39 protein-coding genes, 1 tRNA gene and 1 pseudogene are annotated in these 53,067 nt (G+C 33.7%); 28 read left to right on the top strand and 13 right to left on the bottom strand.

The genetic code is table 11. The features are described from left to right. The 3 genes and pseudogenes from QZZ51_RS02855 to QZZ51_RS02845 all read right to left on the bottom strand — a co-directional run. Positions 1-912: pseudogene (locus QZZ51_RS02855) on the bottom strand (L-arabinose isomerase); the annotation flags it as partial. 428 nt (positions 913-1,340) lie between these two features. After that, on the bottom strand, positions 1,341-2,021 hold the full coding sequence (locus QZZ51_RS02850) for an NUDIX domain-containing protein (protein ID WP_291865605.1): 681 nt from the start codon (positions 2,019-2,021) through the stop codon (positions 1,341-1,343). 368 nt (positions 2,022-2,389) lie between these two features. After that, positions 2,390-2,469, bottom strand: a tRNA-Leu gene (locus tag QZZ51_RS02845). A 153-nt stretch (positions 2,470-2,622) separates the two neighbouring features. On the opposite strand from QZZ51_RS02845, the gene QZZ51_RS02840 reads away from it, so the two are divergent. The 3 genes from QZZ51_RS02840 to pth all read left to right on the top strand — a co-directional run bounded on the left by QZZ51_RS02840 (position 2,623) and on the right by pth (position 4,936). Then, the gene (locus QZZ51_RS02840; protein ID WP_291865603.1) at positions 2,623-3,564 is read left to right on the top strand and encodes a ribose-phosphate pyrophosphokinase; all 942 of its coding nucleotides are present in this window, start codon (positions 2,623-2,625) and stop codon (positions 3,562-3,564) included. 46 nt (positions 3,565-3,610) lie between these two features. Then, positions 3,611-4,228 carry a 50S ribosomal protein L25/general stress protein Ctc gene (locus tag QZZ51_RS02835; RefSeq protein WP_291865600.1) on the top strand — a complete coding sequence of 206 codons (618 nt, stop codon included), beginning with the start codon at positions 3,611-3,613 and terminating at the stop codon, positions 4,226-4,228. Positions 4,229-4,306: 78 nt separating this feature from the next. Further along, entirely contained in the window at positions 4,307-4,936 is a 630-nt protein-coding gene (pth, locus tag QZZ51_RS02830) for an aminoacyl-tRNA hydrolase (protein ID WP_291865597.1), read from the top strand. Here pth and QZZ51_RS02825 read toward each other — a convergent pair whose 3' ends face one another. Both QZZ51_RS02825 and QZZ51_RS02820 read right to left on the bottom strand, forming a co-directional pair. Next, positions 4,937-5,632, bottom strand: a complete 696-nt coding sequence (locus tag QZZ51_RS02825) for a hypothetical protein (protein WP_291865595.1) — start codon at positions 5,630-5,632, stop codon at positions 4,937-4,939. Then, positions 5,629-9,393 carry a reprolysin-like metallopeptidase gene (locus QZZ51_RS02820; protein ID WP_291865592.1) on the bottom strand — a complete coding sequence of 1,255 codons (3,765 nt, stop codon included), beginning with the start codon at positions 9,391-9,393 and terminating at the stop codon, positions 5,629-5,631. The genes QZZ51_RS02825 and QZZ51_RS02820 overlap by 4 nt, the downstream gene beginning before the upstream one ends. Positions 9,394-9,446: 53 nt before the next feature. Here QZZ51_RS02820 and QZZ51_RS02815 point away from each other — a divergent pair, with 53 nt between their 5' ends. From QZZ51_RS02815 to QZZ51_RS02750, 14 genes are all read left to right on the top strand, one after another. Beyond that, the gene (locus QZZ51_RS02815; protein WP_291865589.1) at positions 9,447-10,373 is read left to right on the top strand and encodes a bifunctional riboflavin kinase/FAD synthetase; all 927 of its coding nucleotides are present in this window, start codon (positions 9,447-9,449) and stop codon (positions 10,371-10,373) included. Position 10,374: 1 nt separating this feature from the next. Further along, entirely contained in the window at positions 10,375-11,700 is a 1,326-nt protein-coding gene (locus tag QZZ51_RS02810; RefSeq protein WP_291865586.1) for an HTTM domain-containing protein, read from the top strand. Between the two features lie 61 nt (positions 11,701-11,761). After that, entirely contained in the window at positions 11,762-13,033 is a 1,272-nt protein-coding gene (gene serS / locus QZZ51_RS02805; protein WP_291865583.1) for a serine--tRNA ligase, read from the top strand. Between the two features lie 68 nt (positions 13,034-13,101). Continuing rightward, entirely contained in the window at positions 13,102-14,886 is a 1,785-nt protein-coding gene (locus tag QZZ51_RS02800) for a tetratricopeptide repeat protein (RefSeq protein WP_291865574.1), read from the top strand. Positions 14,887-14,891: 5 nt separating this feature from the next. After that, the gene (locus tag QZZ51_RS02795) at positions 14,892-15,203 is read left to right on the top strand and encodes a DUF4286 family protein (RefSeq protein WP_291865571.1); all 312 of its coding nucleotides are present in this window, start codon (positions 14,892-14,894) and stop codon (positions 15,201-15,203) included. A 3-nt stretch (positions 15,204-15,206) separates the two neighbouring features. After that, positions 15,207-16,085 (top strand): 16S rRNA (adenine(1518)-N(6)/adenine(1519)-N(6))-dimethyltransferase RsmA, encoded by an 879-nt coding sequence (rsmA, locus tag QZZ51_RS02790; RefSeq protein ID WP_291865569.1) that lies wholly within the window; start codon positions 15,207-15,209, stop codon positions 16,083-16,085. Next, complete coding sequence (gene mgtE / locus QZZ51_RS02785; protein WP_291865566.1) at positions 16,072-17,424, top strand: magnesium transporter; 1,353 nt, start codon at positions 16,072-16,074, stop codon at positions 17,422-17,424. Before rsmA ends, mgtE begins: the two co-directional genes overlap by 14 nt. Positions 17,425-17,463: 39 nt before the next feature. Beyond that, positions 17,464-17,829 (top strand): cupin domain-containing protein, encoded by a 366-nt coding sequence (locus QZZ51_RS02780; protein WP_291865563.1) that lies wholly within the window; start codon positions 17,464-17,466, stop codon positions 17,827-17,829. Between the two features lie 3 nt (positions 17,830-17,832). Further along, on the top strand, positions 17,833-18,771 hold the full coding sequence (locus QZZ51_RS02775; protein WP_291865560.1) for a 2-hydroxyacid dehydrogenase: 939 nt from the start codon (positions 17,833-17,835) through the stop codon (positions 18,769-18,771). A 10-nt stretch (positions 18,772-18,781) separates the two neighbouring features. Next, positions 18,782-19,141, top strand: a complete 360-nt coding sequence (locus tag QZZ51_RS02770) for a DUF1801 domain-containing protein (protein ID WP_291865557.1) — start codon at positions 18,782-18,784, stop codon at positions 19,139-19,141. Positions 19,142-19,188: 47 nt separating this feature from the next. Further along, a complete protein-coding gene (locus QZZ51_RS02765; protein WP_366511941.1) occupies positions 19,189-19,500 on the top strand; it encodes a DUF1801 domain-containing protein in 312 nt (103 codons plus the stop codon). Positions 19,501-20,023: 523 nt separating this feature from the next. Beyond that, a complete protein-coding gene (locus tag QZZ51_RS02760) occupies positions 20,024-20,512 on the top strand; it encodes an NINE protein (protein ID WP_291865555.1) in 489 nt (162 codons plus the stop codon). Between the two features lie 89 nt (positions 20,513-20,601). Further along, positions 20,602-21,093 (top strand): GNAT family N-acetyltransferase, encoded by a 492-nt coding sequence (locus QZZ51_RS02755; protein ID WP_291865552.1) that lies wholly within the window; start codon positions 20,602-20,604, stop codon positions 21,091-21,093. Positions 21,094-21,539: 446 nt separating this feature from the next. Next, the gene (locus QZZ51_RS02750; protein WP_291865549.1) at positions 21,540-23,861 is read left to right on the top strand and encodes an FdhF/YdeP family oxidoreductase; all 2,322 of its coding nucleotides are present in this window, start codon (positions 21,540-21,542) and stop codon (positions 23,859-23,861) included. Positions 23,862-24,062: 201 nt separating this feature from the next. Here QZZ51_RS02750 and treF read toward each other — a convergent pair whose 3' ends face one another. The 3 genes from treF to QZZ51_RS02735 all read right to left on the bottom strand — a co-directional run bounded on the left by treF (position 24,063) and on the right by QZZ51_RS02735 (position 30,073). Beyond that, positions 24,063-25,601 carry an alpha,alpha-trehalase TreF gene (gene treF, locus QZZ51_RS02745; RefSeq protein WP_291865546.1) on the bottom strand — a complete coding sequence of 513 codons (1,539 nt, stop codon included), beginning with the start codon at positions 25,599-25,601 and terminating at the stop codon, positions 24,063-24,065. Positions 25,602-25,811: 210 nt separating this feature from the next. Continuing rightward, positions 25,812-28,766 carry a TonB-dependent receptor gene (locus tag QZZ51_RS02740; protein WP_291865543.1) on the bottom strand — a complete coding sequence of 985 codons (2,955 nt, stop codon included), beginning with the start codon at positions 28,764-28,766 and terminating at the stop codon, positions 25,812-25,814. A 146-nt stretch (positions 28,767-28,912) separates the two neighbouring features. Beyond that, positions 28,913-30,073, bottom strand: coding sequence for a FecR family protein (locus tag QZZ51_RS02735; protein WP_291865540.1), 1,161 nt, complete (start codon positions 30,071-30,073; stop codon positions 28,913-28,915). A gap of 117 nt (positions 30,074-30,190) precedes the next feature. Between QZZ51_RS02735 and QZZ51_RS02730 the strand changes: the two genes are divergently transcribed. The 4 genes from QZZ51_RS02730 to QZZ51_RS02715 all read left to right on the top strand — a co-directional run bounded on the left by QZZ51_RS02730 (position 30,191) and on the right by QZZ51_RS02715 (position 34,518). Beyond that, positions 30,191-30,778: a sigma-70 family RNA polymerase sigma factor gene (locus QZZ51_RS02730; protein ID WP_291865538.1), complete on the top strand. Its 588-nt coding sequence runs from the start codon at positions 30,191-30,193 to the stop codon at positions 30,776-30,778. A gap of 484 nt (positions 30,779-31,262) precedes the next feature. Beyond that, a complete protein-coding gene (locus QZZ51_RS02725) occupies positions 31,263-32,129 on the top strand; it encodes a UDP-2,3-diacylglucosamine diphosphatase (protein WP_291865536.1) in 867 nt (288 codons plus the stop codon). An 18-nt stretch (positions 32,130-32,147) separates the two neighbouring features. Further along, positions 32,148-33,143 carry a glycosyltransferase family protein gene (locus QZZ51_RS02720; RefSeq protein ID WP_291865533.1) on the top strand — a complete coding sequence of 332 codons (996 nt, stop codon included), beginning with the start codon at positions 32,148-32,150 and terminating at the stop codon, positions 33,141-33,143. Between the two features lie 7 nt (positions 33,144-33,150). Beyond that, the gene (locus tag QZZ51_RS02715) at positions 33,151-34,518 is read left to right on the top strand and encodes a GH1 family beta-glucosidase (RefSeq protein WP_291865530.1); all 1,368 of its coding nucleotides are present in this window, start codon (positions 33,151-33,153) and stop codon (positions 34,516-34,518) included. 139 nt (positions 34,519-34,657) lie between these two features. Here QZZ51_RS02715 and QZZ51_RS02710 read toward each other — a convergent pair whose 3' ends face one another. The 4 genes from QZZ51_RS02710 to QZZ51_RS02695 all read right to left on the bottom strand — a co-directional run bounded on the left by QZZ51_RS02710 (position 34,658) and on the right by QZZ51_RS02695 (position 38,508). After that, complete coding sequence (locus QZZ51_RS02710) at positions 34,658-35,836, bottom strand: acyl-CoA dehydrogenase family protein (RefSeq protein ID WP_291865527.1); 1,179 nt, start codon at positions 35,834-35,836, stop codon at positions 34,658-34,660. Positions 35,837-35,895: 59 nt separating this feature from the next. Then, on the bottom strand, positions 35,896-36,630 hold the full coding sequence (locus QZZ51_RS02705; RefSeq protein ID WP_291865525.1) for a methyltransferase: 735 nt from the start codon (positions 36,628-36,630) through the stop codon (positions 35,896-35,898). Positions 36,631-36,706: 76 nt separating this feature from the next. Next, positions 36,707-37,426, bottom strand: a complete 720-nt coding sequence (locus QZZ51_RS02700) for a response regulator transcription factor (RefSeq protein WP_291865523.1) — start codon at positions 37,424-37,426, stop codon at positions 36,707-36,709. Then, positions 37,423-38,508 (bottom strand): histidine kinase, encoded by a 1,086-nt coding sequence (locus QZZ51_RS02695; protein WP_291865519.1) that lies wholly within the window; start codon positions 38,506-38,508, stop codon positions 37,423-37,425. Before QZZ51_RS02695 ends, QZZ51_RS02700 begins: the two co-directional genes overlap by 4 nt. A gap of 186 nt (positions 38,509-38,694) precedes the next feature. Here QZZ51_RS02695 and QZZ51_RS02690 point away from each other — a divergent pair, with 186 nt between their 5' ends. The 7 genes from QZZ51_RS02690 to QZZ51_RS02660 all read left to right on the top strand — a co-directional run bounded on the left by QZZ51_RS02690 (position 38,695) and on the right by QZZ51_RS02660 (position 51,101). Continuing rightward, complete coding sequence (locus tag QZZ51_RS02690) at positions 38,695-40,572, top strand: sodium:solute symporter family protein (RefSeq protein ID WP_291865516.1); 1,878 nt, start codon at positions 38,695-38,697, stop codon at positions 40,570-40,572. Positions 40,573-40,605: 33 nt separating this feature from the next. Beyond that, complete coding sequence (locus tag QZZ51_RS02685) at positions 40,606-41,571, top strand: glycoside hydrolase family 130 protein (RefSeq protein WP_291865513.1); 966 nt, start codon at positions 40,606-40,608, stop codon at positions 41,569-41,571. Positions 41,572-41,581: 10 nt separating this feature from the next. Further along, positions 41,582-42,631 carry a carbohydrate-binding family 9-like protein gene (locus tag QZZ51_RS02680; RefSeq protein ID WP_291865511.1) on the top strand — a complete coding sequence of 350 codons (1,050 nt, stop codon included), beginning with the start codon at positions 41,582-41,584 and terminating at the stop codon, positions 42,629-42,631. A 1-nt stretch (position 42,632) separates the two neighbouring features. Next, entirely contained in the window at positions 42,633-43,745 is a 1,113-nt protein-coding gene (locus QZZ51_RS02675) for a hypothetical protein (protein ID WP_291865508.1), read from the top strand. A gap of 7 nt (positions 43,746-43,752) precedes the next feature. After that, a complete protein-coding gene (locus QZZ51_RS02670; RefSeq protein WP_291865505.1) occupies positions 43,753-46,011 on the top strand; it encodes a GH92 family glycosyl hydrolase in 2,259 nt (752 codons plus the stop codon). 422 nt (positions 46,012-46,433) lie between these two features. Then, a complete protein-coding gene (locus QZZ51_RS02665) occupies positions 46,434-48,755 on the top strand; it encodes a family 20 glycosylhydrolase (protein ID WP_291865502.1) in 2,322 nt (773 codons plus the stop codon). Between the two features lie 3 nt (positions 48,756-48,758). Continuing rightward, entirely contained in the window at positions 48,759-51,101 is a 2,343-nt protein-coding gene (locus QZZ51_RS02660; RefSeq protein WP_291865499.1) for a GH92 family glycosyl hydrolase, read from the top strand. A 271-nt stretch (positions 51,102-51,372) separates the two neighbouring features. Here the strand turns inward: QZZ51_RS02660 and QZZ51_RS02655 are convergent, their stop codons facing one another. Next, positions 51,373-52,896: an arylsulfatase gene (locus QZZ51_RS02655; protein WP_291865496.1), complete on the bottom strand. Its 1,524-nt coding sequence runs from the start codon at positions 52,894-52,896 to the stop codon at positions 51,373-51,375. Between the last annotated feature and the right edge of the window lie 171 nt (positions 52,897-53,067).

Below are 53,067 nucleotides of genomic sequence, written 5' to 3'. Positions count from 1 at the left end.
ACCTTCGGCAGCAAAACCATAGCCTTGTGCCATTAAATGTTGTGCTGCCAATCCGGGAAGCTGTTCTAATCCGTGTAAATCTTCGAAATTAGTAGTAAAAGCTTTATAGTCATGTTGATCTAGAAACTTTTTTATTCCTAATTCGATTCTAGCCTGATAGTTTATATTTAAATTAGATATATCTTCTAATTCATACTCTTGGGAGTATTGCTTTACTAAATTAATTACATCCTTTTGGGATATCGTATTCATACTCTCCACAAGGTCTCCAACGCCGTGGTAATTAACTTGCCATCCAAGAGTTTTTTGAGCTTCTATTTTGTCACCCTCTGTAACAGCAACATTCCGCATATTATCCCCAAATCGACAAATTTTTAAAGATTTTGATTCTGCATAACCTATTGCTGCACGAGTCCAGGAAGCTATTTCAAGTCTAACGTCATCATCCTTCCAATGCCCAACAATAACTTTACGATTAATACGTAGTCTAGAACAAATAAACCCAAACTCTCGTCCTCCATGTGCAGATTGGTTTAGATTCATAAAATCCATATCAATATCATTCCACGGTATATCTCGATTGTATTGAGTATGCAAATGCACAAAAGGTTTTTTTAAAATTTCAAGCCCCTGAATCCACATTTTTGCGGGCGAAAACGTATGCATCCACACTATTAACCCTATACACTCATCATCACTATTGGCCTGCGAAAACAATTTAGCAATATCATCGGATTGTGTTAAAACAGCTTTAAAAACAATATTCACAGGAATAGTTGAATCCTCACTTAGACTGTTAGCAATTTCTAAAGTGTGGGTTTCTACTTTTTTTAAAACTGACTCCCCGTATAAATGTTGACTACCCGCAACAAACCAAACATTCTTTTTTGTAAAATTTTGCTTTAAAATCATAATATATAGGTTATATTACTTTTATTAAAATAATCATAAATAGCTGATAAATAGTTATTGTGAGTAAACTAATAAGAAACAAATATATATAAAATATTAATAAAAGTCATTTATACTTTTATTAATATTTAAAATAATGACTATTTAAACATTAGCTATTTAGTGATCGAGGCATTTATTTTTTGTAATCTTTTTTTTGCTTGTGTTAAATAGTGCTTTTGGCACTATGTTTTTGAAAGTGAATCAAGATTATATTAAATTAAAAAGAATAGCTAGTAGTAGTTAATGATTGTCACAAAAAAAATAAGTTCATATTAAAAGTCTTCAATATTTTATACAGAAATATATTTGCAGGTTATAATATTAGAAACTAGAAACACCCTGAAAAATTTAAGTAATAGTTACTGATGAATTTAGGCGAGAATTTATTAAAATTTCATCAATCTATCAAAACTCTTATTCTGGCTAGTTACTTTTACTCTATAATAATAAGCTCCTTTTTTAGACGCTTTTGTGTTTTTAATATTTAATTTCTCGAACATATCGGTTGAAAGTAGTTTTTTTCTAAAATTACCAGGATCTAATTTTTTTTGAAATATAGCTTCGTATAAGTTTCGAAGTTGCTGTAAAGTAAACATTTCAGGTAATAATTCAATTCCGACCAGGTTTATTGAAGCCTTAAGTTGAAGTTTTTCCATAGATTTTCTCACCATTTCTTCATGATCAAAAATAAAATCTGGTAATTTATTAACTGGCCACCAATGTGCACCATGTTCTCTAACTAAAGTTTCATCATATTTATCCTCCTTTAACAATGCATAATATACTAAACTTATCACCCTGGCTGCTTTATCACGTAGTGGATTAGTAAAAAAAGCGACCTGTTCAAGATATACGTCCATCAACCCTGTAGTACTTTTTAGTATTCTTCTTGCAGAATCATCTGAAGATTCTTTGTCTTGTAAAAAGCCTCCCATTAATGACCATTTACCTTTAGCAGGCTCAAACCCTCTAGGGTATAATAAAAGATGTAATTGCTCTTTCTTATAGCCAAAAATGACACAATCAACTGCGACTAAGTGTTTGGTTTTTTTGTAGTAATCTTCCATGGAATCTAAAAAAGATAAAAGTATAACTAAATTATAACCTCTACAAAAAAGATAAAAAGTGTTAATTATATTTTGCGTTATAATTGCTGAAGTATTGAATTAATCATAACTTTTTAAGTTTCTCTCCTCGGGTTATTATGGAAGAAGCCTCTCTTTTTAATGTGTTAAAATGGATTTTTTTAAAGAAAAACTCATGTTTCACTCTTTTTTTTATTTACTCCATTTTCTTGAGGAGTAGTTACTTTTTTTGGTGAAGAGAAGGTCTTACTAAGGCAGTAAAAAAGTTCTTTTTGTAGTTAGATATTTGGAAAAAAGAACACAAAAAAATCGTAAACACTTAATAAATAAGTGGTTACGATTTTATAAAGTACTCGAGGCGGGAATCGAACCCGCACTCCGAAGAACTGGATTTTGAATCCAGCGCGTCTACCAGTTCCGCCACTCGAGCATAACTTGTTAAGAGGACTGCAAAATTAAAAAATAATTTCTTTTTACCTCTAAAAAAAGGCATTAATATGCTTTAGTACCCCAAAAAAAATCCTAAATTTGCACCTCCTTAACGAAAAAGAAGTTTAATAAACTAGGGAACAACACATTAGCCATGGCGTATCAAATACCAGAACCTAAAATTTTTGCCTGTACACAAAGTACCATATTAGCAGAAAAGATTGCTAAAAAATATGGAACTGAGTTAGGGAAAGTACAATTTTCAAGATATAGTGATGGGGAATTTCAGCCTTCTTTTGAAGAATCAGTTCGTGGAGCTAGAGTCTTCATAATTGGATCTACAAATCCAAGTTCGGAAAACTTAATGGAGATGTTGTTAATGTTAGATGCTGCTAAGCGTGCATCTGCAAGACACATTACCGCGGTTATGCCTTATTTTGGTTGGGCAAGACAGGATCGTAAGGATAAGCCAAGAGTTCCTATTGCTGCAAAATTGGTTGCTAAAATGCTGGAGACAGCTGGAGCAACTCGTATTATAACAATGGACTTGCATGCTGACCAAATACAAGGTTTCTTTGAGAAGCCTGTGGATCATTTATTTGCATCTACTTTGTTTTTGCCGTATTTAAGAAATTTAAATCTTGATAACTTAACAATTGCATCTCCGGATATGGGAGGCTCTAAAAGAGCTTATGCTTATTCTAAAGCTTTAAAGAGTGATGTCGTGATTTGTTATAAGCAACGAGCAAAAGCTAATGTAATTTCACATATGGAGTTAATTGGTGATGTAAGAGGAAAGAATGTTGTTTTAGTAGATGATATGGTTGATACCGCTGGGACATTAGCTAAGGCGGCAGATTTAATGATGGAAAGAGGAGCGTTAAGTGTAAGAGCTATAACTACGCACGGTTTATTGTCGGGTGATGCTTATGATAAAATAGAAAAATCACAATTATCAGAACTAATAATTACCGATTCTATCCCAACAAGAAAAGATAGTAAAAAGGTGAAAGTATTAAGTTGTGCTACACTATTTGCAGATGTTATGAATAGAGTACAGAACAATACTTCTATAAGTTCTAAGTTTTTAATGTAATAACATAGAAACTGTAAAAAAGAATTATTAATTTTTAATATATATAATGAAGTCAATTACAATTAAAGGATCAGAAAGAGAAATCGTAGGCAAAAAAGCAACAAAAGCCTTACGTAATGCTGGAAAGGTTCCTTGCGTAGTATACGGAGGGGAAAAACCATTACATTTTTCAGCAAATGAATTGTCATTTAGAGATTTGGTTTACACTCCAAACGCACACACAGTTGTGGTTGAATTAGAGAATGGAACTAAAGTAGACGCAATTATGCAGGATATTCAGTTTCATCCTGTAACAGATAAAATTATTCACGTAGATTTTTATCAGTTATTTCCAGATAAAGAAGTTACAATGTCTATACCAGTTAGGTTGCAAGGTAGTTCGCCAGGTGTTAAAAATGGTGGAGGTTTGTTATTTAGAAAGAGAAAACTTTCTGTTAAGGCATTACCTGGGAATTTAGTGGATTTTTTCGATGTAGATATATCAGAGCTTAAGATTGGTGATAATATCAAAGTGGAAAGTTTATTGAGTGAAGATTTTACATTACTTCACCCAGATAATACTGTAATTGTACAGGTTAAAACTTCTCGTAATGCAGCTGAAGACGAGGAAGAAGAAGGAGAAGGAGAAGAGGCAGAAGGAGCAGAAGCTCCAGCAGCAGAGTAAACAAAAATTATATAAGTTTAAAAGCATCTCATATTTTATGAGATGCTTTTGTATTTTTATACCATTACAAAAGGACTTATGTTATCTATAATTAAATGGTTATTTGGTAGTACTCCTGCTTTTTTAGAAGAATTAGATATAATGAAAAAATTTTTAGTAGTTGGTTTAGGGAATATTGGAAGCGAATATGCAGAGACTAGGCATAATATAGGTTTTAAGGTGTTAGATGCTTTAGTAGAAAGCAAAGAGGCTTCTTTTGACACCCAAAGATTAGGGGATGTTGCTGTAGTTAAAATTAAGGGACGAAGTCTTCTTTGCTTAAAGCCGGCTACTTACATGAATCTTAGTGGTAAGGCTGTTAAGTATTGGATGGACAAAGAAAAAATTCCGTTAGAGAACGTACTGATAATAACCGATGATATAAATTTAGAATTTGGTACTTTTAGATTGAAAATGAAGGGAAGTGATGGTGGTCATAACGGGTTGAAAAGTATTCAAGAAGTACTGCAAACTACAAATTATAACCGTTTTAGATTTGGTGTAGGTGCAGATTTTGGTACGGGCAGGCAGGTAGATTATGTCTTGGGAGAATGGAGTTCTGAGGAAAATAAAAATCTTGAAGAGCGTTTGGTAAAAGCATCGGAACTAGTTAGTTCTTTTGCTTTATCAGGGGTTAAAAATACCATGAACCAATTTAATGGTAAATAGTTAAAGTGCTTTAAAACTAAATACTCCAGAGTCAGAAGTATTTCCTTCTTTATCTTTTGTTATTACTTTCCAATAATATATAGTATTACCTTCTACCGTAACTTTTTGTTCTGTAACTGCAGGTGTGGTTGTAGTTAAAAGAGTTGTTGGTGGTTTGGTGGTAGAAAAATATAAGTCATAGCTGTCAATGTCATTATCTAAATCTGACCCAGACCAGTCTAAATTAATTTCATTATTTAAGTCTAGAAATGCGTTGTCTCCAATTTTTGGAAAAATTATTTCTGCAGGAAATGGTACATATGCAGAAACAAATCCAGAATTGTAAAAAGCCCATGTGTCACTTGCAGAGGTTTTGGAGACTTTATTATTTTTTGTAACAACAAACCAGGTATACGGAGTCCCTTTATCTAGAGGTACTTTAAGAGTTAAAGCAGAGGTATTCATAGTTTGGGTAAATCCCGTATTTTGGTTCGTTACACTTAAGGTATAGCTATCTGTATTTTTAGCGGTATTCCATCTAAATTCTACTTCACTAGCAGTATTACTTATGCTTACACCTGTGGTGCATTCTGAGTTCTTGTCTGGATAAGATAAAAGCGCTGCTGTTGGCGGCTCTTCTACTGGGGTTTCTGATGGCTCCGATTTTTTACAGCCAAAAACAAAAAAGGTTAATATAAGGATTCCTATAATTCTCATTGCTTAATTACTTTTGCTGTTCCTTTTAAAGCTTCGCCTTTATAGGATATAAAGTATATGCCTGTAGGTAAACTTGTAAAATCTAATTTTAATTTTGTGTTATCTATATTGTAATTTCTAGTACTTATTAATTGTCCGCTACTAGTAAATATTTTTATTTCAATATCCTGTAAATAATTATCAAGAAATAGGGTAGTGGTGGTGTTAAAAGGATTGGGGTAAATAATAGGTTGTTCAATAGAGAACAATTGTTCGTTATATATTCCTTGGCATGGAAGGTTAGTATATACTTTTAAAGTATTTGTACCTTCTTTTAAGTTTAAAGTAATTTTAGACTTGTTTGTTTGCGTTACAATGCCGTTTAATTCTATATTGTATAGTAAGGCTCCAGATAAGGTTAAACTAGTTTGCTTGCCGTTTAGAGACTGCTTAGAGCTTACGTTTAGTACTTCTGGTTCTGTGATTATTACATCGAAACAATGATTTTCGTATACTATATTGCTATCTGTACCAGTAATGCAAATATTATAAGTCCCAGAACTTAAGTTGTCTAAAGTATAATTTACATTAAAATTTTCTGTAGAATTTATACCGGTTCCATTAACTGTGATTTCATAATCTAATGGTAAAGTAGCATCTATTATAATTTTTCCGTCGTTACTATTTCTACATGCTTCACTTTGTGCAGTAACAGTAAAATTAGTTGTTGGGAATAGGTATATAGTACAACCTGTTTCGTCTACTTCTAACCCTTCGGGAGTTCCAAGGCATAAATCATCACCGTCATCAAAAACACCATCATTGTCTTCGTCGGGTCTAAGTTCTCCTTCTACGCATATCTCAATAGAGAAAGCTTTAAGGAAGCCGCCATCTTCATTAGCATTATCGCTAATTTGAAGTGTCCAATCTCCTTTTATAGATTCCCCTTTAAAAGAGCTTAAGGTTCCAAGTGGCTTCACGGTTCCTGTAATGGCAGGGTCTCCACCGCAAGTAAAAGCGTTAGCGTTATCATCAAAAATGGCATTTATATTTTTTAATTCTCCACAGGAACTAGAAACTAATATTACTTTAGTCCCTTCAGGAGATATTAAGGTAGCCACTAAATCTTCTAAATAATTGTGGTCTAATTCTAATGAAACTTTAATATCCGATAGAGGGACATCTTCATAAAAAGATACTTTAGAGCTTATGGTAGGCGTTCCGTTTGCTGTTATTTCTAGTGGTAGGCCAATGGCGCTTTTAGAATTACAACTAAATTTAAGAGTCGTAAATGTAAAAGGAAGGCTAAAGTTCCCTTCTCCACAAATGTTTTTTGGTTTTATGCGCCAGTAGTAGCTAGTCTCATATTGTAAAGATAATGGCATATATGAGTTGGATGCTACATTGATTGCTTCTACAATGTTTGTAAATAATTCATCTGTAGCTATTTCTATATCATAGCTGGTGTAAATAGGGTTGTTTATCCATGTGAGTTCGGTACTTGTTGAAGCATCCGTTAAATTATTAAGAGGACTTTGAAGTACTACATCAGAAAAATTAGAATCGGATATATAGAGGTCTAAAGTAACCGTTTTTGTTTCTGTAGCAGATGTAGAAAGAACTTGGATGGGGTATGTTCCAGGAGCTAAACTCAATGTATTAGTAAAGTTAATAGTGATTTCGGTATCTGTAAGTGTTGCTGTATTTGGTGTAATGGCTATGCCTAAACCCGCAGGAGGAGATACAATACTAAACGTGCTCTCTTCTGAAAACGCTAAATAAGCTTCGTAGTTGAAGGTGGTTGTTAAATCGTTCGGGGCGCAAACTTCGTATTCTAAATTACTGAAGTTTAATATAATTTTGGATTCTTCAATGGTAAAATCACTATTGTTTATGGCAAAATAAATATTGTTATTTGCCTTAACCATTATTCTTGCTTCGGTGGTGCTTGCGTTTGGAAGAATTATCTTGTGTTCTCCATCATTTATAACATCTTCCGCTAAAATTATATCGAATGTTTGCCCGCCATTAATAGATAATAAAATAGTGACAGTAGAAGTGAGAACTGGGGCAATATTGGTATTGGCAACGTCCCAAGTGATAGTTTTTGCGTCTCCTCCTTTGTAAATTTCATTAGCTGTTTGTGAGGTAACCATAAATGGGCCTGCATTACTTGCCACAGAAACAGTTGCTAAATCAGAGACAACCTGGCCTCCTCCTGGAGCATTATCTCTTACGGTAAAGGCAAAATTTAATTCTCGTTCTACATCGGAAAGAGTTTCCCAAGCAGAATTAATAGCGGGGTTTGTTTGGGTTAAATTGCCAGAAATAACGCTAGATAATTTCGGAAAATATCGTTCTGAATTTATAGTGGGTATTTGTGATCTAAAATTTGCGCCGCTAACATTTGTAGGACCAAAAGTAGATTGGGTTACAACACCATTGTCTATTTGTTCCCAGGTATAGGTTAAAACATCTGTAATATCTGTATCTGTTGCGTTTCCTTTAAGAACAAATGGTGTAGATTTAGGAATGGTAAAGTTTCCTGTTAAATCTACAGTTGGAGGAGTGTTAGTTAAAGCTATTTCTTCTCCACAACTAGTGAAACTAAGGTATTCGGTTATTTGAAGAATACTATAATAATGGTAATAAGGGTCTCCGTGTGTAGCAACATTATTAGCGCCTACAATACCTGCATACCCCATTATAGTGGTGCCACTTGCAGGTTCTGCTTGTACTTGTGTGCCTTCAGATTCGTGCGACCAAGTGTGGTTAGCTCCAAATTGATGGCCCATTTCGTGAGCAACATAATCTAAATCGAATAAATCTCCTGCTGGGTTTGGGTGAGATGAAAAAGCGCTACCTTTTTTAGCATCTATGCAAACGGCGCCAACAAAACCAGCATTACCATTTGCAGCATCCACATGAAATAAATGTCCTATGTCATAATTTTCAGCTCCTATGATAGTTGTAAGTGTGTTCTGTACTTCTGTATTAAGATTAGATTCGTAAGGGTCTGTTGAGGCATTTGTATATAGTACTAAATCCGTATTAGCAACTAATTCCAAGGTAATTGCAAGGTCGGTTTCAAAAACTTCATTAATTCTTGTCACAGTAGCATTTATGGCAGCCAAAGCATCTGCAACACTCCCTCCGTGGTAATTGGTATATTCCCCTGTAGTAGAAACTGCTAAACGGTATTTTCTTAAAATCTGGTCGTCTACTGGTTTTAATGCTGTAGCTCCAATTGTAGATTTAATTTTAGATGTGGTGTTACAAATAAAATCTTTTTCTGTTTTATTAGTTTCGTCTCTTCTGTAGGTTATGTACTTGTTTTTATCTGCCTTTTCCGTGTAGGTATTCCCTTTTTTGTCTCCATGAATAACCATGCTTTGTATTCCATTATGAGAAATACTAAAACGAATTTTGTCTTTTGGGTTGTTAATACCATAACCTACAAAAGATTTTATATTCGGGTATTTTAATGCAAGTTCTGGCGATAATACCGAAGATTCTTTAACTAGATAAGCATTTTGTTTTCCATTTTCATCTGGAAAGAAAACGGTTTTTGCATCGTTTTTAGAAAAAGAGGTTAAAGATTTTTGAAAATTTGAAACATCTAGAGAAAAAGTTTTTGCGCTTTTAACCTGAAAACGTTGTGAGAAAGACTTCTTTAAAGCGTTTCTAGGTGCTTCCTGTTTCCAGTAGCTACTCTGTGCAGATCCGTAAAAGGAAAGAAATACTATGGTAATTGAAAAAAGTAGACGTAATTTTGTAAGCATTCAGGGTCTTTTATCTCTAAATCAAATATAAGTCTTTTATTATTTATTATTAAGTGAATATAGTTCAAAGCATATCTAAGTACGATAAAAAACAACCAATAGCCATAACTATTGGTACTTTCGATGGCGTGCATATTGGGCATAAAAAAATAGTTAATCGCCTTATCAGCAATGCTAAAGAGTTGGGATTGGTGCCAACGGTGCTTACTTTTTTTCCACATCCTAGAATGGTTCTGCAAAAAGATGCGGAGATAAAACTTTTAAATACTATAGAGGAAAGAGGTGTAATTTTAGAGCAATTGGGATTAGAACAACTTATTATTCATCCTTTTACGATGGATTTCTCTAGACTTTCTGCAACGGAATTTGTGAGAGATCTTCTAGTAAACCAATTACATACTAAAAAGATAATAATTGGCTATGACCATCGATTTGGAAGAAATAGAAATGCAAATATTACCGATTTAAGAGCTTTTGGTACTACTTTTAATTTCGATGTAGAAGAAATTCCGGCACAGGAAATAAACGAAGTTTCTGTTAGTTCCACGAAAATACGAAGAGCTTTAGAGGAGGGTAATATAACCACCGCAAATAAATATTTGGGATATAATTATATGCTCACTGGAGTGGTTAAAAAAGGGAAAGGCTTAGGAAGGCAAATACAATTTCCGACTGCCAATATTAAAATAGAAGAAAAATATAAACTCATACCTAAAAATGGAGTTTATGTAGTGCAAAGTACTATCGGAGGAAAACGTATTTCAGGAATGATGAATATTGGCTTTAATCCTACAGTGGAAGGGAAAGAGCAAAGTATAGAAGTTCATTTTTTTGATTTTAATCAAGATTTATACGAGCAAAAAATTCAGATTGATATTCTGGGTTGGATTCGCGAGGAGAAGAAATTTGAATCCTTAGATGCCCTTAAAGAGCAGTTGGTTTTAGATAAAGAAATTTCATTACAACTAATAGCAAAATAAAATGTTACATCGATTTCTTTTTCAGAGAATAGATAACAGTTCCCTTATAATTTTTAGAATATTTTTTGGCATTTTAGTGGCATTAGAATGTTACGGTGCAATTTTTACAGGATGGATTAAGAAAACCCTTGTAGAACCATCTTTTACATTTAATTTTATTGGTCTGGAGTGGCTGCAACCATTGGCAGGAAATGGTATGTACTTCTACTTTTTTGTAATGGGCACATTAGGGGTTTGTATTGCTATAGGGTATAAGTATAGATTTAGTAGTATAGCCTTTTTTATTTTATGGTCTGCAGTTTACTTAATGCAGAAAACGTCCTATAACAATCATTATTATTTATTGGTTTTAATTGCATTAATTATGTGTTTTTTACCTGCAGAAAAGAGTAATTCTGTAGATGCCAAACAAAATAAGGTAATACAAAGTAATTCAATGCATGCGTATGTTAAGTGGATTATTGTTGCTCAATTATTCATTGTTTACACGTATGCCTCTGTTGCAAAAATGTATGGAGATTGGTTAGATTTTGGGATGCTAAAACTTTTAATGCAAAATAAGGCCGATTATTATTTTATTGGTGGGTTTTTACAACAACATTGGGCGCACGTTATCATGGGCATTTTTGGTATTCTTTTCGATTTACTAATTGTACCTGCTCTCTTATACAAGCCAACACGGAAAGTAGCTTTTTTTCTATCTCTCTTTTTTCATTTATTTAATGCGGTAGTATTTCAAATAGGGATATTTCCCTTTTTATCTTTGGCTTTTACGGTATTCTTTTTTGAACCAGAAACGATTAGAAAAATATTTTTCACGAAGAAATTACGGTATACTGAGAATAAGATAGAGACACCTAAAAACAAGAATGTACTCCTAGGGATATTGGGGGTGTACTTTGTAATTCAGATATTTTTGCCACTAAGACATCATTTTATTACAGATAATGTTTTGTGGACAGAGGAAGGGCATCGGTTAAGTTGGCGTATGATGTTGCGTAGTCGCAGGGGGAGCATTCATTTTAGAGTAGTAAATAAAAATACGGGTAAAGAAACATTAGTAAAACAGGATAATTATTTAACGCCCAAGCAAAAGGCAAGAGTTGCTGCCTACCCCGATTTTATATGGCAATTTGCACAACATATTAAAAAAGAATATCAAAAAAAAGGAGAAGAGGTTTCTGTTTATGCTATCAATTCTAAAATAAGTATAAATGCTAGGCCAATGAAAGCCTTTATTAACCCTGAAATAGACTTAGCGAACACCCCTTGGAATCATTTTGAGCATAACGATTGGATTCTTACATCCCAATTAACGGAAGAGTGAACGAATTTCAGTTGGCAGTAGGCGCAAATAAGCCTAAATTTGCAGTTCAAAATTATAAGCAATGCTACAATTACAGGCAATTAGAGATTCTAAAAACGACTTCATTACCGCTTTAAAAAAGCGAAATATCGATGGTACACCTTTATTGGAAAAGGCCATAGAATTAGATGATAAGAGACGAGAAACGCAAACGCAATTAGATAAAACTTTAGCAGAGTCTAATGCCTTGTCTAAAGAAATTGGGATGCTTTTTAAATCTGGAAAAGCACAAGAGGCTAATGTATTAAAAGAAAAAACAGGGGTTTTAAAAGAAGAATCTAAAGTTTTGAATGACGCTTTAGCTACTGTAGCAGAGGAATTACAAACGGTATTATATCAGATTCCTAATATACCGCATAACAGTGTTCCTGCAGGGAATACAGACGAAGATAATGAGGAGGTATTTTCAGAAGGCGATATACCAGAGCTAGTGTCTAATGCTATGCCGCATTGGGAACTAGCAAAGAAGTACGATATTATAGATTTTGAGTTAGGGGTTAAAATCACTGGTGCTGGTTTTCCTGTTTATAAAGGAAAAGGAGCTCGTTTGCAACGTGCATTAATTGCTTATTTTTTAGATAAAAATACCGAAGCAGGTTATACAGAAATACAAGTGCCACATTTAGTAAATGAGGCTTCTGGTTATGGAACAGGGCAATTACCAGATAAAGAAGGGCAAATGTACCATGTTGGAGAAGACGATTTATATTTAATACCAACAGCAGAAATACCAGTTACAAATCTATTCAGAGGAGAGATTTTAAAAGAGGAGCAATTCCCTATTTGTTACACTGCATATACCCCTTGCTTTAGAAGAGAAGCGGGTAGTTATGGCGCTCATGTACGTGGTTTAAACCGTTTGCATCAGTTCGATAAAGTCGAAATTGTACGTGTAGAACACCCATCTAAATCTTTTGAGGCTTTAGACGGTATGGTAGAACACGTAAAAAACATCCTTAGAGAATTAAAGTTGCCATATAGAGTTTTACGATTATGTGGTGGCGATTTAGGTTTTACATCTTCCTTGACTTATGATTTTGAAGTATTTTCTACAGCACAAGACCGTTGGTTAGAAATTAGTTCGGTTTCTAATTTCGAGGCTTACCAAACCAATAGATTAAAGCTTAGATATAAAGATGAAAATGGCAAAAGCCAATTAGCACATACTTTAAATGGTAGTTCTTTAGCATTGCCAAGAGTACTTGCTGGTATTTTAGAGAATTATCAGGTAGAAGACGGAATAGAAATCCCAGAAGTGTTAATTCCGTATTGTGGTTTTAGTAAGATTGATTAATTCTCTTTCTTATAAACCTGGTAACACGCCCTTTCGCGAATCTATGTATCTTTGAGAAAAACCTAAGCTTGCGCGTATTTTTCACATCTTTGTTTGTTTGTTGTTTTTTCTGGGCTACTGCTCAGGAAGACTTCTTGGCACGACAGTATTTTAATGATGGGGAGTTCGATAAGTCTGTGGTGTATTATGAAAAACTCGTTAAAACCAATCCAAATAGATTAGATTATACAGAAGGGTTAGTAGCTTGTTACCAACAATTGGAGCGTTATAACGATGCGGAAAATTTTTTACGACAAAGGTTAAAAGAACGTAACGCTATGCCTATTTTATATATTGATTTAGGGTACAATTTCACACTTCAAAATAAGGAAGCAGAAGCAGAAAAACAGTACAATAAGGCAGTAGATTTCTTAGATAAAAATCCAAATTATGGAGCACAAATAGGCTCTAAGTTTCATAAGTACACTTTGTTGAATTACGCAACCACAGCATATAAAAAGGCAATGGTATTAAACCCTGCTTTAAATTTTAATTTTCAGTTAGCCAGAATTTACGGAGAGCAAGGGAGTATAGAAAAAATGTACGAAGCGTATTTAACATTGATTATAGAAGGAAAAACTTCTAAATCTAACGTGTTAAGAAATTTAGATGCTTTTGTTACGGATGACCCTAATAACGATAATAATTTAAAGCTAAAAAAAATCCTATTAAAGAACGCGCAAAGAAACCCAGATACGCTTTGGAATGAATTACTCAGCTGGTTATTTGTAAAGCAAAAACAATACGGTAGTGCATTTAGACAAGAAAAAGCCATATATAAGAGAACAGAAGGAACAAATACTAATCGTCTTATAGATTTGTCTGACATAGCTCTTAGTGTGGATGAACTGGATGTAGCAAAGGATATTTTTGAATTTGTGCTAGAAGAAACAGAAGATAGCACCACAAGGTTAGATTCGGAATTGCAATTAATAAATATTCAGTTGTCGCAAGATGAAGGAGCAGCATTAGATGCTGTAGAAAAAAAGTATAAAGAGCTATTGCAAATACATGGTATTAAAAATACAACCCTTAGGCTACAAATAGCATATGCTAAGTTTTTAACTTTTAAAAGAAATACTCCAGAACCAGCAATTACAATGCTGAAAAATTATTTAGAAATTCCGTTAAATAGAGAAGGGGTAGCTTATGTTAAATTTGCCCTTGGAGAGATTTTGGTATACCATAGAAAATTTAACGAAGCTCTTATTTATTTTTCGCAAATACAGCAGAAGTTCAAGAATGATGTTATTGGTCAGAATGCCCGTTTTAAGGTAGCACAAACTAGTTTTTATAAAGGAGATTTTAATTGGGCGCTAACACAATTAAAAGTATTGCGTAGTTCCACATCGCAACTCATAGCAAATGATGCTATGCAGCTGAGTCTTTTAATATCAGACAATGCTATAGAAGATTCAACGCAAACGGCTTTGCGTAAATATGCCAGAGCAGATTTGTTGGCTTACCAAAATAAAACAGAAGATGCCATAACTCTTTTAAATGATATTTTAGAAAATCATAAAGGTGAAAAAATAGAAGATGAGGCATTATTAAAACAAGGGGAGTTATTGCAGCAGTTAAAAGAATATTCCAAAGCGGTTTTTAATTATAAAAAGATAATCGAATTTTACGGACAAGGAATTTTAGCCGATGATGCCCATTTTGCATTAGGGACTTTGTATGAGGATAAATTAAATGAGTCTCAGAAAGCTAAAGACCATTACGAAAAAATAATTTATAATTACCAAGACAGTTACTATTCTCCCATTGCCAGAAAGCGTTTTAGAAAATTACGTGGCGATGCTATAAATTGAAAATTATGTATATATATAACGTTACTATTAATGTAGAAGAATCCGTTGCAGATTCTTGGCTTATTTGGATGAAAGAAAATCATATTCCAGAAATGCTCGCTACGGGTAAGTTTAGCAAAGCATTAATGACCAAAGTCTTAGTGGAAGAAGAAATGGGAGGAAAAACCTATTCTGTACAATACACTACAGATAGCAAAGAAACTTTAGAAAAATACTATGAAGAAGATGCCGATAGAATGCGTTCAGATGGCGCAAAACGTTATGCGGGTAAATTTGTGGCATTTAGAACGGAATTAGAAATACTAAGTGAGCACTAAACTATGGCAAAAAAAGGGAAGAGTAAGAGTAAATATGCAGGAGACAAGCCAAAGTATAAAAAGCATTGGCAAGAGGAGAGTCCTGTAAAAGCTAAAAAATATTTAGGGCAACATTTCTTAAAAGATGAAGGTGTAGCCTATGATATTGCACATACCTTATCGCTTAACGGCTATAAAAATGTTATAGAAATAGGCCCTGGAACAGGAGTGTTAACTAAGCATCTACTAGCACAAGAAATGGATTTGGTAGCGTTAGATTTGGATACAGAATCTATAGAATACCTGAATACTAATTTTCCTCTAGAGCACCCAGAATTACAGCAGCGAAAGGGAACTTTTAAAGTAATAGAAGCCGATTTTCTAAAATATAATATAGAAGATCTTTTCGGTAAAGAGCAATTTGCCATAACTGGGAACTTTCCGTATAATATTTCTACGCAGATTGTATTTAAAATGTTAGAGATGCGGGATCAAGTACCAGAGTTTTCAGGAATGTTCCAAAAAGAAGTTGCAGCCCGTATTTGTTCCAAAGAAGGGAGTAAGACCTATGGTATACTTTCGGTTTTAGTACAAACATTTTATACGGCAGAATATTTGTTTACGGTAGCGCCAGAAGTGTTTAATCCGCCACCAAAAGTACAGTCGGGAGTGTTGCGTTTAACACGGAAAGAGAACCTAAAATTAGATTGCGACCCTCAATTACTGCATAAAGTGGTTAAAGCAGCCTTTAACTTAAGAAGAAAAACATTGCGTAATAGTTTAAAATCTTTCGCTCTTTCCGATAATCTAAAAGAAGATGTTATCTTTGACAAGCGTCCTGAGCAACTGGCAGTAGCCGATTTTATAGCTCTGACCAAGAAGATAGCAGATGATACCGTTTAAACTTACAGACGAGCTTGTAGCTGAAATTAAACAGCTCATTGAAGCCAAAGAGAATTCGCAACTAAAATTTCTTTTAGAGGAGGTGCATTATGCCGATGTTGCCGAAATTTTCAATGAATTAAAAGAGACGGAAGCAACCTATTTAATTAAGTTGCTAGAAAGCGATAAAACATCTGATGTTTTAACAGAGGTAGACGACAATTTAAGAGAGGCTATTTTAGGAAATTTATCTTCTAAAGAAATTGCAGAAGAGTTAGAGGAGTTAGATACTGATGATGCTGTTGATATCATTGCGGAATTGTCCGAAGAGCGGCAGCAAGAGGTAATATCTAAAATTGTTGATGAGGAGCATAAAGAAGAAATTAAAGAACTTCTTGCTTATGATGAAGATACGGCTGGTGGTCTCATGGCAAAAGAATTAGTTAAAGTTTACGATACTTGGACGGTTGCAGGTTGTCTTCGACGAATAAGAGGACAAGCCGAAGAAGTTACCCGGGTGCATTCTGTATATGTTGTAGATAAGGAAGATAAGTTAGTAGGTCGTTTGTCTTTAAAGGACCTTGTTGTTGCTAAAAACGAACAAAAGATTGCAGATATTTATATTTCTAAAGTAGATTATGTTAATGTGCATGATGACGTGGAGGATGTTGCAAAAGTAATGTCTAAGTACGATTTAGATGCTATTCCAGTAGTAGATGACAATAAAACCTTACTAGGAAGAATTACCATTGATGATATTGTCGATGTATTAAAAGAAGAAGCAGACAAGGATTATCAATTAGCTGCTGGTATTACCCAAGATGTAGAAGCCGATGATAGTATTCTAGAACTTACAAGAGCTCGTTTACCTTGGTTGTTTCTGGGGCTTATCGGTGGAATAGGAGCCTTTTTAATTATGGAAGGTTTTCAAAACACATTTGAAAAATATGCCGTACTTTTCTTTTTTACTCCCCTAATTGCAGCAATGGCTGGTAATGTTGGTGTGCAATCTAGTGCAATTATTGTACAAGGTTTAGCGAACGATGATGTAAAAGGGAGTATCAATAGTCGTTTAATTAAAGAAATGCTTTTGGCGGCTTTAAATGGTACTATTTTAGCCATGTTTTTGTTTCTTTTTGTATGGGTAACCAAAGGGGAAATGAACACAGCATTTGCCATATCAGCTTCTTTAGTTGTTGTTATAATTGTTGCGGGCCTTATAGGGACGTTTGTACCACTTTTTTTAAACAAAAGAGGCATAGATCCAGCAATTGCAACAGGTCCATTTATTACGACCAGTAATGATATTTTCGGAATCCTTATTTACTTTTGGATAGCTAAAATGGTATTAGGAATTTAAGTCCTTTTACAATACCTTACTGTTTAAAATTCCTTCCTAATGAAATCCATAAATATAGTAGCAAAACATGCCGAGTTTTCTAAGGAATGGCACCCGCACCAAATAGCTGTGGTAGATAATATGCAAGTATTATTAGCCAAACTTAAAGATGCATTTGTTTGGCATGCCCATGAAAATGAAGACGAACTGTTTCAGATTATTAAAGGAACCCTATACATGCAATTTAGAGACCGTACAGAAGTAGTTAAAGAAGGAGAGATAATTGTAGTTCCCAAGGGTGTAGAGCATAATCCTATGACTAAAAATGGCGAAGTAGTGCACGTGCTTCTTTTCGAAAAACTGTCTACAGCACATACCGGAAAAGTGCAACATGAAAAAACCCAAACAAAGTACCCCAAAATTTAATTTATGAGAGTATTACACTTAGATGTTAACCATCCATTAATAATAGAACAATTTAATACCTTAAATTTTCAGAATGAGGAAGACTATACCTCTTCAAAAGAAGAAGTAGAATCTAAATTGCATTTATATGATGGCATAATAATTCGGAGCCGCTTTACTATAGATAAATCGTTTTTAGATAAAGCAACGAATCTAAAATTTATAGGTAGATTGGGAGCAGGTTTAGAAAATATAGATACTGCTTATGCAGAGGAAAAAGGAATTTTTTTAGCTTCTGCTCCAGAGGGTAATAGAAACGCCGTGGGGGAACATGCATTGGGTATGTTACTTTCGTTGTTTAATAAATTGAATACGGCAGACCTGGAAGTGCGCTCTGGTAAATGGGACCGTGAAGGGAATAGAGGCGTAGAATTAGATGGTAAAACCGTTGGGATTATTGGTTACGGAAATATGGGGAAGGCTTTTGCTAAAAAACTAAGAGGTTTTGATGTGGAAGTTATTTTTTATGATATAGTAGGGGGTGTATGTAATGAAGACGCACGCCAAGTGGGAATATTAGAGTTGCAGCAAAGAACAGATGTACTCAGTTTGCATGTGCCCCAAACGGACTTGACTATAGGAATGATTAACGAGGCCTTTATTTCGCAATTTCACAAACCGTTTTGGTTACTAAACACGGCAAGAGGTAAATGTGTTAAAACAGATGATTTGGTAGAGGCTCTTAGGTCTGAAAAGATTTTAGGTGCAGGCTTAGATGTTTTGGAATACGAAAAATCTTCTTTTGAAAATATGTTTACAGAAGCAAACATGCCCGAAGCCTTTCAGTATTTAATAAAATCCAATAAAGTGGTATTGACACCACACGTAGCTGGTTGGACAGTAGAAAGTAAAATAAAACTAGCACAAACTATTGTAGATAAAGTGCAGGCCGAGTTCTGTTAATTTTAATATAGTGAGCCAAAACGAACCTTTTTATTTTAATAAAGAAGAGCCAAACAAAGGTTGCTTACTTACGTTACGAGATATTATTCTAAAACAAGACGAGAATATTACGGAGACGAAGAAGTATGGAATGCCATGTTTTTGCTATAAGAAAAAGGCATTTGTGTATTTATGGGTAGATAAAAAAACAACAGAACCCTATATTCTTTTTGTAGAAGGAACGCATCTTTATCATCCCGAATTGGAAGAAGGGAAACGTTCCCGAATGAAAATACTAAGAGTTAACCCTGCTGTAGATATTCCCATGCAGAAACTTACCTCACTCTTACAAACGGCTCTAGATTTATATAGAAAGGGGATGGTAAGTTAAATTCTAAATTTAGTGCTTTAGAAAGTAATCTTTAACACTAAAAATAGATGACCTCAGATGCTACAACACTAGAAGAGTATATAAAGCAACTTCTCGAACAAAGGAAAGAAGTAATTTCTAAAATTAGAGAGTTAAAAAAACAAACTTACCTAAAGGTCTTAAAAGAGTGTATTAGTTATAAAATGCTGGGTTGTGTAGTGCCAAATTGCTTATATCCAGAGAGTTGTCATTGCAATCCAAAATTACCATTGCCATTTATTAATTTAGCATCCCAGAAAAATTTTGTAGCACTATACCGTTCTGGGATATATGCAGACGTTAATTTGTATGGTTGGTTTGTTTGTAGAGGAACACCCTAAGCATTGTAAAAGAAAATTAGATATGGGGAAGTTGTATTCGTTTTAAGTACTTAGAAGACATACCATATTATTTAATTGGGCAATTAGCAGCAAAAATATCGCCCAAAGATTGGACTAGTCTTTATGAAGAAAGAATTAAATAACCTCGATTACCGAGTGAAAAATAAAGGATGAAAAAGAGAGTACCAGGTTTAGGAGGTATTTTTTTAAAGCCCCAAACGCTACTAAAAAATTGTATAAAAAAAGATTAGGATTAAATACAGACTAATATGACAGTACTTTTTGATGGAAAGATGATGAGGGGAAGTGTTGTTCTGTCTAATGAATTTCTATGAAGGAGGATACAGAGTATTTTGCGCCAAGTAAACCAATTTTTATGATGAGCTTTAGAGGGGGAAATTTAGTTGAGTTTTAGAACTAGAATACAATAAAGTAAAACTTTGGAAACCAGTGGACAAGGCATTTCTTTGATAGATAAATAATTATTACATTTAAGGTATATTAACAACCAAAAACCAAAACAATGTCAGAAGAGAATAAAAATTTAGGAGATAAAGCAGAAGATGCTTTCGATGCAGCTAAAGAAAAAGCAAAAGATATGGGAGAAAAGGCAGAAGAAACGTTTGATTCTGCAAAAGAATCGGCTAAGGAATTTGCAGAAGACACAAAAGAAGCTGCAAGCGATTTTGCCGATGAAGCAAAGAAAACAGCCAACGAGTTTACAGAGAGCGCAAAAGAAGCTTTTGATAATGTTGGTGGAGAAAATAAGAAAATGCTAGCTGGAATATTGGCAATTGTTCTGGGAGGGTTTGGAATTCATAAATTCATCTTAGGGTATACCAAAGAGGGAGTTATTATGCTAGCTGTAACTATTGTTATCGGAGCTTTAACATGTGGATTAGGAGCGTCTGCTGTATGGGTAATAGGCTTAGTCGAAGGAATTATGTACCTAACCAAATCTGATGAGGAGTTTTATAATACCTACCAAGTAGGTAGAAAACCTTGGTTCTAAATATAAAAAAAGTCGAACCTATTAGGTTCGACTTTTTTTATATTTCAAATCATCGCAATATTGCGATGTAATGTAAATGAAAATGTACAATGGAAATACGCAATATGCTTAAAAAGGATTGGGAAATGGTATCCCAAATCTATAAAGAAGGCATAGATACCCAATTTGCAACTTTCGAAACACAAGTTCCAAGTTATTTAGATTGGGATGTAGCCCATTTAAGAGTTGGTAGATTAGTGATGGAAGAAGAGAAGAAGGTGTTAGGTTGGGCAGCACTCTCTCCTGTTTCTAGTAGATGTGTTTACAGAGGTGTAGCAGAAGTAAGTGTTTATGTCGGACAGAATTTTAGGGGTTTAGGTATAGGTAAATCATTAATACAACAGCTTATTTTAGAAAGTGAGACAGCGGAAATATGGACCTTACAATCTGGTATTTTTTCAGAAAATTTAGGAAGTATAACATTACATGAGAAAATGGATTTTAGGTATTTGGGGAAAAAAGAACGAATAGGGAAATTACATGGAGAATGGAAAGATAATTTGTTGTTCGAGCGTAGAAGTAAGGTAGTAGGAGTTAATTAGTCTATTTAGAGACGACTATAAAGAAAAAATAAAACCGATACGAATACCGGTTTTAAGGGAGCTAATTATAGACTAATTAACTTAATAGAACATTCCAAAGTTATGTGTTTTTAGACAAGCGAGAGTTAATCTATTTTTAATTTAAGGTTATATTGAGACTATGAAGTATAGCGCTTTGTAAATTTTATTTAAAATTAGTATGAAGTAAAATAGTATAAAACTAAAAAGAGCTCTATCAATGAAGACAAAGCTCTTTTCTGAGAACACTATATGAAAATGAAAAATTTTATTTCGTTTTTTATTACAGGGTAAAAATACAAGAGCAATAGGCTTTATTAAAAGATTTGATGTGTACTAAGGCTATTTTGTTGTAAACAGTCCTTTTTTTGATTTTAACTTAAAAAAAAGCAGTATTTTTCCTTAGTACAATAAAGGTATTAGCATTAATGAAGTCAAATTTTAAAAGAAGAATTTCCATAACGGGATCCCAAGATTTTTTAGATATTAGAGTAGGAGAGCCACAGAAAAAATCTGCAGGCATGTTGGGTGTTAAAGAGGCCCTTAAGCATGGTTTTAAAGAAATGGGTGTTTTAAAATCTATGGGCGCTTTATTACAAATGAATCAGGATAAGGGTTTTGAGTGCCCCAGTTGCGCTTGGCCTGTACCAGAAAAACAATCCAATTTTGCTGAATATTGTGAGAATGGTGTAAAAGCTCTTGCAGACGAGGCGACAGCATCACATATAGACGCTACCTTTTTTAAAAACAACTCTGTAGAAGAACTTTCTAAACTTACGGACTATCAATTAAATAAATTTGGGAGAATTACGGGGCCAATGGTACTTCGACCGAATAGTATTTATTATGAACCTATATCTTGGGAAGAGTCTTATAGCTTAATATCCCAAGAATTAAAACAATTAAATTCTCCAGATGAAGCTGTGTTTTATACTTCTGGCCGCTCTAGTAATGAAGCTGCTTTTTTGTATGGCATGTTTGCCAGGGCACTTGGAACTAATAATATGCCAGATTGTTCTAATATGTGCCATGAGTCTAGTGGAGTGGCATTAAGTGAAACATTAGGGATTGGAAAAGGTTCTGCTACGTTAGAAGATTTTTATGAGGCTGAGGTGGTTATTGTTGCAGGTCAAAACCCTGGAACAAATCACCCTAGAATGTTGTCTGCCTTGGAGAAATGTAAAATAAATGGAGGGAAAGTTATAAGTATAAACCCTTTGGAAGAAGCAGGTTTAATCAATTTTAAAAACCCGCAAAATTTAAAGGGAATCCTAGGTTCTGGTGAGGATATTGCAGATATACATTTACCTGTACGAATTAACCAAGATATTGCTTTAGCCAAATTGCTAATTAAAAAATTGGCGATTTTGGATAAACGCAAGAAAGACGTGTTTGATCATGCATTTATAGAAAAATATACCGAAGGGTTTTCATCTTTACTGGCGGATATAGAAAATTATGAGGAGGAGGAACTCCTTGCGTTAAGTGGTATAACCAAAGAAAAAGTGGATGAAACGGTAATGCTATTAGCAAGCAAGTCTAAAATTATTATTTGTTGGGCAATGGGGTTAACACAACATAAAAATGGTGTAGAAAATATTAAAGAATTTGTTAATCTTTTATTACTCAAAGGCGCTATAGGAAAGCCTAATACGGGAACTTGTCCCGTAAGAGGGCATAGCAATGTACAAGGGGATCGTAGTGTTGGTATTATGCATTTTGTTAATCCAGAATTAAACAAAAGAATAGAAAAATATTTAGGCTTTATGCCGCCAGACAAAGAAGGGCTAGATACAGTGGAGGCAATACATGCTATGCACGAGGGTAAAGCCAAGTTCTTTATGTGCTTAGGAGGTAATTTTTTAATGGCGGCATCGGATACTAAATATACCGCCGAAGCAATAGAACAATGCAACTTAACGGTGCAAGTAAGTACCAAATTAAATAGATCCCATTTGGTTACTGGTAAAACCGCCCTTTTGTTGCCAACTTTTGGGCGTTCCGAAAAAGACATGAAGGATGGAGTGCAGCGTTATGTTACAGTTGAGAATAGTATGGGTAAGGTTAGGCAATCTAAGGGGGTTTTAAAACCAGCTTCTGGGACTCTTAAAAGTGAACCAGAAATTATTGCGGAAATGGCCGCTACGCATTTTACAGATAAGCATCCTGTTCCATGGAGAAAAATGGGGAAGGATTATGAGCTTATTAGAGCTAAGATAGATTTAGTTATTAAGGGGTATGATAATACTAAGGAAAGGTCTAAAGGTAAAGGGTACTATTTACCGCATAATGCGAGAGAATTAGATTTTAGTATGTTGCCAAATGGAAAGGCTCAAATTACACTAAATAGGTTGCCAAAACATCATTTAGAAAAAGATGAATTTTTATTGATGACGATTCGTTCGCATGATCAGTTTAATACTACAATTTATGGTTTGGATGATAGGTATAGAGGTATTTATAATGCCAGAAGGGTTGTTTTTATGCATCCAGAAGATATGAGGCAGCATGGGTTAAAGCAATTGCAAGTGGTTAATATTACCAGTAATTATGATGATATAAAGCGTACTGCAAATAATTTTAAAGTTGTTTCTTATAAGATTCCAAGAGGAAATATAGCTGCGTATTACCCAGAAACTAATATGGTTGTTCCTTATAATCAATATGCAGATAAAAGTAGAACGCCTATTAGTAAATCTGTAAAAGTAAAAATAGCAAAGCAGAAAAGAGTGTATGGTAGTAATCTTTAATTCCAGAAATGGGATAAACTAAAAAGAGCTCTATCAACTAAGACAAAGCTCTTTTATGAGAACACTATATGAAAATGAAAAATTTTATTTCGTTTTTATTATACTGTAAATATATTGGAGATATCTCTTGTTCAACAAGTATTGTTGCGTAAGGCTTAATACTTGTTGTGAATATCTTAATTTTTGTTTTTTAGAATCGTATTATTCTTTTAAATACGCTTTTAAGGCTAAGTAAACACCATTGCTCCATCCAAAACCATCTTGTACTGGGTATTCCCCGCCACCGGCTTCTAGGGTCATATCTTCAACATTGTATTTTTCTACGAATTTTCCTGTATTTCGATATACCCTTTCGTTAATGCTAACCCATCTTGTAGCAATAGTTTTTGCTAATTCGCTATGGCCGTAATTTTCTAAACCTTTTATAGTCATCCATTGCAAAGGAGCCCAGCCATTAGGAGCGTCCCATTGTTGGCCTGTATGGTATAAGGTGGTAACCACACCCCCTGGTTTTAGAAAGTTCTGTTCTATATATTTGGCAATTTTATCGGCCTGGTTCTTATTTACCATATTAAAAAATAAAGGGTAGGCCATAGCTAAGGACTTAATAGAAGTTTGTTTCTTATTTTTCCAATTATAATCATTAAAAGTACCATCTTCTGCATCCCAGCAATACGTGCTAATAAATTTTTTTCGAATAGACATACTCGTTTTTAAGGATAAAACATAAGCAGGGTCATTACTATAACTTATGGTAAGAACCTCTTCTAAGCCATAGAGGAGTGCATTAAGGTCTACTGGAATAATTGCTGTTGTCTCTATGGTTTCCATTGTTTTACCATCTGCAAACCAACGAGAAGTATAATCCCACCCAGATTCTGCTCCGGAGCGTAAATCCCGATACATTTTTTTACCAGCGCCTGTCTTTTCTACTAATGTGTAATCTTCTCTATACGATTCTTGCCTTGGTGTTTCTCCTTTATCATAATACCGGTTAAGTATACCTAATGGAGTAAGAACACAATGATTAATTGGACTTTCATCGGCAAGTTTACCATCCATCCAAAATTCATATTCTTTTTTAAGAACCTTCTTATATTTTTGATATATGTGTTTTCCTTTATAGTCTGCTAAAAGACGTACCATTTGTGAGAAAAATGGAGGTTGAGATCGTGTTATATAATAACTTCTATTACCATTGGGGATATGGCCTACCGTATTTATTAAATGGGCAAAATTATCAAGCATGTTTTCAATAAGCTCAAATTCCCCGCTTTCTACTAACCCCAACATAGTAAAATAGGTATCCCAGTAATATACTTCTCTAAAACGGCCACCAGGAACAATATAGGGTTTTGGTAAAGGTAATAAGGTGCTTCCTTCTTTTACCTGATCAGAAGCCCTGCGTAATACCGGCCATAAACTATGTATATGTTCAGTAGCTGTGTGATTTGGGTCTGATTTAAAATTGGAGGAGATAGAAATGGGAATCTCAAAATATTCTAAAACAAAAGACTCTAAGTTAAAGTTAGGCTTATCTTTATTGTCTTCGTATAATTTTTTGATGGTTGCATAAGGGAGTTTTGCTGTACAGTCTACAAAAGTTTTTCCATCCGAAAATATTTCATGCATTTGAACATCCTTAAACAACTCGCCTAACAAAACATCAGGGGTCTCTAAAGAATGTAAAGAAACTTTGGAAGTATTTTCTAAAGTTTTTTTTTGTGGTTTTTGCTCCATTTTGCAGGAGGTAAATATAAAAAGAAATAGAAATAAATATCTCATTATTCGATAATTGGTTTTAAGACAACACTGCTGAGGTCTAAAAATTTTAGTTACATTTTTTTTTGAAGAGCATACGCTTAATAACCAATGCTTAATAAAAAACACTACACGCAATTATGCGTGCAATGTCTTTCGATAAACAATTAACTCAAAAAATCTATTTTTTTAGAAATTTACAGAGATGGATAATTTTATAGTTCTACCAAAAATGGATCTAGCCATAAAGGTTTGGCCATTTGTAGGAACTGCACCATTTTGTCTACCATCTGCTTCTGTTAGCCCAATAGTATTAGTTAAATTTGTGGCATCTAAACCAAAACGTAAGTTATTTAATGTGTAAGATGCTCCTGCATTGAAAACTCCAAAACCAGGTAGTTCAAAAGTATTTCCTATATCTTGGTATTTATCCCCAAAATAGGAATACTTAGCATACAGATTAAAATGGTTAGTGATATTAAAATCTGGACGGATATTGAAGTAAAATTTAGAAATACGTCTTGCGGTATTACCATTATCTTCTTCTGCACTACCTTCAAAACCTTTATACTCTGGTTTTTGCAAAGTTCCATTAAATGTTAGTCCAAAATCTCCAAGGTTCAATATGGTTTCTAATTCTAATCCAATGTTTTGAAGGTTTGCAAATTTCCCTTCTGCAACTCCTCCTGTTCCGATATCTTGGTAAGCAACATTTTCTAAATTCATGTGAAACAAGTTTGCAAAAACAGCTATTTTTTCACCAGAATATTTTAATCCTAATTCGGTCTGTTTTAACTCTGTGTTTTTTAAGCTCTCTAATGCTACTGAACCTTGTCCACTTCCTACAGCGTTATAAAAAGATTCTTCTATTGGAGCTCTGAAACCTCTGCTATATCTTAAATAAGAAGCTAAATTGTCATTAAACTTATAACTACCTGCTAGAGAATAAGATAATTCACTTACATAATAATCCCAATGAATATAATCTCCATTTAAAATATTTACCCCATCATCTGCTCTATTGTTTGGTAAAATTCCAATATCATTACCGAAAGAACCATTATCTCCAAATCCAGAATATTTATCATCATCATAGCGTAGACCAAGATTAAAAGTCAAATTATCGTTTGCTTTTATTTCTGCATCGGCAAAAACGGCTCTTACAACCCCTTTAACTTCGGATTCTCTTTGTAACCATGAAATTCCTGAAATGCCATTATAGGTATACTCTTCTCCTGTTACCGAATTTGTTGCATTTACTAATTTTGGATTATCAGATGCTGTTACTAAAAAACTACTCCAGTTCCAGAATTGGTGCGACCTCCAGTTAGAATAATAATGTCCTATGTTTAGATTAACCTTATCCCAATTAAAATTAAAAGATAAGTTATTTACAAAGTTGTCCATATCTTTATGAATATACCAATAGTCTGCTCTTTTTAATTCAGAACCCCCATCTAAAGAAGGGTTTCCAGGAGCCTCCAATGTATATATAGCATTATCCCATCCATTATTTGCTGCTAAATCTGTTTGCGTAGATACATCTCCCATCCATTGAGCGGCGAATATTGCATTAAAACTATGGTCTATCGTTGTGCTTCTAAAACTGTTTTTAACTATTATATTATCTGATAAAGCATACTTAAATTCGCCTCCTATGGCATCAACAATAGGGTGTGCCCCATCTTCAATATTTGCTTCAAAAAAGCCCCCTCCAGCTTGAGGGATATTAAGCTTTGCATATCTGCCCGTAAATGTCCCGTAATTTGCGTTAAAGCCAGGGTATTCCTTTATTTCTCCGTTATCCCAAATAAAAGGAGTTGATTGGTAAAAAGTGGTTCTGTCATTTAATTTTTTGTAATTAATACGGGCATAACCTTTATCAAACTTATACGTCATATTAATTTTAAATTGTCCGCCTTTATTAGCATCAAACCCTGTTGTTCTAACTCCTTCATCTACTCTGTAGAATCCACCAACATTAAAGAATAATTTATCTTGGACTAAAGCTCCTCCGAAATTAAAATCAGTTCTGTAATAGCCATAATCTCCAACCGTTAGTTTGGTAGTTCCTTGAAATTCATTCTGCCCAGTTTTAGATATAAAATTGATAATACCACCTGGAGCTCCTGAAGCATAAATTGAGGCGGTACCCCCTTTAATAGCTTCTAATCTTTTTACAGTTGCATCGGTTCTTTGAAATTGGTCAATATTTGCAAATTGCAAGGCTCCGTCTTCAAAAACAGGCAGCCCGTCTTCTTGAAATTGTACATATTCATAAGCGCCTGCAGTAGGGATACCTCTAGCAAATAAATTATTCCCAGTTTCACCAGCCGAAGTTTCTACTAAAAATCCAGGAATGGATTGTAATAAATCTGCGGTACTTTGAGGTGCTTGCTCTTCTATTTGTTTAGACCCCATTGTAGTTATAGCTACACTAGATTCTAGCTTAGTTTTAGGGTTTCCTGAACCTGTCACCACAACCTCATCTAAAGAGAGTAAATCTAAATTTAATTGAATATTCAAAGTTATATTTTCCCCAATTACCACTTCTTCTTTAACATAGCCTATATAAGAGAAAATTAAAGTTGCGCTTGTATCTGTTACTTCTATGACAAAGTTGCCATCAAAATCAACGGTGGTGCCATTTGTAGTTCCTTTTTCTACTACAGAAGCACCGGGTAATGGCTCTCCTTTTTCATCAGTAACCTTACCTCTTACTTCAAGTTGTAATTTGGTATTTTCCTTTGTATTATTTATTTTATTAGTAACGTTTTTAAATTCTACTTTATACAATAAAATTTTTCTGTTATCAATTTCATATTTTGTACCAGCATTTGTAAATATTTTTTTTAAGATATTTTCTATTCTTGCATTTTTTACTTTAATAGAAAGTTTTCTATTTAAATCAACTGCTTTGGTATTATATAAAAATTTGAACTCCGTATTTGTTTCGATTTCTGAAAGAACCTTTTCAACAGTAACATTATGCATATCCAAAGACATTTTTGTTACTTGGGAGTATGATCTATTTGCTTGAAGTGCAAAGACTGTTGTAAAAAGAAAAAGAAGTGACAATTTCATTTTTAAGTCGAATTTAAGTGTCCAAGACGAATTCATCTTAGTGGTTGAGTTTTTTTTCATAATTTTAAAAAGTTAATTAGAGGTTAATACGTTAGTGTTAATCGCTTATACTAATCGGGAGGTGTTGTAGCACCTTCCGATTTTAACAATTGACAATTCTATAATTTGCAATGTTTACTTCATTTTTTTGTTCTGTTTTTTTTAAGTTAATTAATTACAATTTTATTGTTAATAATTTGGTATTCAATGTTATGTATTTTTTTAAAGTAATTTAAAACCTCTTCAATTGTTTCTTTTTCTACCTCAATAATTGTATTAAATGTTTCTTTTTCTTCTTGTTTATTAACTATTATTATTACATCATACTGGCGCTCCAACGTTTTCATAATATTGCGAAAAGATTCATTCTTAAATATTAAGCTTCCATTCATCCATGAAGTATATACAGTAGTATCTACTTTTTCTATTGAAATTGTCTTCTCGGTTCTATTAAAAGCGCCTTTAAATCCTGGTTTTAATAAAACTTCTTTCTTTTCTTCTTTATTAATTCCTAAATGGTTAATAGCCACAGAGCCACTTGTTAAAACTACGTCGGTATTATGTTCATCAGCATAATTAGAAACATTGAATTTTGTTCCTAGTACTTGTATATTTATCTCATTGGTAAAGACTAAAAAGGGATGTTCTATATCATGAGACACTTCAAAAAAAGCTTCTCCTTCTAAAAAAACCTGTCTATCCGTACCTTGAACAAACTGTGTTGGATACTTTAAAGAGCTGCCAGAGTTTAAGTATACTTCCGTACCATCAGATAGTTCTATATTATACCTTTTGCCATAAGGTACTTTTAGCGTATGATAAGCTAACTTATTAGGTTGTAAAGGCGATTTGTATTTGATTTTTGCCCCTTTTTGAATTCCTAAAATATCACCTTTTGAGTCCGTAATATTAGAAAATCCACTCTCAGAGAGTTCAATAATTTCATCGTCTTCTAGTTCAAGAACAATCTTTTTTTCAATAGATGATTTCGCTAAATTAATTTCTCCATTAAAAAAACTTTGCTGTATAAAATAGCCTAGGCCAATGAACAAAAGAATAACAGCAGCATTTTTTAAGAAAACTCTTATTCTTCTTTGATAAAAAATATTCTTATCTGTTTTAATTCGTTTTAGTAATATTTTATTTAGTTCTGTTAAATCGGAATCATTTGCGCTCATAGTTAAGACATAGTTTGTTTTAATGAAGCTTTTAAAAATTGCCTCATTACCATGTTTTTTAATCCAAATATTAAGCTCATCTAATTCTTGAATTTGAATAGAATTATTTAAGTATTTTATTAATATTTTTTCAAATTTAGGCTCTAACATTTAAATCCCCTTTATATATATTACAAAGCTAAATTATAATACCCTTATTTTTTGGCGCTTTATTTTCTCAAATTGATATTTTTTATTAAAATAAAATGATTTATATATATTTACATTATGAATTTTAATCATAATTCAACTTTAATTAAATCTTTAAAGAAAGGCGATGAAAAAGCCTATACTTTTCTGTTGCAGAAATATCATAGAGGGTTGCAAGCCTACGCCCTAACCTTGGTTAATGACCAAGCTTTAGCAAAAGATATTGTTCAAAATGTATTTTTAAAAACTTGGGAATTTAGAAAAAAATTAAACGATAAGTTTTCTGTTAAAAATTTTCTGTATAAATCTGTGTATAATGAGTTTATAAACACGTACAAAAGGAATAAATCTAGCCAGCTACTACAACTAAAGTACTATAACGCGTTGACCGAAGTAGTGGAAGAATTAGACGAGAAAAAAGTAGAGAAGATGATAAATACCGTTACTTGTGAAATAGAAAATTTACCACCAAAATGCAAACAAATTTTTTATTTAAGTAAAAAAGAAGGGCTTACCAATGTTGAAATTTCTGCATATCTTAGTATATCCACCAAAACTGTTGAGGCGCAAATAACAAAGGCATTTCGCATTCTTCGATCAAAATTGGAAAATAAAATGGAAATCATACTATTTTACTTGTATAATAGAACACTACAAAAGAATTAAAGTACTTTAGACCTTTAACTGGCAGATTTTGTTAATCTGATGTTCCGTTTATAATCAGTTATATTTTTTTAGTCAAAGGCTAGTGACATTACCTAAATTTTTCTGTTTTTAGGTTTATCTTTTTTATGCTGCTCTACTCCTTATATTGCCGTCTAGCGTATGGAATATTGACTGAATTCTCTTTTTGGTAGGCTTAATTTACTTGCAGGCTGGCTGTCCTAGAGTTTGTAGAGTATTTTAATAGGAGTCAGGGTAAATTAAGAATTATAATATTTGTTCTTAACAATGAAATAACTTAAAAGTAAAACTAAGCTTACTATATGGGGATAATATATACGCATCTTTGTATGTATATTTTTCCTATGAAAATTATTCTTATCACTATATCGACTTGGATTATCCATTTTTTTATAACACAATTTGTTTCCTATTACTCTCCACTTAAATTTAAAAGATTCCCGAATAAGGAATCTAAACGTATTCTATGAAAAAAAGACCTGTTGATATTGTGGTCATTTCGGATGTGCACTTGGGTACCTATGGATGTCATGCCAAGGAGCTTTTAAAGTATTTAAAATCAATTAAACCCAAAGAGGTTATTTTAAATGGGGATATCATAGATATATGGCAGTTTAGTAAGCGCTATTGGCCAAAATCACATATGAAAGTTATTAAACTCATTATGGAGTGGATTTCTAAAGGAGTCAAGGTGCATTACATAACTGGGAACCATGATGAAATGCTTCGAAAATTTGTAGGTTTTAAATTAGGTTCTTTTACGATAGTTAACAAGGTATTACTTACTGTAGATGATAAGAAGATGTGGTTTTTTCATGGCGATGTTTTTGATGTTACCATGCAACATTCTAAGTGGATAGCCAAATTAGGAGCTAAAGGATACGATTTGTTAATTGTATTAAACAGAATGGTAAATTCTGTGAGTAAAAAATTTGGAAAAGGTCCAGTATCTATGTCTAAGAAAATAAAGAACAGCGTAAAATCTGCTGTAAAATTTATAAATAATTTTGAGCAAATTGCTGCAGATATAGCTATTGAGAATGAGTATGATTATGTAGTTTGTGGGCATATTCATCAACCAGAAATGCGAGAAATAAAAACAGCAAAGGGAGAGGTAATGTATCTAAATTCTGGAGATTGGATAGAGAACCTAACCGCATTAGAATATAATAATTCGGAATGGGTTCTTTATAAATACTTAGAAGATACTCTGGTAATTAATGAAGAAGAAGAAGAAGATTCGGAACAAATGGAGATGTTAGAAAAGAATCAGCTTTTTGAGAGTTTGGTTAAAGAGTTTCAAATTCTTAGTGAACCTAAAAGTCAAGACTAATTTTTATATTTTATTTTAATGAAGGTTTTATACGCTATTCAAGGTACGGGGAATGGGCATTTAAGTAGGGCAAGAGATGTTATTCCTGCTTTGCAAAGCAAGAATATAGATTTAGATATTTTGGTTAGCGGTACTCAAGCCGATATTAAAATTCCTTATGAAGTAAAATACCAGTTAGAAGGACTGAGTTTTATTTTTGGAAAGAAAGGAGGGGTAAATATGTGGAGAACCTATCTAAAGGCAAATACAGCTCGCTTGCAAAAAGAAATAAAAACTATTCCTATTCAAAAATATGATATTGTCATTAATGATTTTGAGCCTGTATCTGCTTGGGCTTGTAAACTTAAAAACAAGTCTTGCTTTAGTTTTAGCCACCAAGCTGCAGTATTATCGGCCAGTGCACCTAAACCTAAAAAAAATGACTTGTTGGGTAGAATGATACTTAAAAATTATGCACCTACAACACACCAATACGGATTGCATTTTAAGTCTTACGAAGAAAATATTTTCACCCCCATAATTAGAAATGATATACGAAGTTTAAAAACAAATAAGGGCAATCATTATACCGTTTATTTGCCAGCTTATAGTGATAAAAAAATAGCGCTGGTACTATCCAAAATTAAACATATTAATTGGCAGGTTTTTTCTAAACACAATACAACTCCATATTTTAAAGATAATGTTTCTATAGTACCTATAACTAATGAAGGCTTTATATATAGTATGGCTAATAGTCTCGGGGTACTTTGCGGTGCCGGTTTCGAGACCCCAGCCGAAGCGCTTTTTTTAAAGAAGAAACTCCTAGTAATTCCTATGAAAGGGCAATACGAACAACAATGTAATAATGCTGCTCTTAAAGATATGGGGGTTCCGGTATTAAAATCTCTTAAAGAAAAACATTTGGATAAAATTAGATCTTGGGTAGATTCTAACAAAATTATAGAAGTAGATTACCCAGAGGTTACGGATGTAATAATTAATAAGTTGCTCGAAGAAGCAGTGACTTTATAAGCTCTGCATGTTAAATTTATCAAACGAAAAAGATAGCCGGTTAAGTGCGGAAGATTTTGGAGCAAATTTCATTTGGGGAGTATCTACAGCAGCTTACCAAATTGAAGGAGCGCATAATATACATGATAAAGGAAAGTCGATATGGGATGTTTTTTCTTCAAAAAAAGGAAATATCTATCAAAACCAAAATGGTACTGTAGCATGTGATTTTTACTATAGATATAAAGAAGATATTCTTTTGATGAAATCTATGGGGATTAAAAATTTTAGGTTTTCCCTTTCCTGGTCTAGGTTACTGCCCAGTGGAGTAGGAAAACCTAGTAAAGAAGGAATACAGTATTATAATGATATAATTGATTTTTGTTTAGAATGCGGAATTACGCCTTGGATAACCTTATATCATTGGGATTTGCCACAAGTTTTAGAAGATCAAGGGGGTTGGGTAAATAGGAAAATATTAGAATGGTTTAAGGAATATGCGGTTCTGTGTGCTCAGAGTTTTGGTGATCGAGTAAAGAATTGGATGGTTTTAAATGAACCCATGGTTTTTACCGGAGCAGGTTATTTTCTTGGAGTTCATGCGCCAGGAAAAAAAGGCTTGAAACATTTTTTGCCTTCGGTTCATCATGCTGTTTTATGTCAGGCTATAGGAGGAAGAGTCCTTAGAGAAATGGTTTCCAAAGCTAATATTGGCACTACATTTTCTTGTTCACAAATAACGCCAAATAGCCAGAAAAAAAAGGATATTTCTGCGGCTAAAAGAGCAGATACAATGTTGAATAGGTTGTTTATAGAACCGTCTTTAGGAATGGGTTATCCTTTAGGAGATATTCCTGTTTTAAAAAAAATTAAAGAACTGGCGGAACCAGAAGATGAGCAGAATAGTATTTTTGAATTCGATTTTATAGGAGTGCAAAACTATACTCGGGAGATTGTAAAACATAGCTTTTGGGTTCCTTATTTAAAAGCAAAAATTGTAAAAGCAACAAAACGTAATGTGAAGATAACATTGATGGATTGGGAAGTATATCCTCCTAGTTTGTATAATATGATTGCCCAGTTTAGTGCATATCCTAAGGTAAAAAAAGTGATTGTCACAGAAAATGGTGCAGCTTTTAATGATGCTGTTGTAGATAGTAAAATTAAAGATGTGGAACGTATTGCATATCTAGAAGATTACTTAAAAGAAGTAAAAAGGGCTAAGGAAAATGGACTAAAGGTTGAGGGGTATTTTGTTTGGACATTTACGGATAATTTTGAGTGGGCGGAAGGCTATTATCCAAAATTTGGACTTGTGCATGTAGATTTTAAGACACAAAAAAGAAAGATAAAAGATTCGGGTTTTTGGTATAGCCGGTTTATTACATCTTCCTAAAAACAAAAAAAAACCGACGTTTCCATCGGTTTAAACTAGCTAACTCAAAAATACAAGAACGTTTCCTAAAATAGGACGCTGTAAAAGTAATCGCTAGTTAGCCTAGAGATGTTAACATATTATGAGGCTTAAGTTAAGCTTATTTAAAAGCGGATAAACCCGTTATATCTGCTCCGGTAATTAGTAAATGTATATCGTGTGTGCCTTCATAGGTAATAACACTTTCTAGATTCATCATATGGCGCATAATGCTGTATTCTCCCGTAATTCCCATGCCTCCTAATACCTGCCTTGCTTCTCTAGCAATTTTAATAGCCATGTCTACATTATTACGTTTGGCCATAGATATTTGAGCAGAGGTAGCTTTACCTTCATTTTTTAGTTGCCCTAACCTAAAAGCAAGTAACTGCGCTTTGGTTATTTCGGTAATCATTTCGGCTAATTTCTTTTGTTGTAATTGGGTGGCAGCAATAGGTTTGCCAAATTGTATGCGTTCTTTAGCATAACGTAAAGCAGTGTCATAACAATCCATTGCAGCACCAATAGCTCCCCAAGCAATCCCAAAACGGGCGGAATCTAGACAACCTAATGGAGCTCCTAAGCCCGATTTATTTGGGAGTAGATTTTCTTTAGGAACTTTTACATTATCGAATATTAATTCACCAGTTGCAGAAGCTCGTAAGGACCATTTGTTATGTGTGGTCGGGGTGGTAAAACCCTCCATTCCTCGTTCTACAATAAGACCATGAATTCTGCCTTCTTCATTTTTAGCCCAAACTACAGCAATATCGGCAAAGGGAGAATTCGATATCCAAAGTTTGGCGCCGTTTAAAAGATAGTGGTCACCCATATCTTTAAATTTAGTTTCCATACCACTGGGGTTAGATCCATGATTGGGTTCTGTTAAACCAAAACAACCCATCATTTCTCCTGTAGCTAGTTTAGGAAGGTATTTTTTTCTTTGTTCTTCGTTTCCGTATGTATAGATAGGATACATAACCAAGGAAGATTGTACTGAGGCTGTAGAACGTACACCACTATCCCCACGTTCAATTTCTTGCATTATTAAGCCATAACTAATTTGGTCTAATCCGGCACCACCATATTCCATAGGAATGTAAGGGCCAAAAGCACCTACTTCTGCCAAGCCTTTTATAATTTGATTTGGAAATTCTGCTTTTTGAGCATATTCTTCTATAATGGGAGAAACGTCTCTTTTTACCCATTGGCGCGCAGCATCGCGAACCAAAATGTGTTCTTCAGAAAGTAAATCATCTAAATTGTAATAATCGGGAGCTTCAAATAAATCTGGTTTCATAATACAATGGATTTCTACCAAAGATATATAAAGAAATATAAGATTACAATCGCACTTAGTTACATTTTTAAATAAAAATCCTTAGTTAGCTTTTTGTAAGCATTAGTATATTGGTGTCTTTCCTTTTCTATAACCAATTCGTTTATAGAAATTTTTGCTTTGCTAAAAGTAAATTCTAAAAGACTTCTTTTTATTTCGTTGCTAGGATTTCCTTTAACTCTTGTTATTCTTTTAGGAAATAAACCAAATTTTTCAGCAAGGGTAAGGAAATTTGTTTCTTCTTTAAATGGTATAATGGTGTTAAAAGAACCGTCTTTTGTTAGTAATTTAGAGACACCTTCGACTAACTCATTAAAAGGTAAGGAGGTGTTTTGTCTGGCTGTATCTCTAGCGTTATCTCCGCTGGCAACTTCTTCTATGTGGAATGGAGGGTTAGATACTATTACATGGTATAATTCAGATTCTTCAGGTTCTTCTTCCGTATATTCATCAACAAATTCATCGAAACCAGCATGAAAACAAAAAAGGCGGTCTCCCCAAGGGGAATTTTCAAAATTCTCTGTGCATTGCTCAAATGCATCGCCATCTAATTCTATTGCCTCTATATTTTCAGCAGAACTACGTTGAGCTAGCATAAGCGAAATAACCCCTGTGCCTGCGCCAATATCTAAAATAGAATAGGAGTTTGGGTTTACAGTTGTCCAAGCACCTAAAAGAACGCCATCGGTCCCGATTTTCATGGCGCAACGATCTTGTTGCATTGTAAATTGTTTAAACGAGAAGGGTTTGTTCATAATTTTAAAATTGAGGCAAAACTAGGAATAGAAAAATAATTAAAAAATATATTAGACCTGTATCTTCAGTAGAGAATTAATCTATAGAATTATTTAATATTATTTCTTTTACTTCGGCAATGTAGCTTCTTCCAATGGTATAACGAATACCATCAATTTCTACGCTATTACCCTCAACAGTATTTACTTTGTCTATAGCAATAGTATACGAACGGTGGATTCTAATAAATTTATCAGAAGGTAGTTCATCTGTAAAACTACCTAAGGTTTTATGTACAATGTATTTTGCGGAAGTCGTTTTAATACGTATGTAATCTTTTAAACTCTCTATAACGACAATCTCGTCTAGATACACTTTTTGCATTTTCTTTTTGTCGACTTTAACAAATATGCTTCGTTTTTCAGAAGTGCTATTGTGATCGGGTTTTGTTATTCCTTGTTTTAGAGATAATATTCTGTGTACAGCTTTTAAAAATCGAGGAAACGGAATAGGTTTTACTAGATAGTCTATAGCCTGTAATTCAAAACTTTTAAGAGCATATTTTTCATGTGCCGTAGTAATAACTACCATAGGCACTGTGTTTAAGCTCTGTAAGAACTCTAGACCATCTAAAATAGGCATGTTAATATCTAGAAAAATTAAATCTATTTCGTTGTTCTGTAAAAAAGAGGAGGCATCTATAGCGTTAGAAAAGGTTTTTTCTAGCTCTAGTTCTTTTACTTGTGATATATAGTTTTTTAGAACATTAATAGCTAATGGCTCGTCATCAATAATTATTGCCTTTAATTTAGTCATACTTTAAGCTTAAGAATAGCGTGAAACATATTTTCCTTTTCAAAAATAGAAAGATCATAATCTTTACGACCATAACCCAATTCTAACCTCTTTTTTACATTAGAAAGACCGATTCCTCCGCTCCTTGTAGGAATTATATTGTTTTTGTTTTTTTCAGGTATGGTGTTTATTACGCTAAAGTATAAAAAATCATTTTCAACTTTAATCTCGATATTAATATGCATTTTACCAATGTTTTTACTGGCCCCGTGTTTAAAACAATTTTCTATTAAAGGAACTAGTAACATGGGAGCAATAGTATGATTTTCTAAACTTCCTGAAATACTCATATCTATTTCTAGAGAATCATCAAATCGGATTCTTTCTAAATCTATATAATTTTGAATACATTCTATCTCTAACGTAAGGTCTTGTCTTCTTTTATTAGTGGCATAGAGCAAATAACGCATTAATTCGGATAGTTTTAATACTACCTGTGGAGCTCTGTCCGATTTTTCTAAAGTTAAAGAATAAATGTTATTAAGTGTGTTAAAGAAAAAATGTGGGGATACTTGGGAGCGTAAAAATTTTAATTCGGTGGTTAATTGTCTTTTTTCTAAGTCATGTAATTTGCTACTTTCTTTAAGCCAATCTATTGTAATTTTAATTGCGGTTACAAAAGATACAACATAGAACTCTCCTAGCATGGTGGTAATGGCATAAGTAAGGGTAAAACCGCCTTGGTCAGAGGGTCCTTCTGGAAAAACATTAGTACTAACTAAGGTGTAGGTAAGACTATATTTTAATATCAGCATTATAAAGAGAACTAATAGTACCATTACTGCATATGCAAAGTATTTTCTAGCATATACAAATTTTGGCATTAGATAATACACGTTAAAATAAGCCAATGCCATGTGTATGGGGAAACCAATTAAATTAGTTTTTAATGAATACAATAAGTCATGATGTATACCCCACCACCTTAAAACATTAAAAGCCACATATATTAACCAAAAAGCAATATGGTGCTTGTAGTTAATATTATAGTTCTTATAGGGAGTTTCTTTCAGGAATCCTTCTAAATTATTATGGGCAGGCATAGGCAGTAGTAAAATTGGTTTACTTGACGTTTAGCTCTAGAGCAAAGTTGTTGGTCTAATAATATTCTCTTTGATTGTAAAAATAGTCACATTTATAATTACAATAGGTATAGATGCTTTGTTTTGAATTTCATCTGATGCTAAAGTAATGAAAAAGAGTAATAACAAATTTAAAGTACATAAGGAATGAATATAATCGATGTATCGATAATAGTACTATATGTACTTTTAACTTTAGTAGTTGGTATTTGGGTTTCTAAAAAAGCATCTAAAGGGTTAAAGGCTTATTTTTTAGGAGGTAATAATATAAAGTGGTACTACTTAGGTTTAAGTAATGGTTCTGGAATGTTTGATGTTTCTGGAACTGCTTGGATGGTTGGGTTGCTTTTTCTTTATGGCGCAAAAAGTTTTATGTTTATGTGGCTTTGGCCAGTATGGAATCAGATTTTTGTAATGATGTTCTTGGCTGTTTGGATTAGGCGGTCTAATATTATGACGGGGTCTGAGTGGATATTAACGCGTTTTGGTGACGGTAAAGCAGGTAGGGCATCGCATAGTATAGTAGCAGTTTTTGCTGTAGTTGCAGCAATAGGGTTTATTGCTTATTTTTTTGAAGGTGTAGGGAAATTCATGACAGTAATTTTGCCATGGGATATTGCGCTGGAAATTGGTGATGTAATGTTATTAAGTTCGGAGCAATCTTATGCTTTAATAATTATATTTCTTACCACAATTTACACCATTAAAGGAGGTATGTTTTCTGTGGTTGCAACGGAAGTATTGCAATATGTTATAATGGTAATTGCAGGTATTTTAGTTGCTGGGTACGCATTTGTAGCGATTTCGGATGTAGAAATAGATGCGATTATATCTACAGAGTGGAGAAATGTTTTTTTTGGAGCAGAGTTGGAACCTCATTGGAGTCTTAAGTTTCAGGCCTTTAATAATTTAATAGATTCTGAAGGGTACAAAATGTTTGGAGCCCTAATAGGAATGTCTCTTTTTAAAGGATTTTTTGCTAGTGTTGCTGGTCCAACGCCTAGTTATGACTTGCAACGTATTTTATCTACCAAGTCTGTTAAAGAAGCTGCTTATATGGGTGGTTTTACCAACTTAATATTGTTTATACCAAGATATTTGCTAATATCTGGTATTGTGGTAATCGCCTTGGTGTTTCTTGGGCCAGAAATGGCTGCAAACCCTAATTTAACTGGTGCAGATCTGGAGGTTATTTTACCTAAAGTAATTAATAATCATATTCCTGTAGGTATAAAAGGTCTTCTCTTAGCAGGCTTGCTTGCCGCTTTTATGTCCACTTTTTCGGCTTTCGTAAATGCGGGGCCTGCTTATATTGTAAATGATATTTATAAAAAATATTTTAAGCCAGAGGCAAGTCAAAATCACTATATAAAAGTAAGTTATTTGGCTTCTTTTGCTGTAGTTGGTTTAGGTGTAGTCATGGGGTTCTTTGCCGATTCTATAAACTCTTTAACTTTATGGATAACAAGTTCCTTATATGGGGGTTATGTTGCGGCTAATTTTTTAAAATGGATATGGTGGCGTTTTAATGGTTGGGGTTATTTTTGGGGTATGTTTTCTGGTTTGGTAATTGCAACGTTGCAGTTTGGTTTAGGTCAAAATAAAGCTAATTTTATTGAAGGAACACTTTGGTATGATCTAACTCATATTCATGCTATTTATTTATTCCCAATCATTTTTGGAGTTTCTCTTTTGGGTTCCTTTTTGGGGACACTTTTAACCAAGCCTACAGATATGTCGGTACTTAAGAATTTTTATAAAGACGTTCGCCCTTGGGGTTGGTGGAATCCTATTTATAAAGCTCTGAAATTAGAAGATGATAATTTTAAAAAGAATACAGATTTTGGGTTGGATATGATGAACTCTCTTATCGGAATTATATGGCAATCTAGTATGATTGTAATGCCAATATACTTTGTGATACGCGATTACCCTAAAACATGTATATCTTTAGCTGTTTTCTTAATTACTTCCTTGATATTAAAATTTACATGGTTAGATAGAGTTAGGAAAATACCCAATTAAAATGCGTAAATTATAATTTTAAAATACAAAAAAGTGAATACAATTCCTTGGCAAGAAAAACCAGATGGGTGTACAGATGTAATGTGGCGCTATGCTAGTAACCCTATAATTAAAAGAGATGCTATACCAACATCAAACAGTATCTTTAATAGTGCCGTTGTGCCTTTTAAAGATGGTTATGCAGGTGTGTTTAGGTGCGATAATAAAGCAGTGCAAATGAACATCTTTGCAGGATTTAGTAAAGATGGTATTCATTGGGATATTAATCACCAGCCCATTAATTTTGGAGAGGGAAATACAAGTATGATTGAATCTGACTATAAATATGACCCGCGAGTTACTTTTATAGAAGATAGATATTGGATTACCTGGTGTAATGGGTATCATGGACCTACTATCGGAATTGGATATACCTTCGATTTTAAAGAATTTTTTCAGTGTGAAAATGCATTTTTGCCTTTTAACAGGAATGGTGTTTTATTTCCAGAGAAAATCGATGGAAAATATGCTATGTTAAGTAGACCAAGTGATAATGGGCATACTCCTTTTGGAGACATATATGTAAGTTTTAGCCCTGATATGAAATATTGGGGAGAGCACCGCTGTGTTATGAAGGTTACTCCTTTTCCAGAAAGCGCTTGGCAATGCACTAAAATTGGAGCAGGGCCTATTCCTATACCAATAGAAGAAGGTTGGTTAATGCTTTATCATGGTGTAATACATACCTGTAACGGGTTTCGATACTCTATGGGTGCCGCCATCTTAGATAAAAACAACCCTAGTAAGGTTACATATAGAACCAAACCATATTTGTTAGCTCCTCAGGAGATATATGAGTGTGTAGGTGATGTTCCTAATGTTGTTTTTCCATGTGCAGCTCTTCATTCTGTAGAAGAAGATAAGTTGGCAGTATATTATGGTGCCGCAGATACGGTAGTAGGATTAGCTTTCGGAAAATTATCAGAGGTTATTGCCTTTACTAAAGAAAATAGTATTTAAAATGATATCTATGTTTAGTCCATCTTTAACTAAAAAAAAATTAATTGCTTTTTTATTATTCTTACTCTATGTTGGCGGCGCTTTTTTAATAGCGCAAAACGAACCAAGGTCTTATGTAGCAAATAAGGTTATAGGTAAAATAAACATAGACGGTAAGGCAGATGAATCTTCTTGGCAAAAAGCCAAATGGACAAATACCTTTATAGACATTGAAGGAGTTAAAGTACCTAAGTACAAAACACAGGTAAAAATGCTTTGGGATGATGTTAATCTCTACTTTTTTGCACAATTAGAAGAACCCCATGTTTGGGCTTCTTTAAAACAAAGGGATACCATCATTTTTTATAACAATGATTTTGAGATTTTTATAGATCCAGAAGGAGATACTCATAATTATTACGAATACGAAATGAATGCCTTAAATACTATTTGGGATTTGTTTTTGTCTAAACCTTATAGAAATAATGGTAGGATATTAGGCGGTTGGGATTTTAAAGGATTACAATCTGCTGTGCATGTGCAAGGAACACTTAATAATCCAACAGATATAGATAAAGGTTGGTCTGTTGAAATAGCCATTCCTTGGTCATTTGTAACGGAGCCAGGAGGAAAAACTAAAATTCCTAAAAATGAATTTTGGCGGATTAATTTTTCTAGGGTAAACTGGGATTTTAGCCTTAATAAAGGTAAGTACGCTAGAAAGAAAGATAAAAAGGGAAATTTTTTGCACGAAAATAATTGGGTTTGGTCACCACAAGGAGTCATTAATATGCACGAACCAGAACATTGGGGTTATGTTTATTTTTCAGAAGAAGAAGTAGGGGTAAATACATCTTTTACAATTCCTAAGGATGAACATATTAAATGGTATTTATATCAGTTGTTCAGAAATTATAGTAAGGATGGCAAAGCAGATTTAAAAATAGGAAAGTTAATTCTAGGGGAATATATAATACCGGATATCCATACGTATGAATTTGGATGGACAATCTCCGTAAAAAGCCCTTTTACAAATAAATTATTAAGTGTTACTAACGAAGGAAAATTTAAAGCCCAGTAGAATGATAAATAATAGACTTTTTAAAATAGGTATAAGCATCGTCCTTTTATTTGTTGGTGTTTCTTGTAAAACTACAACTAAGGAAAAAGAAGATATTACACATCAGGCAGAAAAGAAGGCAGATTTTAAATACTGGACCTGGATAACTGCTAGCGAAGAAATGACTGATTCGGCATATAGAGCAGATTTTAAAAAATATAAAGCTAATGGGATTGATGCCGTTTTAATAAATACTTATGCAGATGCTCAGGTTTTAACTAAAATTGTTCCTTTTGCTAAAGAAGAAAATTTAGAAGTACATGCTTGGATGTTTACGGTTAATCGTCCAGGAGATAAAATCGCAGAGCAACATCCAGAATGGTATCAGGTTAGTCGCGATGGAAAATCGTGTTATGATGAACCTCCTTATGTAACGTATTACAAGTGGCTGTGCCCTACTCGGGAAGATTCTAGAAGTCATATTTTAAGTTTAGTAGAAGGGCTTGCGAAAGTCGAAGGGGTGGCAAGCGTACACCTTGATTATATACGATATTCAGATATTTTCTTACCCATAGGTTTACTTCCTAAATATGATTTAGTTCAAAATACGGAATTGCCAAGGTTCGATTTTTGTTATTGTGACACTTGTGTAGCAGAATTCGAAAAACTACACCATAAGAATCCTAGAGACTCTAAAGATCCAGCGATAGATATGGAGTGGAAAAATTTTAGATTAAATAAGGTAAAATCTATTGTTAATGAGGCTTATACAATCGCCCATGATAATGGAAAACTATTAACTGCAGCTGTATTTCCTTATCCTGAAATGGCAGATCATATGGTGCGCCAACGTTGGGATAAATGGAATGTAGATGCCGTTTTACCTATGATTTATAATAATTTTTATAATGAAGAAATAGATTGGATTGGGTATGCTACAAAACAAGGTGTAGCAGATTTAAAAGGAAAGAATACTGCTTTGCACACAGGAGTGTATGTTCCTCCTATGACCCCAGAGGAGTTAGGTTTGGCTATTAAAATGGCGAAAGACAATGGTGCTGCTGGTATTTCTTTTTTTGATGGAGGAGCAATTACTCCCGAGCAATTGGCTGTAATAAAAGCTTCTAAAAACTAAATTTTATATGAAGGTTTGGATTAAAAAATATAGTGGTTTTTTAATTTTCTTGTTGCTTTTTGTTGGCTGTAATGAGCTGGAGGTTAAGGAACATAAAACCAACCAAAGATTAACACAATATGTAAACCCATTTATTGGAACGGATGGGCCAGGTAATACGTACCCTGGAGCAACGGTACCATTTGGTATGGTGCAATTGAGCCCTGATATTGGGATTCCTGGGTGGGATAGAATTGCAGGTTACTATTATCAAGATAGTATAATTACGGGATTTTCACATTTACATTTAACAGGAACAGGAGCTGGGGATTTGTGTGATATTTTGGTAATGCCCACCAATAGTAAATCATCAAAAAGGATAAAAGAGAATAATTTTAAGCCTTTTTCAAAATTCGACCACAAACAAGAAACGGCTTTTCCAGGGTACTATTCTGTTAATTTGTTAGACTATGATATTACGGCAGAAATGACTGCAACAAAGCATGTTGGTGTGCATAGATACACGTTTCCTAAGGACAAAAAATCGAGCATTCATGTGGATTTAGGGTACGCAATAAATTGGGATAAACCAACCGGTTGGTTTATTGATGTTGTTAATGATTCTACTTTACAAGGTTATAGAATGTCAACTGGTTGGGCAAGAAACCAAAAGGTATATTTTGAAATGCAATTCTCAAAACCTTTCGAATCTTATGAAATTAATGAGGTCGATAAATCAAAAATTGTATTACAATATAATATCAAACAGGAAGAAGCCATAACCGTTAAAACCGGATTGTCATCCGTGAGTTCCAAGGCTGCAGGGAAGGCAATTGTAATCGAGGCAGATAGTAGTTTTGATACGATTAAAACTACTGCTGAAAATGCATGGGAAAGAGAATTACAAAAAGTAGAAATCACCTCGGATAACCAAAATAAGAAAACTATTTTTTATACAATGATGTATCAATCCATGTTAGCGCCAACATTGTATGGAGATATTAATGGAGATTATAAGGCTGCAAATGATGCAAACGGGAAGTATAAAAAAGGAAAAGATACTATTGCTACGGCAATCGATTTTGTTCGTTATGATACATTTTCACTTTGGGATACTTTCAGAGCAGCGCATCCATTGTATACTATTTTGCACCAAGAGAAAATTCCAGATATTGTAAAATCTTTACTGGCACACTATAAAGAAACAGATATACTTCCTGTTTGGTCTATGCAAGGAAGTGAAACTAATATGATGATGGGCTACCATGCAGTTCCTGTAATTGTGGATGCTTATTTTAAAGGTTTTAAATTTAATGTGAACCTCGCTTATGAAGCCTGTAAAGCAAGTGCAATGGTTAGGGGTCGTAAGATTGGTGTCTATCAAGAATTAGGATATGTACCAGTAGATGAAGAACATGAAAATTGGTCTGTTTCTAAAACTATGGAATATGCGTATGACGATTGGTGCATTGCTATGTTCGCAAAGGATTTGGGTAAAGAAAAGGATTATCACTATTTTTTGAAACGCTCAGAAAGTTGGAAAAATTTATACAACACAAAAAACTCATGGTTGCAACCAAAACACACATCGGGAGCTTTTGTAACCCCTTTTGTTCCCAAAGAGTATTCGCCTTATTATTGCGAGAGTAATGCTTGGCAATATTATTGGTTTGTACCACAAGATATAAATGGTCTTATTTCTAAAACAGGAGGTAAAGACCGTTTTGAGCAGAAATTAGATTCTATGTTTAGTTATTTTCCTGAACCAGAAGATAAATTACCTCTTTTTAGTACGGGTATGATTGGGCAATATGCACATGGCAACGAACCTAGCCATCATGTTGCATATTTGTATAATCATATAAATAAACCAGCTAAAACTCAGAAATTAATACGACAAATTTTAGAAGAGCAATATAAGAATGAACCGAATGGACATTGTGGAAATGAAGATTGCGGACAGATGTCGTCTTGGTATATTTTTAATTCACTAGGGTTTTATCCTGTAAATCCTGCTCAAGGAGTTTATGATTTGGGAATACCGTTGTTTAAAGAAGCAAAAATAAAAGTTAACGGAGATAAGTTCTTTAGTATTAAGACCGAAAATTTTGGAAATGAAAATAACGTAGTTAAACAAGTTTCTTTAAATGGAGAAGTGTTACAAAGAGCATTTATAACGCATAAAGAAATTATGAATGGAGGAGTTTTAATATTTACAATGACAAGTGATATAGAGCAAGCAAATGAGAATCCATTGCAAGCGGCAGAGGTAAATAAAATATATTAGTAAACTACCTCGGGATAATCCCACGAGGCATTCGTAGGAAAACAGCTTTAAAATTTAGAGGTAAGCCTCGGAGCATTTAAATCTCGATTATCGAGTAAAATATATCAAATTAAAATAGCTCTTTCTAAAAAGCAAAGAAAGATCTAGTTGCTTTAAAGAAATTTAATGTAATAAGAGTGGGTATAGTATATAAACTTGTTAAAGGATACGGATTTGAACTTTAACCTTTCTAATGGGAACCCCTGAGAATCCATTTCTAGAGCCCTACAGGTTTAAAAGAAGTATATAATGGAGTGTGTAAATGGATAGAGAATGCTTCTGAGACACCAAAGGGATTTAAAAAAACTAAAGAAATAGTTTTATAAATTTAAGATAATACCAACATCTAAATAAAGGAGTACTAATATATAATAGAATAACAAATGAGATTTTTTTACAAAAGTATAGTTTTAGTGCTAGTCGTTGTTTTAGCGTCCTGTTCAAAAAGCAAAGTTTTTACTGAAAATGATATACAAATCATCCCAAAACCAGCATCATTAAAATTAGAAACAGGCACATTTTTGTTTAATGAAAATACCCAATTTTTAGCAGCCAATACAACGCAAAAGGAAATTGCAATGGCGCTGGTAAATAAATTTAAAAAAGCTACTGGTTGGAGCCTTGAGATAGTAGATACAGAGCCTAGGGGTAATTTCATTGAATTTGTTCTCGATAAAAATCTTGAAAATGAAGTTTATGAATTAATGGTGACATCAAGTAAAATAACAATAAAATCAAACGGGAATGCAGGGTTTATATATGGGTTAGAGTCCGTACGTCAATTGTTACCAGTTGCAATAGAAAGTAAAGAAAGTGTAGCTAATATAGAATGGGTAATTCCTAATTTAACAATTAAAGACCAACCACGTTTTCAGTGGAGAGGGTTAATGTTGGATCTATCTCGTCATTATTTTAATAAGGAGTATATAAAAAAAATAATAGACGGTTTGGCAATGCATAAAATGAATGTTTTGCATTTGCATTTAGTGGATGATCAAGGATGGAGAATTGAAATTAAGAAGTATCCAAAATTAACAGAAGTAGGAGCATATAGAGTAGATCAAGAAGATTTAGCTTGGAATGCAAGAGTAACTGTTGATCCAAATGAAAAAGGAACCTACGGAGGATTTTTGTCTCAAAAAGAATTGAAAGAATTAGTGAAATATGCACAATCTAAAAATATAGAGATTGTTCCAGAAATAGAAATGCCAGCCCACGTGACAAGTGCAATTGCATCTTATCCACATTTATCTTGTTTGGATAAACCAGTAGGTGTACCATCTGGAGGATTGTGGCCAATTACAGATATTTACTGCGCAGGAAAGGATAGTACATTTGAATTTTTGGAAGATGTATTGACAGAAGTAATGGAAATTTTTCCTTCAAAGTATATCCATATAGGAGGAGATGAAGCTACGAAGACCAATTGGAAAGTATGTTCACACTGCCAAAAGAGAATGAGAAATGAAGGTTTAGATAATGTAGAAGAATTACAAAGTTATTTTGTAAAAAGAATAGAGAAATTTATCAATGCCAATGGTAAAAAATTAGTTGGTTGGGATGAAATTTTAGAAGGTGGATTGGCTCCAGATGCTACAGTAATGAGTTGGAGAGGTGTAAAAGGTGGCGTACAGGCAGCAAAGGAGGGTCATGATGTTGTAATGACTCCAGGGACTCATTGTTATTTTGATCATTACCAAGGGCCTCAAAATGACGAACCACTTGCTTGGGGAGGTTTTACACCCTTAAGTAAGGTATATACTTTTGACCCTATTGTAGATTCTATGACGCCAGAACAAGCAAAACACGTTTTAGGAGGTCAGGCAAATCTTTGGTCAGAATTTGTTCCTACAGAAGCACAGTCAGAATATATGATTTTTCCAAGAATCGCAGCATTAGCAGAAGCAGTTTGGAGTCCAAAAGAATGGAGAGATTGGACGGACTTTTCGGGTCGTATAACTACAATGTTCAAGAGATACCAATATTTGGGTATTAATTATGCAAAGAGTGCTTATTTGGTTACTTCAGATACTCAAATAAATATGAAAGAAAAAACGGTAGAGGTATTGTTAAAGAATGAATTTCCGTTTGGAGATATTAGATATACACTTGATGGAAGTGCATTAAGCGCTACTTCAAAAAAATACGAAGGAGCATTAAAAATGTCTAAAACAACACGTATAAGAGCAGGTTTATTTAAAAATGGAAAACCAGAGGGGAAAGAGTTTGATGAAACAGTCAAATTTCATAAAGCAATTGGTAAAAAAGTAACTTATAAAGAAATTTATCATGAAAGTTACAAAGGAGCAGAAGAATTCGGAATGGTAAATGCTTTAAGAGGGACTAAAAATTTTCATGATGGTCAATGGCAAGGATGGTTAGATACCGATATGGAAATAAGTATTGATTTAGAGAGAGAAGAAACAATACATGAGGTTGTTGTAGGATCTTTGGAAAATCAAGGTTCAGGAATTTATTTCCCTATAGCAGTAGAAGTTTTTATTTCTAAAGACGGTGTTTCTTATGAAAGTGTAGGGGAAATAAAAAGAAGTTTTATTCAAAATTTCTCTTCAGAATTAAAAGATTTTACCCTAAGCTTTAAAGAGTCTAAAGCAAGATTTGTAAAAGTTGTGGCAACAAGTTTAAAAGAAGTTCCAGAAAATGGAGGGGCTTGGTTATTTATAGATGAAATTTTAGTTGAATAAGTTATGATACAAAAAATCTTTAAAATATCGCTTTCACTGGTGCTTTTAATTTTATTTTCATGTGCTAAACAAGTAAAAGTAGTAAGTGCAGTTACAGCAAAAGAAGATAGTGTTGTAGATTATGTAAATCCACTTATGGGAACAGATTCTTCGTTTGAATTATCTAACGGGAATACCTACCCTGCCATCGCAACGCCTTGGGCAATGAATTTTTGGACACCTATGACGTCAAAAATGGGAGATGGATGGACGTATAAATATGATGCCACCAAAATAAGAGGGATAAAACAAACCCACCAACCAAGTCCGTGGATTAATGATTATGCAGCATTTTCCTTAATGGCTGTTACGGGAGATTTAAAATTTGAAGAAGAGGAACGTGCATCTTGGTTTTCTCATAAAGCAGAAACAGTAAAACCCTATCATTATAGTGTGTATTTAGCCGATTATGATATTGTTGCCGAAGTAACTCCAACAGAAAGGGCTTCCCAATTTAAGTTTACGTTTCCAGAATCGGAGAAATCCTATATTATGTTGGATGCTTTTTTTAAAGGATCCATGGTTAAAATTATTCCTGAAGAACGAAAAATTATCGGCTATTGTAGAAATAATAGCGGTGGTGTACCAGAGAATTTTCATAACTATTTTGTGGCTGAGTTTGATAAAGATTTTGAAGCAAACCATACTTGGAATGACGGTTGGGAATTGATGGAGAATTCTATAAATAGCAAAGGAGAACATGTTGGCGCTATAATTGGATTTAAAACAAAAAAAGGAGAAGCAGTACATGTTAAAGTAGCATCCTCATTCATAAGTCCAGAGCAAGCACAATTAAACCTCGATAGAGAAATAGGTAAAGATACTTTTGAGCAAACTAAAGTAAAAGCAAAAGAAGCATGGGAAACAGAATTAGGGAGAATTGTAATTGAAGATGGTAACATAGATAACCTTAGAACTTTCTATTCTTGTTTGTATAGAGTTTTATTGTTCCCTAGAAAAATGCATGAATATAATAAGGAAAATAAAATAGTACACTACAGCCCTTACAATGGAAAAGTACTTCCAGGGTATATGTTTACGGATAATGGATTTTGGGATACCTTTAGAGCCGTATTTCCATTTTTTAATATGATGTATCCAGAATTAAATGGGCAGATAATAGAAGGCTTGGCTAATACGTATAAAGAATCGGGCTGGCTACCAGAATGGGCAAGTCCGGGGCATAGAGATTGTATGATCGGATCTAACTCTTCACCAATAATAGCAGATGCCTTTTTAAAAGGAATAAATGTGGGTGATACAGAGGTATTGTTGCAGGCAATGATACAAAATGCAACTACTACAGACGATAGACCATTATCTAACGGAAATACAATAAGATCGGTTGGTCGTGAAGGGATAGATTATTATAATAAACTAGGTTATGTGCCTTATAATGTTGGTATTAATGAAAATGCGGCAAGAACTTTAGAGTATGCGTATGCCGATTTTACTATTGCACAAATGGCAGAAAAACTTGGTAAAAAAGAATTAGCCACTACTTTTTATAAGCGATCTTTAAATTATAAAAATTTGTTTGACCCTTCTACAAAATGGATGCGAGGAAAAAATGAAGATGGAAGTTTTCAGAGCCCTTTTAATCCATTAAAATGGGGAGATGCTTTTACCGAAGGGAATAGTGTTCATTATACATGGTCTGTGTTTCATGATGTTCAAGGCCTTATAAATTTAATGGGAGGTAAAGAGAATTTTGTTTCTAAATTAGATGCCGTTTTTACTATGCCACCAGATTTTGATGCCTCGTATTACGGGCAAACCATTCATGAGATTAGGGAAATGCAAATTGCCAATATGGGGAATTACGCGCATGGAAATCAACCCATTCAGCACATGATTTATTTATATAATTATGCTAACGCATCTTATAAAGCACAAGAAAAAATTAGAACGGTGCTTACGAAACTATATGCTCCTACTCCAGATGGGTATTGTGGCGATGAAGATAATGGGCAAACATCCGCTTGGTATGTGTTTAGTGCTTTAGGATTTTATCCAGTTACACCAGGAGTGGATCAATATGTTATTGGAAGCCCTTTGTTTAAGAAAGCAACCTTAAAATTACAAAACGGAAATACTTTTGTAATTAATTCAAATAATAACTCAAAAGATAATTATTATATAGATGCTGCGTCATTAAACGGAAAGCCTTATGGAAAGACCTTTATTAAATTTGATGCTATACAAAAAGGAGGGGAATTAGACTTTGAGATGTCATCAATACCCAATAAAGAATGGGGAAAAGGAGAAGACGCTATTCCATATTCTTTAAGTACAAAGATGGAGTAGTTAAGTTGGTATTATAAGGAAAAAATAGTTTGTGTTTAGTAGAATTAAATAGTGTCGCGCTGTTTTTGTGATAGGGCGTACTTGCCTATTTTTAACAACAAAAAACGAATATTTTATTCCTGCTAGGGGGGCTAAATCGAACAATAATGGGGCATTTTCAGGTAAAATCAGAGCTTTTGTTTTACGAAAAGGGTAAATGCCAGAGAATAAGGAGTACCTGCTAGGTGTGCAAGTAGGAGCTGTTTCATTATGCTAATTTTTTGTATTAAGATTAATCTCCTAATTGTTTCATTTTGAATTTTTCAATTTCTGCAGGAGTATGTTCATTTTTCATAACAGTTTCGATTTGAGAAATAATATTTGGATGTAAATTAGATACATCATTTTTTTCAGTGGGGTCTACGCTTAAATCATATAATTCAATTGTAAGATTTCCTTTAAGAATATTTTTACGAACGCCTTTCCAATTACCCATTCTAACAGCTTGCTGCCCTTGATAACTTGGGAACTCCCAGTACAAAAAATCATGCTGTTTTTGTTTTGGTTCTCCTAGTAACGTTGGTAAAAAACTCAAACCATCAATATCTTCTGGGATTTCAGTTTTTGCTAATTCCCCTAATGTAGGCATTACATCCCAAAATGCGGATATATGATTTGTACTACTTCCTTTCTTAATTTTACCTGGCCAACTAGCAATCATAGGAACTCTAATACCACCTTCATAAGTAAAACCTTTTGTTCTGCCATAATCGTTTGAAAAAGGGCGTGCACTATTAAAATATTCCGCATCTACACCTCCTGTATAAGACGGGCCATTATCACTCGTGAATATAATAAGTGTGTTTTCATATAAGCCTAGCTCTTTTAGTTTAGTTACAATCTCTCCAACTTGGTCATCTAAATAAGTAATCATACCAGCATATGTAGCTTTAGGGTAACGATTAGGGAAATAGCCTTTATCCCCTAAATACGGTTTTTCATCACCAAAAATTTTCACATAGTCATCTACATATTTTTGTGGTACTTGAAGTGGTAAATGGGGTAAAGGAGAAGCATAATACATAAAAAAAGGAATTTCTTTATTGTTTTCAATAAAATGTAGCACTTCTTCTTGCATTTTTGCTGGAGCATAATCTTTTTGGTCGTATTTCTTATAACTTGCTAATAACATACGGTTAGCATCTTTGTCTAATTTAGTATTTGGAGCAATTAGTTCGTTATTCAACCATTCTTTTTTTTCGTTTTTCCATAAATGCTTAGGGTATAATTGATGCGCTTGTCTTTGGCAGTTATAGCCGTAAAAAAAATCGAAACCACTTTTGTTGGGTATGCCTTGGGTAAGTGGAGCTCCTAAGCCCCATTTACCAACAATTCCTGTTTTGTATCCCGCGTTTTGCAGAACTTCCCCCAGAGTTGTAGTGGTGTTTAATATTGGGCGTTGCCCTTCTAAATTTGGGTCATTTACTGTTTTTTCATAATTCCAAACGTCGCCTCTTTCTACCCATTCATCATTAGATCTTATGCGTGCATGCCCAGCATGTTTACCTGTTAATAACATGTACCTAGATGGAGCACATACAGGCGCACCAGCATAGTGTTGTTTAAATAACATGCCGTTAGCAGCTAGAGCATCAATATTAGGTGTTTTAATTTTTTTTTGCCCGTATATTCCAAGTTCACCATATCCTAAATCGTCAGCGAGAATATAAATAATATTAGGTTTTTTCTCTTCTTTTATAGCCGATTTACAGCTAACAATAAGTAGTATGCTAGTAAATACCAAAAATATTTTCATAGGTTGTCTTTTTATTTTGTAATTATTTCATCGCTAAAAAACTAAGCAAAATTTTCTACACACGTAAATCTTTTAGGCAATTACGAATACCTTACTATGGTAATTTTGAATGCTTTTTTTTGATATACAGCAATTGATTTCATCGCTTTTAAACTCTAAATATTTCTTTTC

The organism is Maribacter sp. (assembly GCF_016744255.1).
GTDB lineage: Bacteria > Bacteroidota > Bacteroidia > Flavobacteriales > Flavobacteriaceae > Maribacter_B.
Note: the sequence above shows the minus strand (reverse complement) of the source record. Positions and strands in the feature narration are given on the sequence as shown.

What these genes read in the sequence shown, in the direction of transcription:
- QZZ51_RS02850 (WP_291865605.1), bottom strand. Translation starts at nt 2,021, where the DNA reads ATGGAAGATTACTACAAAAAAACCAAACACTTAGTCGCAGTTGATTGT.
- QZZ51_RS02840 (WP_291865603.1), top strand. Translation starts at nt 2,623, where the DNA reads ATGGCGTATCAAATACCAGAACCTAAAATTTTTGCCTGTACACAAAGT.
- QZZ51_RS02835 (WP_291865600.1), top strand. Translation starts at nt 3,611, where the DNA reads ATGAAGTCAATTACAATTAAAGGATCAGAAAGAGAAATCGTAGGCAAA.
- pth (WP_291865597.1), top strand. Translation starts at nt 4,307, where the DNA reads ATGTTATCTATAATTAAATGGTTATTTGGTAGTACTCCTGCTTTTTTA.
- QZZ51_RS02825 (WP_291865595.1), bottom strand. Translation starts at nt 5,632, where the DNA reads ATGAGAATTATAGGAATCCTTATATTAACCTTTTTTGTTTTTGGCTGT.
- QZZ51_RS02820 (WP_291865592.1), bottom strand. Translation starts at nt 9,393, where the DNA reads ATGCTTACAAAATTACGTCTACTTTTTTCAATTACCATAGTATTTCTT.
- QZZ51_RS02810 (WP_291865586.1), top strand. Translation starts at nt 10,375, where the DNA reads ATGTTACATCGATTTCTTTTTCAGAGAATAGATAACAGTTCCCTTATA.
- serS (WP_291865583.1), top strand. Translation starts at nt 11,762, where the DNA reads ATGCTACAATTACAGGCAATTAGAGATTCTAAAAACGACTTCATTACC.
- QZZ51_RS02795 (WP_291865571.1), top strand. Translation starts at nt 14,892, where the DNA reads ATGTATATATATAACGTTACTATTAATGTAGAAGAATCCGTTGCAGAT.
- rsmA (WP_291865569.1), top strand. Translation starts at nt 15,207, where the DNA reads ATGGCAAAAAAAGGGAAGAGTAAGAGTAAATATGCAGGAGACAAGCCA.
- mgtE (WP_291865566.1), top strand. Translation starts at nt 16,072, where the DNA reads ATGATACCGTTTAAACTTACAGACGAGCTTGTAGCTGAAATTAAACAG.
- QZZ51_RS02780 (WP_291865563.1), top strand. Translation starts at nt 17,464, where the DNA reads ATGAAATCCATAAATATAGTAGCAAAACATGCCGAGTTTTCTAAGGAA.
- QZZ51_RS02775 (WP_291865560.1), top strand. Translation starts at nt 17,833, where the DNA reads ATGAGAGTATTACACTTAGATGTTAACCATCCATTAATAATAGAACAA.
- QZZ51_RS02765 (WP_366511941.1), top strand. Translation starts at nt 19,189, where the DNA reads ATGACCTCAGATGCTACAACACTAGAAGAGTATATAAAGCAACTTCTC.
- QZZ51_RS02760 (WP_291865555.1), top strand. Translation starts at nt 20,024, where the DNA reads ATGTCAGAAGAGAATAAAAATTTAGGAGATAAAGCAGAAGATGCTTTC.
- QZZ51_RS02755 (WP_291865552.1), top strand. Translation starts at nt 20,602, where the DNA reads ATGGAAATACGCAATATGCTTAAAAAGGATTGGGAAATGGTATCCCAA.
- QZZ51_RS02750 (WP_291865549.1), top strand. Translation starts at nt 21,540, where the DNA reads ATGAAGTCAAATTTTAAAAGAAGAATTTCCATAACGGGATCCCAAGAT.
- treF (WP_291865546.1), bottom strand. Translation starts at nt 25,601, where the DNA reads ATGGAGCAAAAACCACAAAAAAAAACTTTAGAAAATACTTCCAAAGTT.
- QZZ51_RS02740 (WP_291865543.1), bottom strand. Translation starts at nt 28,766, where the DNA reads ATGAAAAAAAACTCAACCACTAAGATGAATTCGTCTTGGACACTTAAA.
- QZZ51_RS02735 (WP_291865540.1), bottom strand. Translation starts at nt 30,073, where the DNA reads ATGTTAGAGCCTAAATTTGAAAAAATATTAATAAAATACTTAAATAAT.
- QZZ51_RS02730 (WP_291865538.1), top strand. Translation starts at nt 30,191, where the DNA reads ATGAATTTTAATCATAATTCAACTTTAATTAAATCTTTAAAGAAAGGC.
- QZZ51_RS02725 (WP_291865536.1), top strand. Translation starts at nt 31,263, where the DNA reads ATGAAAAAAAGACCTGTTGATATTGTGGTCATTTCGGATGTGCACTTG.
- QZZ51_RS02720 (WP_291865533.1), top strand. Translation starts at nt 32,148, where the DNA reads ATGAAGGTTTTATACGCTATTCAAGGTACGGGGAATGGGCATTTAAGT.
- QZZ51_RS02715 (WP_291865530.1), top strand. Translation starts at nt 33,151, where the DNA reads ATGTTAAATTTATCAAACGAAAAAGATAGCCGGTTAAGTGCGGAAGAT.
- QZZ51_RS02710 (WP_291865527.1), bottom strand. Translation starts at nt 35,836, where the DNA reads ATGAAACCAGATTTATTTGAAGCTCCCGATTATTACAATTTAGATGAT.
- QZZ51_RS02705 (WP_291865525.1), bottom strand. Translation starts at nt 36,630, where the DNA reads ATGAACAAACCCTTCTCGTTTAAACAATTTACAATGCAACAAGATCGT.
- QZZ51_RS02700 (WP_291865523.1), bottom strand. Translation starts at nt 37,426, where the DNA reads ATGACTAAATTAAAGGCAATAATTATTGATGACGAGCCATTAGCTATT.
- QZZ51_RS02695 (WP_291865519.1), bottom strand. Translation starts at nt 38,508, where the DNA reads ATGCCTGCCCATAATAATTTAGAAGGATTCCTGAAAGAAACTCCCTAT.
- QZZ51_RS02690 (WP_291865516.1), top strand. Translation starts at nt 38,695, where the DNA reads ATGAATATAATCGATGTATCGATAATAGTACTATATGTACTTTTAACT.
- QZZ51_RS02680 (WP_291865511.1), top strand. Translation starts at nt 41,582, where the DNA reads ATGTTTAGTCCATCTTTAACTAAAAAAAAATTAATTGCTTTTTTATTA.
- QZZ51_RS02675 (WP_291865508.1), top strand. Translation starts at nt 42,633, where the DNA reads ATGATAAATAATAGACTTTTTAAAATAGGTATAAGCATCGTCCTTTTA.
- QZZ51_RS02670 (WP_291865505.1), top strand. Translation starts at nt 43,753, where the DNA reads ATGAAGGTTTGGATTAAAAAATATAGTGGTTTTTTAATTTTCTTGTTG.
- QZZ51_RS02665 (WP_291865502.1), top strand. Translation starts at nt 46,434, where the DNA reads ATGAGATTTTTTTACAAAAGTATAGTTTTAGTGCTAGTCGTTGTTTTA.
- QZZ51_RS02660 (WP_291865499.1), top strand. Translation starts at nt 48,759, where the DNA reads ATGATACAAAAAATCTTTAAAATATCGCTTTCACTGGTGCTTTTAATT.
- QZZ51_RS02655 (WP_291865496.1), bottom strand. Translation starts at nt 52,896, where the DNA reads ATGAAAATATTTTTGGTATTTACTAGCATACTACTTATTGTTAGCTGT.